The 57,428-nt window shown below is 64.5% G+C and carries 48 protein-coding genes and 2 tRNA genes (2 of these 50 cut by a window edge); 34 read left to right on the forward strand and 16 right to left on the reverse strand.

Annotated elements, in window-relative coordinates; genetic code table 11:
• From dnaX to recR, 3 genes are all read left to right on the forward strand, one after another.
• On the forward strand, positions 1-676 hold the final stretch of the coding sequence (gene dnaX, locus CK620_RS00225; protein ID WP_095548636.1) for a DNA polymerase III subunit gamma/tau. 1,457 nt of this gene lie to the left of the window's left edge; only the last 676 of its 2,133 coding nucleotides appear in the window; the start codon falls outside the window, past its left edge; the stop codon is at positions 674-676.
• A gap of 77 nt (positions 677-753) precedes the next feature.
• A complete protein-coding gene (locus tag CK620_RS00230) occupies positions 754-1,092 on the forward strand; it encodes a YbaB/EbfC family nucleoid-associated protein (protein WP_095542718.1) in 339 nt (112 codons plus the stop codon).
• Positions 1,093-1,106: 14 nt separating this feature from the next.
• Positions 1,107-1,730, forward strand: a complete 624-nt coding sequence (gene recR, locus CK620_RS00235; protein ID WP_238944899.1) for a recombination mediator RecR — start codon at positions 1,107-1,109, stop codon at positions 1,728-1,730.
• A 161-nt stretch (positions 1,731-1,891) separates the two neighbouring features.
• Here the strand turns inward: recR and aceA are convergent, their stop codons facing one another.
• Positions 1,892-3,211 carry an isocitrate lyase gene (aceA, locus tag CK620_RS00240; protein ID WP_095548637.1) on the reverse strand — a complete coding sequence of 440 codons (1,320 nt, stop codon included), beginning with the start codon at positions 3,209-3,211 and terminating at the stop codon, positions 1,892-1,894.
• A 451-nt stretch (positions 3,212-3,662) separates the two neighbouring features.
• Between aceA and CK620_RS00245 the strand changes: the two genes are divergently transcribed.
• On the forward strand, positions 3,663-4,562 hold the full coding sequence (locus CK620_RS00245) for a DMT family transporter (RefSeq protein WP_095548638.1): 900 nt from the start codon (positions 3,663-3,665) through the stop codon (positions 4,560-4,562).
• 14 nt (positions 4,563-4,576) lie between these two features.
• Here the strand turns inward: CK620_RS00245 and CK620_RS00250 are convergent, their stop codons facing one another.
• Both CK620_RS00250 and CK620_RS00255 read right to left on the reverse strand, forming a co-directional pair.
• The gene (locus CK620_RS00250) at positions 4,577-6,136 is read right to left on the reverse strand and encodes a DUF3482 domain-containing protein (protein ID WP_095548639.1); all 1,560 of its coding nucleotides are present in this window, start codon (positions 6,134-6,136) and stop codon (positions 4,577-4,579) included.
• Between the two features lie 6 nt (positions 6,137-6,142).
• Complete coding sequence (locus CK620_RS00255; RefSeq protein WP_095548640.1) at positions 6,143-7,618, reverse strand: DUF2868 domain-containing protein; 1,476 nt, start codon at positions 7,616-7,618, stop codon at positions 6,143-6,145.
• 194 nt (positions 7,619-7,812) lie between these two features.
• On the opposite strand from CK620_RS00255, the gene folE reads away from it, so the two are divergent.
• A complete protein-coding gene (folE, locus tag CK620_RS00260; protein WP_095542725.1) occupies positions 7,813-8,553 on the forward strand; it encodes a GTP cyclohydrolase I in 741 nt (246 codons plus the stop codon).
• Between the two features lie 77 nt (positions 8,554-8,630).
• Complete coding sequence (locus tag CK620_RS00265; protein WP_095548641.1) at positions 8,631-9,050, forward strand: BLUF domain-containing protein; 420 nt, start codon at positions 8,631-8,633, stop codon at positions 9,048-9,050.
• A gap of 32 nt (positions 9,051-9,082) precedes the next feature.
• Here the strand turns inward: CK620_RS00265 and hda are convergent, their stop codons facing one another.
• The gene (gene hda / locus CK620_RS00270) at positions 9,083-9,850 is read right to left on the reverse strand and encodes a DnaA regulatory inactivator Hda (protein ID WP_095548642.1); all 768 of its coding nucleotides are present in this window, start codon (positions 9,848-9,850) and stop codon (positions 9,083-9,085) included.
• Positions 9,851-10,164: 314 nt separating this feature from the next.
• Here hda and purM point away from each other — a divergent pair, with 314 nt between their 5' ends.
• Positions 10,165-11,217, forward strand: coding sequence for a phosphoribosylformylglycinamidine cyclo-ligase (gene purM, locus CK620_RS00275; RefSeq protein ID WP_095548643.1), 1,053 nt, complete (start codon positions 10,165-10,167; stop codon positions 11,215-11,217).
• 119 nt (positions 11,218-11,336) lie between these two features.
• Positions 11,337-12,353 (forward strand): AI-2E family transporter, encoded by a 1,017-nt coding sequence (locus CK620_RS00280; RefSeq protein ID WP_238945991.1) that lies wholly within the window; start codon positions 11,337-11,339, stop codon positions 12,351-12,353.
• A 221-nt stretch (positions 12,354-12,574) separates the two neighbouring features.
• Here CK620_RS00280 and CK620_RS00285 read toward each other — a convergent pair whose 3' ends face one another.
• Positions 12,575-13,105 carry an HdeD family acid-resistance protein gene (locus tag CK620_RS00285; protein WP_095548645.1) on the reverse strand — a complete coding sequence of 177 codons (531 nt, stop codon included), beginning with the start codon at positions 13,103-13,105 and terminating at the stop codon, positions 12,575-12,577.
• Positions 13,106-13,363: 258 nt separating this feature from the next.
• Between CK620_RS00285 and CK620_RS00290 the strand changes: the two genes are divergently transcribed.
• The gene (locus tag CK620_RS00290; protein WP_095548646.1) at positions 13,364-14,458 is read left to right on the forward strand and encodes an AI-2E family transporter; all 1,095 of its coding nucleotides are present in this window, start codon (positions 13,364-13,366) and stop codon (positions 14,456-14,458) included.
• A 9-nt stretch (positions 14,459-14,467) separates the two neighbouring features.
• Here the strand turns inward: CK620_RS00290 and CK620_RS00295 are convergent, their stop codons facing one another.
• On the reverse strand, positions 14,468-15,367 hold the full coding sequence (locus tag CK620_RS00295; protein ID WP_179290524.1) for a DMT family transporter: 900 nt from the start codon (positions 15,365-15,367) through the stop codon (positions 14,468-14,470).
• A gap of 239 nt (positions 15,368-15,606) precedes the next feature.
• On the opposite strand from CK620_RS00295, the gene CK620_RS00300 reads away from it, so the two are divergent.
• Positions 15,607-16,197 (forward strand): TetR/AcrR family transcriptional regulator, encoded by a 591-nt coding sequence (locus CK620_RS00300; RefSeq protein WP_095548648.1) that lies wholly within the window; start codon positions 15,607-15,609, stop codon positions 16,195-16,197.
• Between the two features lie 53 nt (positions 16,198-16,250).
• On the opposite strand, the gene CK620_RS00305 is transcribed toward CK620_RS00300, so the two are convergent.
• Complete coding sequence (locus CK620_RS00305; RefSeq protein ID WP_095548649.1) at positions 16,251-18,926, reverse strand: [protein-PII] uridylyltransferase; 2,676 nt, start codon at positions 18,924-18,926, stop codon at positions 16,251-16,253.
• Positions 18,927-18,940: 14 nt separating this feature from the next.
• The gene (gene map, locus CK620_RS00310; RefSeq protein ID WP_095548650.1) at positions 18,941-19,759 is read right to left on the reverse strand and encodes a type I methionyl aminopeptidase; all 819 of its coding nucleotides are present in this window, start codon (positions 19,757-19,759) and stop codon (positions 18,941-18,943) included.
• A gap of 112 nt (positions 19,760-19,871) precedes the next feature.
• Here map and CK620_RS00315 point away from each other — a divergent pair.
• The 4 genes from CK620_RS00315 (at position 19,872) to CK620_RS00330 (ending at position 22,869) form a co-directional block, all read left to right on the forward strand.
• Positions 19,872-19,959, forward strand: a tRNA-Ser gene (locus CK620_RS00315).
• Between the two features lie 103 nt (positions 19,960-20,062).
• Positions 20,063-21,415 (forward strand): argininosuccinate synthase, encoded by a 1,353-nt coding sequence (gene argG / locus CK620_RS00320; RefSeq protein WP_095549052.1) that lies wholly within the window; start codon positions 20,063-20,065, stop codon positions 21,413-21,415.
• A 199-nt stretch (positions 21,416-21,614) separates the two neighbouring features.
• On the forward strand, positions 21,615-22,085 hold the full coding sequence (trmL, locus tag CK620_RS00325) for a tRNA (uridine(34)/cytosine(34)/5-carboxymethylaminomethyluridine(34)-2'-O)-methyltransferase TrmL (RefSeq protein ID WP_095548651.1): 471 nt from the start codon (positions 21,615-21,617) through the stop codon (positions 22,083-22,085).
• A complete protein-coding gene (locus CK620_RS00330) occupies positions 22,075-22,869 on the forward strand; it encodes an alpha/beta fold hydrolase (RefSeq protein WP_179290525.1) in 795 nt (264 codons plus the stop codon). Before trmL ends, CK620_RS00330 begins: the two co-directional genes overlap by 11 nt.
• Before the next feature lie 5 nt (positions 22,870-22,874).
• On the opposite strand, the gene CK620_RS00335 is transcribed toward CK620_RS00330, so the two are convergent.
• The 4 genes from CK620_RS00335 to CK620_RS00350 form a co-directional block, all read right to left on the reverse strand.
• Positions 22,875-23,543 (reverse strand): glutathione S-transferase, encoded by a 669-nt coding sequence (locus CK620_RS00335; protein WP_095548653.1) that lies wholly within the window; start codon positions 23,541-23,543, stop codon positions 22,875-22,877.
• A gap of 36 nt (positions 23,544-23,579) precedes the next feature.
• On the reverse strand, positions 23,580-24,221 hold the full coding sequence (nth, locus tag CK620_RS00340; protein ID WP_095548654.1) for an endonuclease III: 642 nt from the start codon (positions 24,219-24,221) through the stop codon (positions 23,580-23,582).
• A 27-nt stretch (positions 24,222-24,248) separates the two neighbouring features.
• On the reverse strand, positions 24,249-25,511 hold the full coding sequence (locus CK620_RS00345) for a CaiB/BaiF CoA transferase family protein (RefSeq protein ID WP_095548655.1): 1,263 nt from the start codon (positions 25,509-25,511) through the stop codon (positions 24,249-24,251).
• Positions 25,512-25,583: 72 nt separating this feature from the next.
• Positions 25,584-26,027, reverse strand: a complete 444-nt coding sequence (locus CK620_RS00350; protein ID WP_095540574.1) for a universal stress protein — start codon at positions 26,025-26,027, stop codon at positions 25,584-25,586.
• A 401-nt stretch (positions 26,028-26,428) separates the two neighbouring features.
• On the opposite strand from CK620_RS00350, the gene CK620_RS00355 reads away from it, so the two are divergent.
• Both CK620_RS00355 and recG read left to right on the forward strand, forming a co-directional pair.
• A tRNA-Pro gene (locus tag CK620_RS00355) sits at positions 26,429-26,505 on the forward strand.
• A gap of 119 nt (positions 26,506-26,624) precedes the next feature.
• Complete coding sequence (gene recG / locus CK620_RS00360) at positions 26,625-28,784, forward strand: ATP-dependent DNA helicase RecG (protein ID WP_095548656.1); 2,160 nt, start codon at positions 26,625-26,627, stop codon at positions 28,782-28,784.
• A 439-nt stretch (positions 28,785-29,223) separates the two neighbouring features.
• Here recG and hemP read toward each other — a convergent pair whose 3' ends face one another.
• Both hemP and CK620_RS14370 read right to left on the reverse strand, forming a co-directional pair.
• Complete coding sequence (gene hemP, locus CK620_RS00365) at positions 29,224-29,391, reverse strand: hemin uptake protein HemP (protein WP_238944989.1); 168 nt, start codon at positions 29,389-29,391, stop codon at positions 29,224-29,226.
• Between the two features lie 399 nt (positions 29,392-29,790).
• Complete coding sequence (locus CK620_RS14370; RefSeq protein WP_275250683.1) at positions 29,791-31,221, reverse strand: pseudouridine synthase; 1,431 nt, start codon at positions 31,219-31,221, stop codon at positions 29,791-29,793.
• Positions 31,222-31,501: 280 nt separating this feature from the next.
• On the opposite strand from CK620_RS14370, the gene CK620_RS00375 reads away from it, so the two are divergent.
• Both CK620_RS00375 and coaD read left to right on the forward strand, forming a co-directional pair.
• Positions 31,502-32,104: a dihydrofolate reductase gene (locus CK620_RS00375; RefSeq protein WP_095548658.1), complete on the forward strand. Its 603-nt coding sequence runs from the start codon at positions 31,502-31,504 to the stop codon at positions 32,102-32,104.
• A 58-nt stretch (positions 32,105-32,162) separates the two neighbouring features.
• Positions 32,163-32,675: a pantetheine-phosphate adenylyltransferase gene (gene coaD / locus CK620_RS00380; RefSeq protein ID WP_095542756.1), complete on the forward strand. Its 513-nt coding sequence runs from the start codon at positions 32,163-32,165 to the stop codon at positions 32,673-32,675.
• A 46-nt stretch (positions 32,676-32,721) separates the two neighbouring features.
• On the opposite strand, the gene mfd is transcribed toward coaD, so the two are convergent.
• Both mfd and CK620_RS00390 read right to left on the reverse strand, forming a co-directional pair.
• Positions 32,722-36,243 carry a transcription-repair coupling factor gene (gene mfd / locus CK620_RS00385; protein ID WP_095548659.1) on the reverse strand — a complete coding sequence of 1,174 codons (3,522 nt, stop codon included), beginning with the start codon at positions 36,241-36,243 and terminating at the stop codon, positions 32,722-32,724.
• Positions 36,244-36,426: 183 nt separating this feature from the next.
• On the reverse strand, positions 36,427-37,317 hold the full coding sequence (locus tag CK620_RS00390; protein ID WP_179290526.1) for an AraC family transcriptional regulator: 891 nt from the start codon (positions 37,315-37,317) through the stop codon (positions 36,427-36,429).
• Between the two features lie 130 nt (positions 37,318-37,447).
• Here CK620_RS00390 and CK620_RS00395 point away from each other — a divergent pair, with 130 nt between their 5' ends.
• The 16 genes from CK620_RS00395 to CK620_RS00465 form a co-directional block, all read left to right on the forward strand.
• Entirely contained in the window at positions 37,448-39,499 is a 2,052-nt protein-coding gene (locus CK620_RS00395) for a TonB-dependent receptor (RefSeq protein WP_095548661.1), read from the forward strand.
• 64 nt (positions 39,500-39,563) lie between these two features.
• The gene (locus CK620_RS00400) at positions 39,564-40,769 is read left to right on the forward strand and encodes an MFS transporter (protein ID WP_179290527.1); all 1,206 of its coding nucleotides are present in this window, start codon (positions 39,564-39,566) and stop codon (positions 40,767-40,769) included.
• Entirely contained in the window at positions 40,766-42,574 is a 1,809-nt protein-coding gene (locus tag CK620_RS00405; RefSeq protein WP_095548663.1) for an ABC transporter ATP-binding protein, read from the forward strand. The genes CK620_RS00400 and CK620_RS00405 overlap by 4 nt, the downstream gene beginning before the upstream one ends.
• Positions 42,571-44,337 (forward strand): ABC transporter ATP-binding protein, encoded by a 1,767-nt coding sequence (locus tag CK620_RS00410; RefSeq protein ID WP_095548664.1) that lies wholly within the window; start codon positions 42,571-42,573, stop codon positions 44,335-44,337. Before CK620_RS00405 ends, CK620_RS00410 begins: the two co-directional genes overlap by 4 nt.
• A complete protein-coding gene (locus tag CK620_RS14375) occupies positions 44,277-44,471 on the forward strand; it encodes a type II toxin-antitoxin system RelE/ParE family toxin (RefSeq protein WP_275250684.1) in 195 nt (64 codons plus the stop codon). Before CK620_RS00410 ends, CK620_RS14375 begins: the two co-directional genes overlap by 61 nt.
• A 3-nt stretch (positions 44,472-44,474) precedes the next feature.
• Positions 44,475-44,783, forward strand: coding sequence for a helix-turn-helix domain-containing protein (locus CK620_RS00420; RefSeq protein ID WP_095548666.1), 309 nt, complete (start codon positions 44,475-44,477; stop codon positions 44,781-44,783).
• Positions 44,784-45,076: 293 nt separating this feature from the next.
• The gene (locus CK620_RS00425; RefSeq protein ID WP_095548667.1) at positions 45,077-46,324 is read left to right on the forward strand and encodes a branched-chain amino acid ABC transporter substrate-binding protein; all 1,248 of its coding nucleotides are present in this window, start codon (positions 45,077-45,079) and stop codon (positions 46,322-46,324) included.
• 105 nt (positions 46,325-46,429) lie between these two features.
• Positions 46,430-48,163 carry a GMC family oxidoreductase gene (locus tag CK620_RS00430; RefSeq protein WP_095548668.1) on the forward strand — a complete coding sequence of 578 codons (1,734 nt, stop codon included), beginning with the start codon at positions 46,430-46,432 and terminating at the stop codon, positions 48,161-48,163.
• Between the two features lie 291 nt (positions 48,164-48,454).
• On the forward strand, positions 48,455-49,885 hold the full coding sequence (locus CK620_RS00435; RefSeq protein ID WP_095548669.1) for a solute carrier family 23 protein: 1,431 nt from the start codon (positions 48,455-48,457) through the stop codon (positions 49,883-49,885).
• 534 nt (positions 49,886-50,419) lie between these two features.
• A complete protein-coding gene (locus CK620_RS00440; RefSeq protein WP_095548670.1) occupies positions 50,420-50,974 on the forward strand; it encodes a GspH/FimT family pseudopilin in 555 nt (184 codons plus the stop codon).
• Between the two features lie 8 nt (positions 50,975-50,982).
• Positions 50,983-51,648, forward strand: coding sequence for a type IV pilus modification protein PilV (gene pilV / locus CK620_RS00445; protein ID WP_095548671.1), 666 nt, complete (start codon positions 50,983-50,985; stop codon positions 51,646-51,648).
• 33 nt (positions 51,649-51,681) lie between these two features.
• A complete protein-coding gene (locus CK620_RS14165) occupies positions 51,682-52,554 on the forward strand; it encodes a PilW family protein (RefSeq protein ID WP_095548672.1) in 873 nt (290 codons plus the stop codon).
• A 36-nt stretch (positions 52,555-52,590) separates the two neighbouring features.
• Complete coding sequence (locus CK620_RS00455; RefSeq protein ID WP_095548673.1) at positions 52,591-53,370, forward strand: pilus assembly PilX family protein; 780 nt, start codon at positions 52,591-52,593, stop codon at positions 53,368-53,370.
• A gap of 22 nt (positions 53,371-53,392) precedes the next feature.
• Positions 53,393-54,319, forward strand: coding sequence for a hypothetical protein (locus CK620_RS13670; protein ID WP_143325839.1), 927 nt, complete (start codon positions 53,393-53,395; stop codon positions 54,317-54,319).
• A 437-nt stretch (positions 54,320-54,756) separates the two neighbouring features.
• On the forward strand, positions 54,757-57,006 hold the full coding sequence (locus CK620_RS00460; RefSeq protein WP_095548674.1) for a pilus assembly protein: 2,250 nt from the start codon (positions 54,757-54,759) through the stop codon (positions 57,004-57,006).
• A gap of 68 nt (positions 57,007-57,074) precedes the next feature.
• Positions 57,075-57,428: the 5' portion of a type IV pilin protein gene (locus CK620_RS00465; protein WP_095548675.1), read on the forward strand. 54 nt of this gene lie beyond the right edge of the window; the window shows 354 of its 408 coding nt (coding positions 1-354); the start codon lies at positions 57,075-57,077; its stop codon lies beyond the right edge, outside the window.

A 57,428-nucleotide genomic window follows, 5' to 3' on the forward strand; every position in this document is an offset into this window, starting at 1 on the left:
GGCTGCGCCGCAGGCCCGGCCTTCGAGGGGCTATGCAGAGGCCAGTGCAGAGCCAGTCGTCCCGGTGGCTGGCGATCATCGTCAGGCCCAATCCACACCGGCAGCGTCACCGCCCGCAAAGCCGCAACCAATTGAGCCGGAGCCTGTAGAGCCAAAGCAGCCTGCTGCGGCGCCCGCCCCGGTTGTTTCTACCATCGGCGCCACGGCTGTGCCGGAGCAGGGCGCGCAGCCCATGCCGCAGAGCCCATCGCCAGAGCCATCTGCCGCTGCTGGCGATGCCGCCCTGGCCCAGCGCTGGCGCGAGCTGGTCGAGCGCTTGAACCAGCAAGGCCGGCTAGCGGCCGTGGTGCGCGAGCTGGCCATGCAATCGCAGCCGCTGCAATGCGATGCCACAGCAGTGGTGCTGCGCATCGCCAATCAGACACTGATGAATGACAGCCTGAAAGGCAAGCTACAGGCGCTGCTGCAAGAACAAGGGCTGGGCGCCCTGACGCTGCAGCACGGCCCCACCGAACACAGCCCGGCGCAGCTGCAGGAGGCCGAGCGCCAGCGCAAGCTGGTGCAGTCGCAGCACATCGTCGAAAACGACGCCACCGTGCAATGGCTCAAGACGCAGCTGGGCGCCGAGATCGTGCCCGGCAGCATCCAGCCCCTGGACGGCGCACCGCTGCAGTGAACAGGCCTTGGCCCGCAACCCACCGGCCCGGGCACGGCCAGACAGATTTCAACCCATGACCATGAAGGGAACACACCATGTTCAACAAAGGACAAATGGCCGGCCTGCTCAAGCAGGCCCAGGCAATGCAGGACAACCTGAAGAAAGCCCAGGAAGAGCTGGCCAACATTGAGGTGGAAGGCGAATCCGGCGCCGGCCTGGTCAAGGTGCTGATGACCGCCAAGCACGAAGTGCGCCGCGTCACCATCGACCCCAGCCTGCTGGCCGATGACAAGGACATGCTGGAAGACTTGGTGGCCGCAGCTTTCAATGCCGCCGTGCGCAAGGCCACCGAGGTCGAGCAGGAAAAAATGGGTAAGCTCACAGCCGGCCTGGGTGGGCTCGGTGGCTTGGGCGGCATGAAGCTGCCGTTCTGAAACCCGGGCGCGTTGTGAGCAGCCCGAACGTGGGCACAGCCGGCAAGCCCGGCGCGCCCCACAGTCTGGAGCATCTGGTGCAGTGCTTGCGGCTGCTGCCCGGCGTGGGCGCCAAGTCGGCCGCACGCATGGCCTATCACCTGCTACAGCACGATCGGGATGGGGCGCAGCAACTGGCCCAGGCCCTGCTTGATGCCGTGCACAAGGTGCGCCATTGCGAGCGCTGCCACACCTTTTCCGAAGCGCCGCTGTGTGCGACCTGTGCCGATCCTGGGCGCGACCAGGCTCGGCTGTGCGTGGTTGAAACCCCGGCCGATCAGGCCGTGATGGAGCGCACCGGCGCCTACGACGGGCTGTACTTCGTGCTGCAGGGGCGGCTGAGCCCGCTCGATGGCATCGGCATTGCCGAGCTGGGCCTGCGCCAGCTGATGGAGCGCGCCAGTGAGGCGGCCATTGAAGAAGTCATCGTGGCAACCAGCTTCACGGCCGAGGGCGAAGCGACGGCCCACGTCATCGAACAGGCGCTGCGCAAACGCGGCATCCGCACCACGCGCCTGGCGCGCGGCGTGCCCGCCGGCGGCGAGCTGGAGTTCGTGGATTTGAGCACCATCGCCCACGCCCTGGCCGACCGGCACTGAGTCCCTTTGCACAGGTTCCGGGGCCTGGGCTGCGCACGGGGCCCGGACGAGATCCCAAGGGCCTGAAACACCACGGGCCAGCGCTTGCCGCTGCGGCAGGCGCTGGCCCGTGCCCGATGCTGCCGACCTGCCTGCTGGGGCAGGCAGGGGCGATCAGTGGCTCAGTGGAACTGCTCTTCCTCGGTCGAGCCGGTCAGCGCCTTCACGCTGGAGGAGCCGCCCTGGATGACGGTGGTCACGTCGTCGAAGTAGCCCGCGCCCACCTCCTGCTGGTGGGACACGAAGGTGTAGCCCTGCTCGCGCGCGGCGAACTCGGGTTCCTGGATCATTTCCACGTAGTGCTTCATGCCCTCGCCGCGCGCGTAGGCGTGGGCGAACTTGAAGGTGTTGTACCAGTTGCTGTGGATGCCCGCCAGCGTGATGAACTGGTACTTGTAGCCCAGCGCGGAGAGCTCGTCCTGGAACTTGGCAATCGTTGCGTCGTCCAGGTTCTTCTTCCAGTTGAAGGAGGGCGAGCAGTTGTAGGAGAGCAGCTTGCCGGGGTACTTGGCATGCACGGCCTGGGCGAACTCGCGCGCAAAGCCCAGGTCCGGTGTGCCGGTCTCGCACCACACCAGGTCGGCGTAGGGCGCGTAGGCCACGCCGCGGCTGATGGCTTGCTCCAGGCCGTTCTTGACGCGGAAGAAGCCCTCTTGCGTGCGCTCGCCGGTCAGGAAGGGCTTGTCGTTGGCGTCGTGGTCGCTGGTGATCAGGTTGGCGGCTTCGGCGTCGGTGCGGGCCAGCACGATGGTGGGCACGCCCATCACGTCGGCAGCAAAGCGTGCGGCGATCAGCTTCTCGATGGCTTCCTGAGTGGGCACCAGCACCTTGCCACCCATGTGGCCGCACTTCTTCACGGCGGCCAGCTGGTCCTCGAAGTGCACGCCGGCCGCGCCAGCGGTGATCATGTTCTTCATCAGCTCGAAGGCATTGAGCACGCCGCCAAAGCCCGCTTCTGCGTCGGCCACGATGGGCAGGAAGTAGTCGATGAACTCGGCATCGCCTGGGTTGATGCCGCGCGCCCACTGGATTTCATCGGCGCGCTTGAAGGTGTTGTTGATGCGGCGCACCATGGTGGGCACCGAGTCATAGGCGTACAGCGACTGGTCGGGGTACATGGTTTCGCTGGTGTTGCCGTCGGCGGCGACCTGCCAGCCGCTCAGGTACACGGCCTCCAGACCGGCTTTGGCCTGCTGCATGGCCTGGCCGGCGGTGATGGCGCCAAAAGCGTTCACATAGCCCTTCTTGGCACCGCCGTTGACCTTGGCCCAGAGCTTTTCAGCACCTTGGCGGGCCAGCGTGTATTCGATGTGCTGGCTGCCGCGCAGGCGAATCACGTCAGCGGCGCTGTAGTTGCGCTTGATGCCTTTCCAGCGGGGGTTTTCTGCCCAGTCTTTCTCCAGGGCGGCAATTTGTTGTTCGCGAGTGAGCGATTGAGTCATCGGGATACTCCTGATTGTTGAAAAGAAGGGAAACGTGCAACGAAAAATCAGATGCCCGTACTGTAGCGGTAGCCCAGGGGCGTATTGGACATCTTATGTCTTATATAAGACATAAATTTTGTGCAATCAAATCAATGCATTGAGGCGATCATTCCTTCTTGAAAAAGCCTCTTTCGCATTGTGGCATATTTGCTGCGTTGCAGCATGATGCAATTTCATTGATTGAGCTTTGTGTTCACATTATGAAAATTTGCCTGCACGCAGGCTGCGGCATGATGCGGTCAGCCCGTCCGCCGGCCGATAGGCTTGAATGCGCACGGGGCTTGCCCCCCCAAAGCTTTGACAACGCGCATCGCTGTGTGCTTTGCTTGCGGGCGCCCTGCCGCCATTGCCGATGTTTCGTTTTTCTTCCTCCCCCCGTTTGTTGGCCTATGGCTGCCTGGCGTCCTAAATGGCGCTGGTGGGCAGCTATGTGGCCTTGTCCAAGCCGTTGGCGGCGGTGTTTCCAGTGCTGCTACTGGCTTGGCTGCGTTTTGGCATTGGCGCGTTGGCGATGCTGCATTGGCTGAGAAGGCCGCCCTATGAGCCGCCGATGACGCGCCAGACCCGCTGGCTGCTGTTCTGGGAGTCGTTTCTGGGCAATTTCCTGTTCACGCTGTGCATGATTTCGGGCGTTCAGCTCAGCGGCGCCGTGGCGGCCGGGGTCATCATGGCCGCCATCCCTGCGGCAGTGGCACTGCTGTCCTGGGTGTTGCTGCGCGAGCGTGTGGCGCCGCAAGTCTGGGCGGGCGTGGCTTGCGCCGTGCTGGGCATTGGTTTGCTGGCCATGGCTCCCGATGCCGCGCCACCAGCTGCGCAGGCCAGTGCCCAGGCGCGCTCCCAGGCCATGCCGCACGGTCAACTGGCTTGGCTGGGCCATCTGCTGTTGCTGGCGGCGGTGTTGTGTGAAGCCAGCTATGCCGTCATCGGCAAAAAGCTCACCGCCAGCCTGACGCCACGGCGCATCAGCGCGCTGATCAATCTGTGGGGTTTTGTACTGAGCCTGCCATTCGGGTTGTGGCTGGCCTGGGGCTTTGATTTCCGCGCTGTCAGCCCAGGTCTTTGGCTGTTGTTGGTGTTTTATGCCCTGGCCGCTTGTATGTGGACGGTTTGGCTGTGGATGACGGGGCTGCGCAGTGTGCCGGCCGCGCAAGCCGGCGTGTTCACTGTTTTTCTGCCCATCAGCGCAGCGCTGGTCGGGGTGCTGGCGCTGGGCGAGCGCCTGGCCGCGCTGCAGTGGGCAGCGCTGGGCACGGCATTGCTGGGTGTGGTGCTGGCTACCTGGCCGGTGCGTGGGCGAGGGCTTGCATGAGAGGCTGTTTGGGCTCAACGGCGGATGCGTTGCTGCGCCGGCGGTGGGTACAGCGCCTGCAGGGTGTCCATGGCGATTTCGCTGATGCAGGCTTGCAGCGCGGCCTGGGCGTTGGGCATGTCTGCCGTCGCCATGGCTGGGTCGTAGCGGCTGCCGGTGGCAGGGGCGGCTGCGTCGCCGTCTGCGCGCAGGCGCTGCCAGATGGCGTGCAGCTGGGCCAGGCGAGGCTGCAGCTGCTGGGCCAGGGTGTCATTCCAGTGCGCCGGGGTTTGCGTCTCGGTGAACAGGCCTCGGCCACGGCCGAAGTGGGCGATGGCCAGATATTGCAACAGGCTGCCGTGCAGCAGGGCGTCTAGAAATTCCTCCGAGAGTGTGACCTGGTGCTCGTTGTGGGCGCGCAGCTTGTTCAGGCCCAATGCTGCGCCGGCGAAGGCTGCAGCGCCGGCCAGCGCGCCCAGCACGGCGCCCATGCCCATGCTCAGACCGCCAGTGGCCAGGTCGGCGCCCAGACCGCCAGCGGCCCCGCTGCTCAGCGCGCCCCACAGGCCCATGCGGCGCATGTCCAGAGGTTGCTGCACAGTGAAGTGGTTGCTGAGCTGCTCGCGGATGCTTTGCCCAGCCCTGCCATCGAGCCGGTGCAGCTGCAACAGGGCTTCGTGGCAGCGCTGCTCCTGGCGCTGCACCTGTAGCAGCAGTTGCTGCATGGCCTGCTGCTCGGCGGCCTCGGGCGCTGAGGGCGTGCCAGGTTGCAGGACTTTCTTGATGCCACTCCAGGGCAGGCCGGCGCCGCTGGCCTGGGCCACGGGCTGGCGGGCCTGCGCAGCTTCGATCAACAGCTGGGCGATGTGCTGCATGCTGTCGGCAAAGCGTTGCTGGTTGGTGGCCTCCCATGCGGTGACCAGGCGCTGGTAGCCGGGCTGCTTGGCCGCAGGCAGCAGCGGTTGGACAAGGTGCAGCAGACGCTGCTCATGAATCCAGCTGCGAGTGAAGGCATCGAGCGCGAGCACGCCTTGCACCATGGGCGCGTAGCGCGCCAAGGCCGATGACCATAGGCGCAGGTCGGCATCTTGCTGGGCGATGGTTTGCGGCGCGCCCAGTTGGTTGAGCAGCACGATGGCGGGCTTGCCCAGCCAGCGCAGCAGGTGCATTTCGGCGTCGAGGTAGCCGACGTCGTCCGGGTGCTCGGCCGCATTGACCAGGTACAGCACCACGTCGGCGCTGTCGCGCGCCGCGCGCAGGGCGTGCTGGCTCATCCAAAAGGGCTTGTCGCGCCAGCGATCCCAGATGTTGCTGAGAAACCAGCCGATGGGGTTGGACTGCTGCTGCAGACGCTGGTGCAGCCGCACCGAGTCGCCAAAGCCAGGCGTATCCCACAGGGTCAGCGTATCGCCCTCGCTGGTGCGCACCAGCACATGGGCATCGGCCGAATCGGTGACGTGCGCGGCGTCGCGGATGTCGCCCACGTCCTGCCCCAGCAAGGTGCGCAGCAGCGTGGTCTTGCCGATGTTGGTGTGCGAGATCAGGCACAGCTGGACGTGGGTTCCGGGGGCGATGGCAATGACATCCTGGGCCATGCGGTGTTATCTCCTGGGCAGGTCTGTGCCGATGAATTCGGCGTGCAGTCCGTGGTGCTCGACAAAGGTTTGCCACAGGTGGCAGCGCTCCGTCAGGCGTTGGCGTGCAGCCTCGCCAGGGCCCAGGCGCTGGGCCAGCTCGTGGCCATACAGCCAGACGCTGCGCGCCCCGCTCACGTGGGCATCGAACTGGCGCAACACGCTGCCATGGGTTTCTTCCTCCGGGGTGGCCGAGAGATTGAACAGCAGCGCCTGCAGGCTGGGTGTGTGCGCCTCGAGCGTATTCCTGAAATAGTCGCCGCCATGGCTGGCTTGGTCGCCATAGGCCAGGCTTGGGCCGAAGTGCAAGTGGGCGGCGGCGCCGAACTGCTGCTGCACGAAGTGCCGGATGCGCTGCTGGCGGGCCTCGTCCAGCGACATGCTGAATGGCAGCACCAGAATGTGCGTGGCATCGCTGGAGAAGTCGCGCACCAGGCCTTGGAAGTAGGGCTCGGCCAGTGGCAAGTGCAGCGCGCGCGACTGGCGCAACGCCGCACTCCAGTGCCAGGCGGCCAGCAGCAGGCGCGGCACGACCACCACCAGGGCCAGCAGCAGGCTGTAAGCCAGGATCCATTGCTGGCCGCTTTGCTGCTGGCCAGCCGGCCAGGCTTGCAGCCGCTCGATCTGCTCGATTGACCAGGGGGCCATGCCCAGCAGCTGCTGGGCCGGCCAGCTCAGCGTATTGGCCAGGGCCTGCATCTGCGGCGCGCTCAGCCAGGTGCTTTCCCAACCGATGCGGTATTCCACGAACATGCCCGTTACCCACATGGCGGCAATCATGCCCAGCGCCAGGACAGCGGCGCCCAGGTGCAGCCAGGCGCGCAGCAGCCGGGCTTGGCGCGCCTGGCGATAAGGCGTCCAGTCCTGCACAAAGTGCTGATAGACCTTGCGCAGGCGCTCGTCCTGCATGGCCAGGGTGCTGCGCGACCACCAGCGCAGCGCTGGCTCCCAAGGCGCAGCGGTCGGCGCAGCCAGGGCCGCCGGGGCAGGGCGCGGTCGCCGCAGCCGCCATAGGCTGCGCAGCAGACCGCTGGCGTACAGCAACAGATTCCAGCCAACGATGGCCAGCAGGGGCAAGGCCACCAGGTTGAGCCGGTGAGGCTGGCCCAGTTTCTCGCTGGCAAAGCCCAGCAGCAGGGCCAGCACGGGCAGCCACCACAGCCATTGCGCGACGCGAGGCGGTTTGCGCAAGGCCTGCAGGCCAGGGGCGCGGGCATTGGCCGCTTGCAGCAGATGCTCAGCGCGGCGCACGAGCAGGCGTTCGAGTTGGCGTGGCTGCGCCGCCGTGCCGCTGCGCGGTGTCGGTGCCTCGTGCAATGCCTTTTCAGTGGCGGCGCGCAGATCCTGGGCGTTAAGCAGTGGTGCCGCAGCGCTGGTCGTGTCGGCATGGCACTGCTCGAGGGCCTTGGCCAACAATACGTCGCGGTATTGTTGTTCGTTCATGGTGTCGCGAAGCTGCCTGCAGATCGGGGCGGTTGGTGGGGCGCTATAGCGCGGATCAGGGCGCCATCGAAAGTGAAAGTGACGCGCTTGTGCGTTGGAGGCAGGGCCCCAAGCGCCGCCTGGGTAAGTCAGTCAATCGGAGTGTTCCTGGGGATCCTTGGCTTATGATAATCGGTCTTTGAAAGCCCAATGCCATGCGCAAAGCCCTGCCCAGCCCCCCGTCAGCGTCCGATGCGCAGCACGATGAGGGCGTGCCTGTTTCCGTCAAGATCCGCGAGCGCCTGAAGGCGCAGCAACGGCGCTTCAACGCCAACGACAACATCGCCGATTGCATCGAGCCCGGTGAGCTGTCTGAGCTGCTCGATGAGGTTGAGCAGAAAATGCAGGCGGTGCTCGACAGCATGGTGATCGACACTGAAGGCGATCACAACACCCGCAACACCGCGCGGCGCGTGGCCAAGATGTACCTCAACGAAGTGTTCAAGGGTCGCTACGTGGCCGCGCCCGAGATCACCGAGTTCCCCAACGCCGAGCGCCTCAACGAGCTGATGATTGTGGGCCCGATCACGGTGCGCAGCGCATGCAGCCACCACTTCTGCCCTGTGATGGGCAAGGTCTGGATCGGCGTGCTGCCCAATCAAAGCACCAATGTCATCGGCCTGTCCAAGTACGCGCGACTGGTCGATTGGGTGATGGGGCGGCCGCAGATCCAGGAGGAGGCCGTGGTGCAATTGGCCGACCTGATCATGGAGCGCACCCAACCCGACGGGTTGGCCATCGTCATGGAAGCCAGCCACTTTTGCATGTCTTGGCGTGGCGTGAAGGAAATGGACAGCAAGATGCTCAACTCGGTGATGCGCGGCGTGTTCCTCAAAGACGCCAGCCTGCGCCGTGAGTTTCTCTCCCTGATACCCAACCGCAGCAAGGGCGCCTGACGTCAGACGCTTGCGGGTCATGCCGGCGCGGGTCGGCAAACCGTGCTTGAGCCCGTCCCCAGAAAAGGAGTGCAGCCATGTTAGTGCAATTGGCCTATGCCAGCCTTGTCGCCCCGGATGCGGCCCCTGCCGTCAGCGCCATTCTGGCCAGCGGGCGCCGGCACAACCAGCAGCTGGGCATCAGCGGTGTGTTGTGCAGTGGCTTTGGCATGTATCTGCAGGTGATGGAAGGTGAGCGCGCCGCCGTTAGCCAAACCTACGCGCAGCTGCTGCAGGATGCCAGGCACCAGCAGGCGCAGCTGCTGTACTGCGTGGAAATCAGTGAGCGCCAGTTCGCCAATTGGACGCTGGGCCACGTCAAGCTGGAGAGGTTGGGTACGCCGTTCTTGCTGAAGTATGCCGAGCGCCTGCCGCTCACACCTGGGCAGTTATCGGCCACGTCGGTGCGCGCCATGCTGCTGGATTTGGTCGCCACGGCGGCGATTGCCCATAAGTAATCAGACAGGCTCCAAGGGCGCCGTCGCCCAGCTCAGCCCCGGTCGTGGCGCGGGGCCTGGGCGTTGCCAGCCGTCGGTGCGGCGGGGCTGCGCTGCTCCAGCATTTGGCGCAGCAGTGGAATGGTGATGGCGCGCTGGGTGCGCAGTGCATGCGCATCGAGCTGGGCCAGCAAGGCGCTAAGGCTGGAGAGATCGCGTGCAAAGCGTCCGAGCAGGTACTGCGCCACCTCGTCACTGAGCGTCACGCCGCGCTCTTGCGCCTGGCGCTGCAAAACCTGTTGGCGCTGTGTGTCGTTGAGTGGTTGCAGCGCAAAGCCCAGGCCGCTGCCCAGGCGCGAGCGCAAATCCTCACGCAGTGGCAGATCCACTGGCGGGGCATCGCCGGCGGCCAGCACCCAGCAAGGCTGCCCTTCGCCAGGGTGCGTGGCATTGATGAACCAGTTGAAAGCGCACTGCTGTGTGGCCGGGTCGAACTGCCCGACGTCGTCGAGCAAAATGGCGCGCCAGCGCGGGTTGAACTCGGGCTGCGCACCTGCGGCCTGCAGCGTGTCGGGCCGCAGCCAGCCCACGGTCAGCCCCGCTTCCTGCAGGGCCAGCGCCACCGATTGCAGCAAATGGCTTTTGCCCGTGCCCGCTGCGCCCCAGAGGTAAACCGGCAGCGGTGCGCCGGCTGAGGCGGGCGCCTTCAGCTGCGCGATGCCTTCCTGCAGACACTGCACCGCCGCCTCATTGCCGCAGGGGTCGAAGCGGGCAAAGCTCGGTTGCGGGGTCAGGCCAATGTCCAGTGCCAGTTGCTCCATGCGGGTGTGGGTGTGTGATGTCATTTCACAAGTCCAGCTTCATTCTCAGGCGCGTTGCTTGCCGGTTTTGCCTTGGAAATGCCATGGGGGTGTGGGTAGGGCGCCGTCAAAGGAAAGGGCCTGTGCGCTCTTGGGCGCCCAGCCCTCCCTTAGAATGCGGGCCGATTCTAATGCCCGCCAAGCACGCTGCCGTGTGCTTGGCGGGCTTGCCTTGCCGGGGCTTGGCGCGCTGTGTGTGCGCCGCTGCCCCGGTCTTCCCCCAAAGCCCTGCCGCTGGCCTGTTGTCTGGGCTGGCCCGATTGCGTGTTTCTTTCATGAGCTCCACCCCTTCTAGTGCGCCCAAGCCCCTGACCTATAAAGATGCTGGTGTCGACATCGACGCTGGAGATGCCCTGGTTGACCGCATCAAGCCCCTGGCGCGCAAAACCTTGCGCGAAGGCGTTTTGGGCGGTATCGGCGGCTTTGGCGCGCTGTTTGAAGTGCCCAAGAAGTACCAGGAGCCGGTGCTGGTCAGCGGCACCGACGGCGTGGGCACGAAGCTCAAGCTGGCTTTCGAGTGGAACATGCACGATAACGTGGGCATCGACCTGGTGGCCATGAGCGTGAACGATGTGCTGGTACAGGGCGCCGAGCCGCTGTTCTTTCTGGACTACTTCGCCTGCGGCAAGCTGGACGTGGACACGGCCGCCGCCGTGGTCGGCGGCATTGCCAAAGGCTGCGAGGAAAGCGGCTGCGCGCTGATTGGCGGCGAGACGGCGGAAATGCCCGGCATGTACCCCGAGGGCGAGTACGACTTGGCTGGTTTTGCCGTGGGTGTGGTCGAGAAGTCGAAGATCCTCGACGGCAAGCAGATCGCCGCTGGCGATGTGGTGTTGGGCCTGGCCAGCAGCGGTGTGCATTCCAATGGCTTTTCACTGGTGCGCAAGTGCATCGACCGCGCCGGCAGCCAATTGCCGGCCACGCTCGATGGCAAGCCGTTCCGGGAGGCGGTGATGGCGCCCACGCGCCTGTATGTGCGCAGTGTGCTGGCCGCACTGGCGCAGCACCCCATCAAAGGCCTGGCGCACATCACCGGCGGCGGCCTGCTGGAGAACATCCCCCGCATCTTGCCTGATGGACTGGGCGCGCAACTGCAGGCCAGCAGCTGGCCGAAAAGCGAGCTGTTCGCCTGGCTGCAGACCACGGCTGGCATCGACGATGTGGAAATGAACCGCACCTTCAACAACGGCATCGGCATGGTGCTGGTGGTTGCGCCCGAGCAGGCCCAGGCCGTGGTTCAGACCCTGCAGGCGCAGGGTGAGACGGTGCACACCATTGGCCGCATCGTGCCGCGCGATGCGGCCGCCGCTGCTGTGACCGTGGTTTGAAGAACGTGCAGCCGCCCAGCACCCCTTCCTCGATGCCTGCGCCCGCCCCGGTTGCGGCGCAGGCGGCCATCCATGGCGCGGCGCCCGTGGCCAGCGCCGGGCTGGACAGCCACGTGGCCATGCCGATCCGCGCGGCCAGCTACGTGCTCATGGCCGCAGGCCTGTTACTGGTCATGGTCGTGGGGGTCTTGCCAGGGCTGCTGGCCGCCTGCCTGGGGTTCTTGCTCACGCGCTGGATCAACACCTTGCTGGTGCGGCTGGTGCGCCTGCGCTGGCGTCACCCGCCGGCCAGCGTTCTGCGCTGGATGTCCAGCCTGGCCTGCACGCTGGTCATCATCGGCCCGCTGCTGGTGCTGTTTCTCACGCTCAGCCGCTATCGGGGCGTGTTGCTGACTGCACCGCACCAGTTCACCGAGTTGACCGATTATGTGGCGCGGGTGGTGCTGGAGTTCCGCAGCAATTTGCCCGAGGACATCGCCAGCATGTTGCCGGCCGAAGCCGAGGACTTTCAGCGCACCGTGGCCTTTTACCTGTGGTCCAAGGCGGCGGCCATGGCCAACGCCGGGCGGGTGTGGCTGCTGGGTTTTTTGTATGCCTACGTGGGCCTGCTCATTGGCGCGTTGGCCGCTGTGCGGGTGCACACCAGCTGGCATGCGCCGCTGACCGATGCGCTGAAGCTGCGCGTGGCGCGCTTTGGCGAGGCATTTCGGCAGATCGTCACCGCCCAGTTCTGGATCGCCAGCTTCAACACCGTGCTCACGGCGCTGTTCCTGCTCGTGATCCTGCCGCTGTTTGGCATGGAGTTGCGTTACACCCCGGCGCTGATCACGCTGACCTTCGTGGCCGGGCTGGTGCCTATCGTCGGCAACCTGCTGTGCAACGTCGTCATCACCTTGGTTGGGTTGTCGGTCTCGCCGATGACGGCCCTGGCCTGTCTGGCCTTCCTGGTGTTGATCCACAAGGCCGAGTACTTCATCAACGCCAAGGTGGTCGGGCAGAAGACGCACATTGCCGTGTGGGAGTTGCTGGCCGTGATGTTCCTTAGCGAGGCTTTGTTCGGTCCTGCCGGCTTGGTGGCCGCGCCATTGTTTTACGCCTATCTGAAGAAAGAGCTGGAGGCGGCGCGATTGGTGTAGGCAACATCCCAACCCTTGCCCTTGGCGCAAGCCAGCAAGGCAGCAAGGCCTCAGAGCCTGTTCAAGGCCTTGGTGCGAGCGAGCAAAAAATGGTTTGGGATGCTGCCTGCAAAGAGCCACGCGCAGGCGTGGCCAGTGGCCCGGCGAGGCAATGCCATGCCGCAGACCGCCCAAACCTGCTTTGTTGCCGGTCTCGTGCCAAGGCCCTGGAGCAGGCGCTTTCAGCGCAGCCGCCCCAGCAAGGCCTTGCGCGCCAGCGCCAGCATGATCAGCGCCGCGCCATTGGAGATCAGCTCGATGGCCAGAAACAGGCCCAGCACGACAGTGGCCGATTGGGGAAAGCCGCTGAAGATCATGCCGGCCAACGCCAGCGAGAGCAGGCCCGACAGCAGCAGCGCCCAGCGCGCCGTGCTGCGCGGCTGGCGCAGTGCGAAGGCGATGCGCAGCACGCCGCTGACGATCAGGATGACGCCAACCACCACGGTCAGCGAGACGATGCCGCTGAGCGGCTTGGCCAGCAGCTCGATGCCCATGATCAAGGCCACCAGCCCAAGCAGCACGCTCATCAGGCGGCCGCCTTTGCCGCGCTCGCGCAGCGCCGAGAGCAGGGCCACTGCTCCAACGGCCACGAAAGTCCAGCCCACCAGCAGTTCGGCCGTCAAGGTGGCAGCAAACGGGTTGAACAAGGCCAGCACGCCGCCCAGCAGCGATACCAGGCCGGCGAACATCCAAAACCACCATGCGGACGTCATCTGTTTCTCCTCTCGAAATAAATCAATGGCCGTGGCCCCAGGCAAGCCATCCCATAACACGCTCTAAATCTCAACACCCCCCCTGGAGCGCAGGGGGATGGGCTGCAACAAAAGTTGCCGAGCCTTGGGGCAGCTCGCATTCTGCGGCAAAACCCGCTCAAGCCCTGTCGCGCCCCGGCTGCGTTGCGATGCGTCCATTGCGCAAAAGCGCGTATGCTGCGCCGGCATTTGAAATGACCAATCACTGTGGAATGCACCATGACATCTTCTGCGCATGCGCGACCTTTGCAAACCTTGGTTTATGCGGTTTTGTTGACCATCATGATTGGTTGGCTGCTGCATCTGGGGCAGGGCGTGCTGACGCCCATCCTGGTGGCCTTGATCGCCGTCTATATCCTGGTGACGGCGGCCGATTGGCTGGGGCGCTTGCCAGGGCTGCGGCGCTGGCCCGCCTGGGCGCGGCGCACGCTGGTGCTGCTGGGCTTTGTGGCGCTGGTTGTGACACTGATCAACATCATCGTGGGCACGGCCGAAAGCGTGCTGGCCGCCGCGCCGCGCTATCAGGCCAATCTGGAGCAGATCTTCACGCGGGTCACCACGGCGCTGGAGCTCGATCAAGAGGCCAGTTGGCGCAGCATCCGCAGCGCCACGGTGGACAAGCTCAACCTGCAGGCTCTGTTGGGTCGCGCCCTGGGCTCGGTAGGCACCTTGCTGAGCCTGACTCTGCTGGTGATCATCTACATGGCCTTTTTATTGGGCGAGCGCGGCCGCTTCGCGCACAAGCTGGCCGTGGCCATGTCCGGCGCCGGCGCACAGCAGACGCAGCAAATCATCCGCGAAGTCAATAGCCGCATTGGCAACTACCTGGCCACCAAGACCTTGATCAATGTCGTGCTCGGCGGCCTGTCCTTTGCTGTGATGTGGTGGTTCGGCGTGGACTTTGCGCTGTTCTGGGCGCTGATCATCGCTTTGCTGAACTACATCCCCTATGTGGGCTCGTTCCTGGGTGTTTGTTTTCCCGTGCTGCTGACACTGGCGCAATTTGGCTCATTGCAGACCACGCTCACAGTGGCCACTTTGCTGACGGTGGCGCAGCTGTACGTGGGCAATGTGCTGGAGCCGCGCACCATTGGCCGCCAGGTCAATCTCTCGCCCGTGGTCGTGTTGGTGGCCTTGTCGCTGTGGTCCAGCCTGTGGGGCATTGCCGGCGCCATCCTGGCCATCCCGTTGACGGCCATGCTGGCCATCATCCTGGCCGCATTCCCGGGCACGCGGCCGTTGGCCATCTTGCTGGCCGACGACGTGCAGGTGTTCGAAGAGGAGGAGCGCACTGCCGCTGCGCGCTTGCAGTGAGCCGCTGCATCAACGCGCCGGCGCAGGCCGGGCCCTGAACAGGGCCACGCCCATGCCCAGCGTCACCAGCAGCAGGCCTGCAATGGTGGCCAGCGCCGGTTGTTCATGCAGGAACAGGGCGGCAATCACTGTGGCCAGGCCGGGCACCAGCGCGGCAAACAGGCTGCCTACGGCAGGGCCCAGCAGCAGCACCGCCTGGCTGTACAAATAAAGGGCCAGGATGGAAACAAAAAAGCCTTGGTAGACGATGTGCGGCAGCAGCAGCTGCAGTGGCTGTGCCATCAGGGCCAGGCCTTTGGTGTGCAGGTACAGCGGCGCAAATACCAACATGGACAGCACCGAGACGATGGCCGTGGCATGAAAGGCCGAGCGGCACAGCGCCTTGGCGGTGACGGTGTACACGGCCCACAGCAGGCCGCCCAGCAGGAACAGGCCGTAGGCCTGCGCCGCGCCCAGGCCCGCTGTGCGCATGCTGTGCAGCGCCACGACGGCCATACCGACAACGATCAGCGCAATGCCCAGCCATTCGTTGCGGCGCAGCCGGGTGCGCAGCAGCAGCATGGAAATGGCCAGCGAGAACACGATCATGCTGGCCGGCACGATGGCGGCAAACTGCTCCACCGGCGCCTGGCGCAGCCCCTGCGCCACCACCAGCATGTAGGGTGCGCCAATGCCCAGCACCATCAGCGCCAGGCCCCACCAGGGGATGCCGCCCAGGCCCTTGCGCAGCAGGAAGGGCGCCAGCAGCAGGCCAGAGAAGAAGTAGCGGATGAACACGATGTCCAGCGCATCCAGCGGCGCATAGGCTACGCCCAGGCGCGTCATCACCGGGAAGGCGCCCCAGATCAGCGCCGAGCCAATGCCACAGGCCACGCCCAGCCAGAAGCGCCTGGGTTGCTCGGCAGGCATTGCCGCACTGTGTGCCTCTGCGGCCTTTGGCTGCTTGCCAGCTTGCCCATCGCGCCCTGCAGCACTGGCGTGCTGCTGGATCTGTGCGGCGCATTCATTGGTTTGCATCATCAGGGCCTTTCGCCGCTGCAGCGGCCTTGTCTTGATACGATGGGCCGGGCCTTGCCTTGCGCGGCCGATTGGGTTTGATGTTTGACAGTGTTGTCAATTTTGACGAGTGTGTCAAGAAAGGAAGTTGCTTGAGCGGCGTACGACAATTTGATGAGGCGGCCATCGTGCCCCGGATGCTGGAGGTGTTTCGCGCAAAGGGCTGGCAGGGCAGCTCCATGCAGGACTTGGCGCAGGCCAGCCAAGTGCAGCGCGGCTCGCTCTATCACGCCTTTGGCAGCAAGCAGGCGCTGTTTTTGCGCGCCTTTGACCTGTACGCACAGCGTTTCGAGAAAAAACTGCAAACGGCTTGGCGTGCAGGCGCGGCGGATGACGCGGGCAGTGCCGCGGCGGTGCTGCAGGGTTTTTTTGACGTGGCGCTGTCCAACATGTGTGGCCGGCCGGCGCATGGTTGCCTGACCACGCGCACAGCCATGGAGCTGCAGATGGCAGATGGCCCCATCCGCCAGCGCCTGCAGCAGTTTCTGCTGGGCCTTCAGGAGCTGCTGGCCCAGCGGCTGGACAGCTCAGAGCTGCGCGGGCAGTTGCGCCTGTCGCCGCAGGCCACGGCCCAGGCCGTGCTGACGTTCACCCGCGGATTGGCGGTGATGGAGCGCATCCAGCGCGACCGCGCGCAGCTGCAGGCGCAGGCGCAGGCGTTCGTGCAGTTGCTGCTGCGCTGATGGCCGCTGCGCGGCCTGCCAAGAGACGGAGGGCAGCGGCAGGGGCGCCGTCCTCAGCCGAGCTGGCATTGCGCCATCAGCGCGCGCTCCAGCTCTTGCTGCAGCCGTGGATCGCGCAAAGCCTGGCCGCGGATGAGGAAGCTGTCCTCGGCGCGCTCGCCCAGGGTGCTGATCTTGGCCAGCAGGATTTCGAGCTGCATTTGCGCCAGCGTCCAGGCGATGCCGTAGAGCAGGCCGGGGCGATCGGCGGCGGAGATGGACAGCAACCAGTTCTCGGCCTTGTCATCGGGCTCCAGCCGGATGCGGGTGTTGACCGGGAAGTGGCGCGCGCGCCGCGATGCGCGCCGCGCACGCGGCGGGGGCAGGGCGGTGGCGCGCTGCAGGTACTGCGCCAGGGCTCGCTCCACATGCTGCGCGTGCGCCGGGGCGCTGCCCGGCTCTTCGGCCTGCGCCTGGGCCAGTTCGATCTGGAAGCTGTCCAGCGCATAGCCATCGCGCGTGGTGTGGATGCGCGCATCGAGGATTTCGTACTCGGCCTGGTCGAAGTAACTGGCGATGCGGGCGAACAAATCGCTTTGATCGGGCGCGTAGATGGTCACTTGCAGGCCTTCGCCAAGGGTCGATTGGCGCGCCAGCACTTGTGGCGCTTGAGGCACTTGCTCCGCTTGTGGGCTGGCGGCGCTGGCCAGGTGGCGCGCGTGCCAGGCCAGCTCATCGGCGCTGTGGCGGATGAAGTAGCCAAAGTCCAGGCGCTGCCAGAAGGCGTCGAGCTGCGCCGGCGTGGGCGCGTCGGCGGCGCTGCCCTGGCCCACAAGCAAGGTGCGGGCCTCGTCCTTGCGGCGCTCGGTTTCGGCGAGCGGGTCGGGCCGGTTGCCGCCCAGCAGGCGCGCCGTGGCGCGGTACAGGTCTTCGAGCAGCTTGCCCTTCCAGGCGTTCCAGACCTTGGGGCTGGTGCCACGGATGTCGGCCACGGTCAGCAGGTACAGCGCGGTCAGACGGCGCTCGTTGCCCACGCGCTGGGCGAAGGCGGCGATCACGTCCGGATCGCTCAAATCCTGTTTTTGCGCCACCTGGCTCATGATCAGGTGCTGCTGCACGAGAAAGACAATCAAGTCCGCATCGGCGCGGGCAATGCCATGTTGGCGGCAAAAGCGCCGCGCGATGCGTGCGCCGATTTCCGAGTGGTCGCCGCCGCGGCCCTTGCCAATGTCGTGCAGCAGCGCTGCCAAATACAGCAGCCAGGGCTTGTCCCAGCCGGCAGCCAGGCTGGAGCAGTACGGGTACTCGTGCGCATGCTCGGCCATGAAAAAGCGCCGCATGTTGCGCACCACCATCAGCGTGTGCTGGTCCACGGTGTAAACGTGAAACAGGTCGTGCTGCATTTGCCCGACGATGCGGCGAAAGGCCCACAGGTAGCGCCCCAGCACCGAGGTGCGGTTCATCAGCCGCAGCGCATGGGTAATGCCTTCGGGCTGCTCGATGATGCGCATGAACAGCGCGCGGTTGACGCTGTCGCGCCGGAACGCGGCATCCATCACGTGGCGCGAGTTGTACAGCGCGCGCAACGTGCGCGCCGAGAGGTCCTTGAGCCCCACCTGGGTTTGGTAGAGCAAAAAGGTTTCAAGAATGGCGTGTGGCTCGCGCTCGTACAGGTCGTCGCTGGCCACTTCGATCATGCCGCCCTTGTCGAAAAAGCGCTCATTGATCGGGCGCAACTGGTGCGCGCTGGGGTTGAGGCGCTCCTCGATGTTCAGCAGCAGGATCTGATTGAGCTGGGTGACGGCCTTGGCGCACCAGTAGTACTGGCGCATGAGCTGTTCGCTGGCGCGCATGGGCAGGCGCTGGCCCGGCCCGGCTTCGGAGCGGTAGCCAAACAGCGGGGCCAGGCTGTGCTGCAGGTCGAACAGCAGCCGGTCTTCGTGCCGGCCCGAGACGGCATGCAGCCGCGCGCGAATCAGGCTGAGCTCTGCCTCGCGCGCGCGCAGGGCGCGCGCCTCGATGGCCGTGGCGATGCCGTTGGCGGCCAGCTCCTGCCAGCTGCTGCCCAGGCCAGCGGCGCGCGCCACCCACAGGATGAGGTGCAAATCGCGCAAGCCGCCGGGCGACTCCTTGCAATTGGGCTCCAGCGCGTAGGGCGTGTTGGCATGGCGGGCATGGCGCTGGCGCATCTCCAGCAGCTTGGCGCGCAAAAATGCCAATGCATCCAGCCCCTGGGCAAAGCGTTGCTGGAACTGCCCGAACTGCGCCGCATCGCCCGCGAGCAGGCGCGCTTCGAGCAAGGCCGTCTGCAGACTCAAGTCCTGCTGGGCATCGGCCATGGCCTGGCTGCCGCTGCGTACGCTGAAGGCAATCTCCAAGCCGGCATCCCAGCAGTTGCTGACGAATTGCTCGATGGCGTTTTGCAGCCGGGCGTCGCTCTCGGGCTCCAGACCTTCGGGGGTCAACAGCAGCAAGTCAATGTCAGAAGCTGGAAACAGGCTTCGGCGCCCATAACCGCCCACAGCCAGCAGGGCAAAACCCGCAGGCAGCGCGCAGTGCTGCCACAGCTGCAGCAGCAACGCATCGGTGGCGTCGCTGAGCTGGTGCAGCAGCGTCTGGATGTGCCGCCCCGGCCGGCCCGGGCGAAGCAGCTCAGCCACGATGGCCTGCTTGCATTGCTGATGGCGCGCGCGCCACTGGGCCAGTTGGGCTGGCGTGGCCGGCGCTGCGGTAGAGGGCTCGTCGGGCATGGTGGGACTGGCCCTCAGGTCTTGGTGGCCTTGACGAAATCCGGCGGCGGCGGCGAGCCCGCAGACAGCGTCAGCACCTCATAGCCCGTGGGCGTGACCAGCACCTGGTGCTCCCACTGCGCGGTCAGGCTGCGATCCTTGGTGACGATGGTCCAGCCATCGTTGCCAAATGCCTTCACTTCGCGCCTGCCCAGGTTGAGCATGGGCTCGATGGTGAACACCATGCCCGGCTCCAACAACTCCATGGTGCCAGGGCGACCGTAGTGCAGCACCTGCGGATCTTCATGGAAATTGCGGCCAATGCCGTGGCCGCAGTACTCGCGCACCACCGACAGGCCATGCCCCTCCGCAAACTTTTGGATTGCATGGCCCACGTCGCCCAGGCGGTTGCCGGGCTTGACCTGCAAGATGCCCAGCCACATGGCCTCAAAGGTCAGGCGGCACAGCCGCCGCGCGGCGATCGAAACCTCGCCGACCTCGAACATGCGGCTGTTGTCGCCATACCAGCCATCGGCCGTGATGACGGTCACATCCACGTTCAGGATGTCGCCCTTTTTCAGCGGCTTGTCGTTGGGGATGCCGTGGCAGACCACGTTGTTGGGCGAGGTGCAGACCGAGCCCGGATAGGGCGGGTAATCGGCCGAAGGCTGGTAGCCCAGCGTGGCCGAGCGCGTGCCCTGGCGCGCCATGCATTCGGCGGCCAGCCGGTCAATCTCGCGCGTGGTGATGCCAGGCTGCACATGAGGGGTGATGAAGTCGAGCACTTCCGATGCCAGGCGGCAGGCCTGGCGCAGACCGGGAAAGTCCGCTTCCGATTTGATGATGATGGACATGGCGCGCGATTATCCCACCGGCCAAGACTGCGCCCGCCGGGCCTTGGCGTGAGGCAATTCGCCTTTAGAATATGCCGCTTCACGGCAGACTGCGCCCCTTGGGAAACTTGCTGGAAGAGTGGCAGAGCGGTTGAATGCACCGGTCTTGAAAACCGGCGATGGGCGACCATCCGTGGGTTCGAATCCCACCTCTTCCGCCAATCATCAAAGGCCCGAGCCAGCGGCAGCGGGCTTTTTTTACGGCCGTGTCCGGCCTTCTTGGCCATTTTTTTCGGTCCTCTGGCCGATCTTGCTGCACAGCCCATGTCCAACACCATCTTGCAATCCATTCCCGTCGGCCAGAAGGTCGGCATTGCGTTTTCCGGCGGCCTCGACACCAGCGCGGCGCTGCTGTGGATGAAGCAAAAAGGCGCCCACCCTTACGCCTATACCGCCAACCTGGGCCAGCCCGATGAGGCCGACTATGAGGCCATCCCCAAGAAGGCCATGGCTTATGGCGCCGAGAAGGCGCGCCTGATCGACTGCCGCAAGCAGCTCGTGCACGAAGGCATCGCCGCCATCCAGACCGGGGCCTTTCACATCAGCACCGGCGGCATCACCTACTTCAACACCACGCCGCTGGGCCGCGCCGTTACCGGCACCATGCTGGTGGCCGCGATGCAGGAAGACGACGTCAACATCTGGGGCGATGGCTCGACCTTCAAGGGCAACGACATCGAGCGCTTTTACCGCTACGGCCTGCTGACCAACCCGCGCCTGAAGATCTACAAGCCCTGGCTGGACCAGAGCTTCATCGACGAGCTGGGCGGGCGCAAGGAGATGAGCGAGTTCCTCATCGCCAACGGCTTCGACTACAAGATGTCCACCGAGAAGGCCTACAGCACCGACTCCAACCTGCTGGGCGCCACGCACGAGGCCAAGGATCTGGAGTTCCTCAACACCGGCATCCGCATTGTGCAGCCCATCATGGGCGTGGCCTTCTGGCGCCCGGAGGTGGAGGTCAAGGCCGAAGAAGTCAGCATTCGCTTCGAGGAAGGAGTGCCCGTGGCGCTGAACGGCAAGACCTTCGAGAACAGCGTGGAGCTGATGCTTGAAGCCAACCGCATCGGCGGCCGCCACGGCCTGGGCATGAGCGACCAGATCGAAAACCGCATCATCGAAGCCAAGAGCCGCGGCATCTACGAGGCCCCCGGCATGGCGCTGCTGCACATCGCCTACGAGCGCCTGGTCACCGGCATCCACAACGAGGACACCATCGAGCAATACCGCATCAACGGCCTGCGCCTGGGCCGCCTGCTCTACCAGGGCCGCTGGTTCGATCCGCAGGCCATCATGCTGCGCGAAACCGCCGAGCGCTGGGTGGCGCGCGCCGTCACCGGCGAGGTCACGCTGGAGCTGCGCCGTGGCAACGACTACTCCATCCTCAACACCGAAAGCCCCAACCTGACCTACGCGCCCGAGCGCCTGTCGATGGAAAAGGTCGAGGACGCGCCCTTCAGCCCGGCCGATCGCATCGGCCAGCTGACCATGCGCAATCTGGACATCGTGGACACCCGCGCCAAGCTGGGCATTTATTCGCAAAGTGGCCTGCTCACGCACAGCCACGATGGCGCCGTGCCACTGCTGGAAAACGCCGCTTGCAAGGCAGGGCGCTGAGCCAGCTGCCGCGCATGAAAAAACGCCTGGTCTTCGCGCGAAGACCAGGCGTTTTTTCATGCGCGGCAGGTGCGGCGATAGGGTGTGGCGATTTTGATGACAGGCCCTGGAGTGGGCCGCTGGCCGCGCCACGGGCGCGTGGCGCTGGCACAATGGCCGGCGTTGTTTTGAACAGGTTCTGAGAGAGTGAGCTTGCACCATGTTTGAAATCGTTCTCGTCCACCCGGAGATCCCCCCCAATACCGGCAATGTCATCCGCCTGGCGGCCAACACCGGCTGCCGCCTACACTTGATCGAGCCCTTGGGCTTTTCGATGGATGACCGCCACATGCGCCGCGCCGGGCTGGATTACCACGAGTACGCCACAGTGCGGCGTCACGCCAGCTGGGGCGACTTTCTGGCCTCGCAAGAGCCCGATGCCCGCCGCATGTTCGGGCTGAGCACACAGGGCAGCCAGGGCGTGTTCGAGACGCGCTTCCAGCCTGGCGACTGGCTGGTGTTTGGCACCGAAACGCGCGGCCTGCCGGCCTATCTGCGCGAGAGCTTCCCGCCCCAGCGCTGCCTGCGCCTGCCCATGCTCGAAGGCCAGCGCAGCCTGAACTTGTCCAACGCCGTGGCGGTGACGGTGTTTGAGGCCTGGCGCCAGCACAGCTTTGGCGGTGCGCGCTGAATCCGCGTCTGCGGTCGAGCAAGTCCGCGCATCGGGTGGTGCGGACTTGCCGCTGCTGGTCCTGCTGCATGGCACGCGCCTGAACGGCGCTCAGTGGCATGCCTATGGCCCGTTGCTGCAGGGCGTGGCCGAATTGCTGGCGCCGGATCTGCCCGGCCATGGCTTGCGCGCGGGCGAAACCTTCTCGCTGGCGCTTGCTATGCAGCAACTGGACGAGCTGATTGCGCAGGCCGGCCCGCGTCCCGTGGTGCTCGGCGGCCACTCGCTGGGCGGCTACGTGGCCATGTGCTATGCCCAACAGCACCCGCAGCGCCTGGCCGGCCTGGCACTGATGGGCTGCGCGGCCGAGCCGCGCGGCGCAGGCGCTTGGATGTACCGGCAGGTGGCGCGCCTGTGGGAGGCTGCCGGGCCTGATGGCATGGCCCGCCTGGACGCACTGTGGCTGGGCCGTGTGGCCCACGCGCCCACTTGGGCCGCAGTGTGCGCCCGCGGTGGGGATTTTGAGCAAATCCGCCTGGCCTGGGGCGAGGTCATGCGCCATTGCGGCGCACACCAACTGCGCCAGCTGGCCTGCCCGGTGCTGCTGCTGGGCGGCAGCTGGGATCAGCTGCACATCCACGCCCGGCGCTTTGCCGCTGCCGCGCCACAGGCCCAGATCGTCACCAGGCCGCACCGCAGCCATTTGTGGCCGGTCACCCACCCACATGAAGTGGCTGCCGAGCTGCGTCGCTGGTTGCAGCACATCCTGGTCCGGGGCGAGGCGCCCGCAGACGCGCCGCGTTGAAGCCCTCAACCGCCGGGCTGGGCGCCCTTGCGCATGACCTGCTCGAACAGCGGCAGCGCGAGCCAGCGTTGGCGCCAGGCCTGCAGCCGGGGCAGGGGCTGGGCGTCCCACCAGGGCGGGTCGATGGCGGCGAACTGGCGCACGAAGGGGAAAACGGCCGCATCGGCCAGGGCCAGCCGCTGACCGAACAGCCAAGGGCCCGATGCCAGCGCCAGCTCCAGGCGCTGCAGCCATTGCAGCGCCAGTTGGCGCGAATCCTGTAATGCGTTCTCTGGGTGACGCTGCGGGTATTTGCAGCGGTCGAGCAAGGGCTTGAAGTGGCGATCCAGATCGTGCACCAAGGCCAGCATGGCTTGCAGGCCGCCGTGCGTGGGCTGCAGCCAGGCTTGCGGATCGTGGCGCTGCAAGGCCCAGAGCATGATGTCCAGGCTCTCGTCGATCACCTGCCCGCTGGGCAGCACCAGCACCGGCACCGTGCCCTTGGGCGAAGCGGCCAGCAACGCGGCGGGCTTGTCGCGCAGCACCACTTCGATGGGCGTGTAGGCTTGCTCTGCGGCGGCCAGCGCCAGCCGCGCGCGGATGGCATAGGGGCAGCGGCGAAAGCTGAACAACTGCGGCAAGGCGCCGCCGTCGTGCTCGGCGGCCGGGGCGTTGGTGTCCGAGGTAGAGGGCATGGCAGGCGGGCGCTGGTGGCGTGTTTGGGCTGGTGCTTAGGCGGGCGGCGGGGTTTTGGGGCGGTAATCGCACCAGGCGCTGACGCGGCACTCCCAGCAGCGCGGCTTGCGCGCTTGGCAGACGTAGCGGCCCAGCAGGATCAGCCAGTGGTGGGCATGCAGCGCGTATTCCTGGGGCACGCGCTGCAGCAGGCGTTGCTCGACTTCCAGCGGGTTTTTGCCCGGCGCCAGCCCGGTGCGGTTGCTGACGCGGAAGATGTGCGTGTCCACCGCCATGGTGGGTTCGCCAAAGGCCACGTTGAGCACCACGTTGGCGGTTTTGCGGCCTACGCCCGGCAGTTGCTCCAGCTCTTGGCGCGTGCGCGGGATCTGGCCGCCATAGCGCTCTACCAGGATGGCGCAGGTGGCCAGCAGGTTCTTGGCTTTGCTGTGGTAAAGGCCGATGGTCTTGATGTGTTTTTCCAGCCCGGCTAGGCCCAGATCGAGCATGGCCTGGGGCGTGCCGGCCACGGGGAACAGGCGGCGCGTGGCTTTGTTGACGCCAGCATCGGTGGCCTGGGCGGAGAGCAGCACAGCCGCCAGCAGCTGGAAGTGGCTGCCGTATTCGAGCTCGGTCTGCGGATGCGGGTTGGCCGCCTGCAAGGTGGCGAAGAACAGCGGGATGTCGGCTTTTTTCATCGGGGGATGGCGGATGGGCGGGGATTCTCAACGCACGCTGCGCTGCGCGCGCAGATGTTCGATGTGCGCTGCGTCCAGGCCCAGCGATTGCAGGATGGCCTGCGTGTGCTCGCCCAATTGGGGCGGGTTCTGGTAGGTGCGCAGGCGTTGGCCGTCCATGCGCAGTGGCAGTAGCGCAGCGTGCGCGCGCTGGCCGGCGCGCTCGCCATCAACCAGGGTGATGGGCTCCAGCCCCTGCGTGGCCTGCAGGTGCGGGTCGTCCAGCAGCTGCTCGGGGCGCACGATGTGTGCGTAGGGCAGGGCGTGGGCCTCGAAGCGCGCGGCGATGTCGGCGGCGCTGTGGTCTTGCAGGCGCTCGCGCAGCGCCGGCAGCAGCCAGGGGCGCACACGGGCGCGCGCGTTGTTGCTGGCCAGCTGCGCATCGGCCAGCCAATCGTGCCAGCCGAAGGCCGTGCACAGGCTTTGCCAGTGGGCATCGCTGACGGCGCACAAAAAAATTTGCTCGCCGCCCTGGACGGTGAAGATGTCGTACACCGCCCAGGGCGAGGTGCGCTCGGGCATGGGGCGGGCCGGCTGGCCGGTGATCTCGTACTGCATCATGTGCTGGCCGACGAGAAAAACGTTGTTCTCGAACAGGGCGGCGTCAACCTCCTGCCCCTGGCCGGTGTGCTGGCGCTGCAGCAGTGCGGCCAGCGCGCCGATGGCGCCGAACATGCCGCCCATGATGTCGTTGACGCTGCTGCCAGCGCGCAGCGGATCGCCGGGGCGGCCGGTCATGTAGGCCAGACCGCCCATCATCTGCACCACTTCGTCCAGCGCCGTGCGGTGTTCATAAGGGCCAGGCAGAAAGCCGCTGAGATTGACGTAGACCAGCCCCGGGTTGAGGCGGCGCAGATTGGCATAGTCCAGCCCCAGGCGCTGCAGCACGCCGGGGCGGAAGTTGTGCAGCACCACATCGGCCGTGGCGCAGAGCTTGAGCGCGATCTCCAGGCCGGCCGGGTCTTTCAGGTCGATGCCGATGCTGTGCTTGTTGCGGTTGAACAGCGGGAAAAACCCAGCGCCTGCGCCCAGCAGCGTGCGCGTGCCATCGCCCTCGATGGGCTCGACCTTGATGACTTCCGCGCCCAGGTCGGCCAGTACCAAGCCGCAGGCCGGGCCCATGACCATGTGACTGAACTCCACGACGCGGATGCCGCGCAAGGCCTGGGGGCGCGCTGCGCCAGCAGGGGGCAGGGAGCTGGAATCGGTATCGGGCGCCTGCCGGGGTGGTTCGGAGGTAGAACTGACCATCGCAAAAAAAGCCCATCGGCAAGATGGGCATGGAACACAAACGAACAAGCCGCCCGCAGGCGGCCGGATGCATTAGCGCAGCACCAGAACAGGCACTTTGGCGCCAGTGAGCACGTGCTGGGTTTCACTGCCCAGCAGCAGGCGGGCAATGCCCTTGCGGCCGTGCGAGGCCATGACGATCAGGTCGGCATGCTGCTCCTGCGTGGCCTGCAAGATCAGGTCGGAGATGCTGTCGCCGCTGAGTACCTGCACATCGGTTTGCACGCCCATGGCCTTGCCTTGCTCCAGCACCTTTTCCATGGCTTTCTTGGCATCTTCGCGCCACTGGCGCTCGCTGCTTTCAGCGAACTCGCGGTTCGAAGCCACGCTGCCTTCCATGTAGGTGACGGGGTAGCTGGGCGTGACAGTCAGGATCGTGACCCGCGCACCGCAGAGCTTGGCCAGATCAAAGCCGTGCGCCACGGCCTTTTGCGACAGCTCGCCCCCGTCGGTGGGAATCAGGATGTGTTGGTACATAAAAGTGGCTCCTTGGAATGGTGAGTCAAACAGTCTGTGGCTGCGGCGTACCGCAGTGCTGCACGCAAAAAATCGCTTCGCAGTGCGCATTGGGGGTGCGATTCGGTGTTGCGGCGGTGCTGTCGGTCAAAACTGAGCAGCTGCTGCGTTGAAAATGCGTGCAAAGTGTGCAATCTTGCGCGCGTTTTCGCCTTGCATCTGCGGCTTTTGCCTCGAACAGCTGTTCGCAACCCCAATCTCAACAACCCCTAGGGCAGCCATGGCTGCAAGGCAGTATACGGGCACGGACCAGGGTGTAGCAGGTTGTTGAGGGAATCAGTCGGAGCGTCAGGCCGCGCGTTGTCAACCGCCCCGCTCGGGTCAAGCGGGGCAGATTTTCGTATTACAATGCGCGCTTTAGTCGGAGCGTAGCGCAGCCTGGTAGCGCATCTGCTTTGGGAGCAGAGGGTCGCGAGTTCGAATCCCGCCGCTCCGACCACTTATTGAATGGGGCTACGTCTTTGGCGTAGCCCCATTTTTCGTTGGGGGGAAGTCGTCGAGCGAAGGGGGGAACAGAGGCTGTCCGGAGCTTTCGCAGCCTTTCTTGTTGCACGGGATATGACACCAGCCATCCGAAAAGCCCTGGACAAACTCGGCCTGCAGCGTGATGTGGATCTGGTGCTGCACCTGCCGCTGCGCTATGAGGACGAGACGCGCATCGTGCCCATTGCCCAGGCCCGACAAGGGCAGGCGGTGCTGATCGAGGGCACGGTGCTGGCCTGTGAGGTGCAGCTGCAGCCGCGCCGCCAGCTGGTGGTGGCGATTGAGGACGCCAGCGGCAGCTGCCAGTTGCGCTTTTTGCATTTCTACCCTTCGCAGCACAAGGCCATGGCGCCGGGCAAGCGCCTGCGCGTGCATGGCGAGATGCGTGGCGGTTTCTGGGGGCGCGAGATGGTGCATCCCCAGTTGCGCAAGAGTGACGCGCCGCTGCCGCAGGCGCTCACGCCGGTCTACCCCGTTGGCAAGGGGCTGCCGCAGGCCTATTTGCGCCGCATGATCGCCACGGCGCTGCACCGCATGACGCTGGATGAAACCTTGCCTGCAGAGGTGTTTGCCGCGCTGGGGCCGCCGCCGGTGGCCGGCGGGCAGTGGTGGCCGCTGCGCCAGGCGCTGCAGTTTCTGCATCATCCTTCGCCCGACGTGGCCTTGCAGACATTGGAGGATCGACGCCATCCGGCCTGGCAGCGCCTGAAGGTTGAGGAGTTGCTGGCGCAGCAGCTCTCGCAGTGCCGCATTCGCCAGGCGCGGGCGCAGCGCCTGGCGCCGCCGCTGCGGCCTGCGCCGGGCGGTGATGGTGGCGAGACCAAGGCCACATTGGCGCAGCAGCTGCTGGCGCAAATCCCGTTTGCGCTGACGGCGGCGCAGCAGCGCGTGGTGCGGGAGATTGCGCAGGATTTGGCGCGCAGCACCCCCATGCACCGCCTGCTGCAGGGCGATGTGGGCTCGGGCAAGACGGTAGTGGCGGCGCTGGCGGCCTGTGTGTGCATCGATGCCGGCTGGCAGTGCGCGCTGGTGGCGCCCACGGAAATCCTGGCCGAGCAGCACTTTCGCAAGCTGGCCGATTGGCTCACGCCGCTGCTGGCCGCGCGCGGCCAGAGCGTGGCCTGGTTGGCGGGCACGCAAAAGAAAAAACAGCGCGAGCACATGCTGCAGACCATCGCCAGCGGTCAGGCAGCATTGGTGGTGGGCACGCATGCCGTGCTGCAGGAGCATGTGAGCTTTCAGCGACTGGGGCTGGTGCTGATCGACGAGCAGCACCGCTTTGGCGTGCAGCAGCGCCTGAGCCTGAGGTTGCGCAACCGCATCCCGGCAGGCGATCTGGCCGCCGCCCCAGCGGTCGCTGGGGCCCGTGGGACACCGGCGGGCCAAGCGCAACCCGTGCTGGAGCCGCACATGCTGATGATGTCGGCCACGCCCATCCCGCGCACGCTGGCCATGACGTACTACGCCGATCTGAGCGTCTCCACCATCGACGAGCTGCCGCCCGGGCGCAGCCCGGTGCTGACGCGGCTGATTGCCGAAGGGCGGCGCGAGGAGCTGATCGAGCGCCTGGCCCGCCAGCTGGCCCAGGGGCGGCAGGCCTACTGGGTTTGCCCGCTGATCGAGGAAAGCGAGGCGCTGGACTTGTCCAATGCCACGGCCACGTATGAGGATTTGCAGGCGGCCATGCCGGGCGTGGCCGTGGGCCTGCTGCACTCGCGCATGGCGGCGGCCGACAAGCAAGCGGTGATGGCGCGCTTTACCGCTGGCGAGATCGCGCTGTTGGTGGCCACGACGGTGATCGAAGTTGGCGTGGATGTGCCCAATGCCTCGCTGATGGTGGTCGAACATGCCGAGCGCTTCGGCCTGTCGCAGCTGCACCAGCTGCGCGGTCGCGTCGGGCGCGGCAGCACACAGTCGGCCTGTATCTTGCTGTATGCGACGGGCGAGAGCGGCCAGCTCAGCGACACCGCCAAGGAGCGCCTGCGCGCCATGGCCGAGACCAATGACGGTTTCGAGATCGCACGGCGCGACCTGCAAATCCGCGGCCCGGGCGAATTCATGGGGGCACGCCAATCCGGCGCGGCGCTGCTGCGCTTTGCTGACTTGGACAGCGATGGCCACCTGCTCGAATGGGCGCGCCAACTGGCGCCACTGATGCTGGCGCAGCACCCGCAACTGGCCGAGCGCCACATGCAGCGCTGGCTGGGCGGCAAGTGGGATTACCTACACGCGTGAGCGCCTCTGTAGGCCCCCTTTGCGCGGCGGGCAAAGTCAGCGCGGGTTGGCGCGCTCTGCCGGTCTGCAGCAGGCCCGCACAAAGCTGGGATGAGAAGTCAGAGAGTGGAAAAAAAGCCTGGCTAGTGCGAGCCGAGCAGGGCCCGGGCGCTTGGCTGGCAAAAACGACCTGAATGGCTTTGAAAAAGCCTGGTCGCCCCACGATGATTGGTGACGCCCGCCCCCTTCAAGTTCAAGGGGCCGAGGGCAAAGGTTTCATCAAAAAAAGCCTGGCTACCAGATGCACAGACATGTGCGCCTTTGGCTGGCAAAAACGACCTGTTCGAGTCCTGAGTGTTGAACTCTCGGTCGCCCCACGATGAAACGGTTGGTGTTTGGGTTGGTGCTTGAGAGTGTTGCAGCGCACTGACCAGTGCAAGGCGGTCGGCTGCAGTTTGTCTTACTTGGTCAAGATGAGCTTGCCCAATTTGGTGGCCTGCAAGCGGTAGATGGAGCCGTTGTGCTGAATGGCGACGGATTTCTGTCCCTTGAGCAGTTCCAGGCTGTCCAGCGCTGCGGCGGGCACATGGCGTGCGGCCTGGCTGGCGGATTCGTTCGAGGGCTTCATGGCGGCTAAGGTCATGGGAAATTGTTCCGTTCAAGGCATTGGGCTTGGCGGCCCGGCAAGGTTCGGTGCCATCGCAGCGGCAGAACATTCGTCTTGCTGTCAATGAGGCTAATGATAATAATTTTTATTAAGAATGCAAGCGTTAGCCTAAAACCACATGAAAAACTCGGAAATTGGCTGCGCCACGGCTTGTGGCCCCCGCACCTGTGGCTTTGCCAGTGCAATGGGGATGCAATGGGTTGCACTGGAGCGGCGGGCGGGCAACGCTGAGAGTGTGTGGTGAGCTTTGCGCGCTTGCGGGGGGAGGGCAGAAAGCGCATCGCATGCTCTGGGGGAGATTGGGTTTGCGAAGCGGGTTTTGACCGAAAACACCGTCGCAATACTCAATCTCAACAACCCCTAAACCAACTCGTCCTGGCCCAGATAGCGCCACTGCCCAGGGGGCAGCTGACCCAGCGTCAGCCGGCCAATGCGCACGCGTTTGAGGGCGCTGACGTGCAGGCCGACTTGCTCGCACATGCGCCGGATCTGGCGCTTCCTGCCTTCGCGCAGCACGAAGCGCAGTTGCTCGGGGTTTTGCCACTCGACTTGGGCCGGCTGCAATGCCACGCCGTCGAGCTCCAGGCCGTGGCGCAGCCGCTGCAGTGCGGCTTCGGGCACGTGGGCCTGTACGTTGCTGTCGATGCCTTGCCCATCGGGGCCGATGCAGCGCACCCGCACCAGGTATTCCTTGTCCACCGTGCTGTGCTCGCCAATGATGTGCCGCGCCAGGCGGCCATCCTGGGTCAGGATCAGCAAGCCGGTGGAGTCGATGTCCAGCCGCCCGGCTGGGGCAAAGCCCTTGAGGCTGCGTGGCGCGCGCTGGTGGTGTTGCGGGTCTTGCTCCCAATGGTTGGCATCGGTGATCAGGCTCAGTGCGGGCAGATACCCGTCCTCGGCCTGGCCGCTGACGTAGCCCACAGGCTTGTGCAGCGCAATGCTGAGTTGCTGCGCTTGGTGGCGGCGTGCGGCCGGCGCTACCTCGACTTGGTCGCCAGGCTGCACGCGCTGGCCCATGTGCGCCACCTGGCCATTGATGCGCACCCAGCCGCGCTCGATCCAGGCATCGGCCTCACGCCGTGAGCAGCATTGCGCATCGGCCAGGTATTTGTTCAGGCGCGTGCCGTTGACGGCGTTGGCGGCGTTGGCCGGTGCTGCAGCCTGCTGCGGCGCTGGCGAAGTTGCAGGGCGGCTGGTGGGCGCAGGACGCCGCTGAGCTTGAGTTGGGGCGCTGGTGGAGGGCGCGCGCGTGGTCGGGCTGTTTTTGAGGCTGGCCTTGCGCGTTGCGGGCCTGGCGCTGGTTTGGGCGGGGCGGGAGCGGGATGGTTGCGCGGTGTCAGGGCGCGCGCCGGGCTGGGCATTGGCCTTGGTGCGGGCGTGTGTGCTTGGGCGGGCGTCTGGGCGGGGGGCCGGCCGGGCTTGGGGCCGTGCGCCAGCGCGTGTCGTGGCGTCGGAGCGTGTGCCTGGCCGTGCACCGGTGTGTGCAGTGCGGTGCGCTTTTGCATTCGGCTTTGCATTGGCCATGCGCGCATCGGGCCGCGCTGCGGGGGCATTGCGTTCGGGCTGGCGTGGCTGGCGCTGCGCATTGGCGGCGGCGGGCGCGCTGCCTGCAGCGCGCCAGACGTTGCCTGCCGCTTTGCGCGGTGCAGGCGCTGTGGCGCTGCGTGGCTTGTTGGCGCTTTGGCGGCCTGGGCCAGGCTGGCGGTTGGTCTGGGTGGGCTTGCGCTTGGGCGTTGCAGCGGTGGGCTGGCCAGGCAGGGACAGCGTGCGGCGGGCAGGGGCGTCGGACATAGGCAAAGCAAAGTGCTGGAAGATGGGCGGCGCGGCACGCGCTGGCCCTGAAAATTGGCTCGCACTGTAGCGGAGTTCTGCCGCGCAGACGCTGACGCGAAAGATTGAAAAAGGCGCTGCCATGGGCGGCAGAGTTGGCTGCAGCTTCGCTGCCACGGCTGGGGCTGCTTGGCTGGCAAATGCCGTTATGCTTGCGCGCTGCTCAGCTGACAGCTGTATTTCAGGCCCAAGCCCTGCCGCGGCAATCTTTTGCTTGTGTGCCCACTGCCCTCACCACGCCATGTCCCCCACTGCCCAGAAACCCCGCATTGCCTTGATCGCCGCCGTTGCGGCCAATGGCACCATCGGTCGCGATGGCGGCATGCCCTGGCACCTGCCCGAAGACCTGCGCCATTTCAAGCGCCAGACCATGGGGCGGCGCATCATCATGGGGCGCCGCACCTGGGAGTCGCTGCCGGGCCTGCTGCCTGGGCGCGAGCACATCGTCATCGCCCACCAGCCGCTGGCCTTGCCGGCGGGCGCTTTCTGGGCCGGCAGCGTGCAGGAGGCGCTGGCCCTGCCGCTGCCGCAGCTGGGCCCTGGCGCATCTGGGCAGGGCGGCGCGGCGCCAGGCCAGGCCGAGCCAGAGCGCGCCACGGTGTTCGTCGTCGGCGGCGCGCAAATCTATGCCCAGACTCTGGCACTGGCCGATGATTTGTACCTGACCGAGATCGACGCCGACATTGAGGGCGACACGCGCTTTCCCGACTGGGAGCGCAGCGCCTTCGAGGAGCAATCGCGCCAATGGCGCGAAGCGCCGCTGCAGCCCGGCGGCGTGCCTGTGCGCTACGCCTTCGTGCACTATCGCCGCCGCCCGGCGGCCCAGGCAGCTACGGCCTTGTGATCAAGGGAAGGCGCGCACGGCGCGCCCGTTTTGCTTGCCCAGAAAGGAAAGAACGCCCATGTCCCAGCCCCCGTCCATCCTGGCGGTGTTCCCCGGTACCTTTGACCCCATCACCCGTGGCCATGAGGAGATGATCCGCCGCGCCGCGCGCCTGTTCGATCGTTTCATCGTGGCCGTGGCCGCCGGGCACCACAAGAAAACCCTGTTCACGCTGCAGGAGCGCATGGACATGGTGAGAGGTGTCTTTGCCGATGTGCCGCAGCTGAGTGTGCACAGCTTCTCCGGGCTGATGCGTGACTTCGTCGTTGAACAAGGCGCGCAGGTGATGGTGCGCGGCGTGCGCGGCGTGACCGACTTCGATTACGAGGTGCAGCTGGCGGGCATGAACCGCAAGCTCATGCCGGATGTGGAAACCCTGTTCATGGCCCCTGGCGAGCAATACCAGCATGTGAGCAGCACCTATGTGCGCGAGATCGCCACGCTCGGCGGCGATGTGCAGGCGCTGGTCTCGCCGCTGGTGTATGAGCGGCTGATGCAGCGCGTGCAGCAGCGCCGCAGCGAAGCGCTCTGAAGGCCAAACGCCAAACGCCGAGCCGAGCGCCAAGAGGGATGGACGCTCAAGCTGCCGTCTGGGCTGCAGTGGTTGATGGCGAAGGCGAAGGCGAAGGCGGCAGCGGCTCGCCCAGGTTGCGCAGCACGTCGCGCACCATTTGCACGCGGTCCTTGAGGGCGGGCAATTCGCGCTCGATGCGCAGCCGGTCGTTGCCGGCCAGCTTGATGTGGCGGTTTTTCTGGATCAGCTCGATGATGCGCAGCGGCTGCACCGGCGGGTTGGGGCGGAAGCTGATGACGATGGCCGCGGGCGAGGCATCGACTTTCTGCACGCCGTAGGGCTCGCAGAGGATGCGCAGGCGGTGCGTGTCGATCAGCGCCTGCACCTGCTCGGGCGGCTTGCCGAAACGATCGACGATTTCTTCGAGCAGGCCGTCCACGGCTTCCAGGCTGCCGGCGGTGGCCAGGCGCTTGTAGAACGACAGGCGCAGATGCACGTCGCCACAATAATCGTTGGGCAGCAGCGCGGGCACGTGCAGGTTGATCTCGGTGGCCGCCTGCATGGGGGCCAGCAAGTCGGGCTCCTTGCCGCTCTTGAGTGCTTTGACGGCGTCAGCCAGCATCTCGTTGTAGAGCTGAAAGCCGATCTCCAGGATGTTGCCGCTTTGGTTTTCGCCCAGCACTTCGCCAGCGCCACGGATTTCCAGGTCGTGCATGGCCAGGTAAAAGCCGCTGCCCAGCTCCTCCATGTCCTGGATGGCGTCCAGGCGTTGCTGGGCCTGGCGGGTCAGGCTTTGTACGTCGGGCACCATCAGGTAGGCATAGGCCTGGTGGTGGCTGCGGCCCACGCGGCCGCGCAGCTGGTGCAGCTGGGCCAGGCCGAACTTGTCGGCGCGGCTGATGACGATGGTGTTGGCCGTGGGCACGTCGATGCCGGTTTCGATGATGGTCGAGCACAGCAGCAGGTTGTGGCGCTGGGCGACGAAGTCGCGCATGACGCGCTCGAGCTCGCGCTCGGGCATTTGGCCGTGGGCCACGGCGATGCGCGCCTCGGGCAGCAGCTCCTGCAGGCGCTCGCGGCGGTTCTCGATGGTTTCGACCTCGTTGTGCAGGAAGTACACCTGCCCGCCGCGCTTGAGCTCGCGCAGCACGGCCTCGCGGATCACGCCCTGGCTTTCGCTGCGCACGAAGGTCTTGATGGCCAGGCGCTTTTGCGGCGCTGTGGCGATGACCGAGAGCTCGCGCAGCCCCTCCAGCGCCATGCCCAGGGTGCGCGGGATGGGCGTGGCCGTCAGCGTCAGCACGTCCACCTCGGCGCGCAGCGCCTTCATGGCCTCCTTGTGGCGCACGCCAAAGCGATGCTCCTCGTCGATGATGAGCAGGCCCAGGTTTTTGAAGTCGATGGAGGAGGACAGCAGCTTGTGCGTGCCCACGACGATGTCCACCGAGCCATCGGCCAGCCCCTTGGCGGCGGCGTTGATTTCGCGCGTGGTGCGAAAGCGGCTCATCTCCGCCACCTTGACGGGCCATTTGGCAAAGCGGTCGGCCAGCGTCTGGTAGTGCTGCTCGGCCAGCAGCGTGGTGGGGGCCAGAAAGGCCACCTGCTTGCCGCCGAGCACGGCCACGAAGGCTGCGCGCAGCGCGACCTCGGTCTTGCCAAAGCCCACGTCGCCGCAGACCAGGCGATCCATGGGCCGAGGGCTGAGCATGTCGCCGATCACGGCGTCGATGGCGGCCTTCTGGTCGGGCGTTTCCTCAAAGCCAAAATCCTTGGCAAAAGTGGCGTACTCGGCCGCGTCGAGGCGGAAGGCGTGGCCTTCGCGCGCGGCGCGGCGCGCGTAGATGTTGAGCAGCTCGGCGGCGGTGTCGCGCACCTGCTCGGCAGCCTTGCGCTTGGCTTTTTCCCACTGGCCGGAGCCGAGCTTGTGCAGCGGCGCCTCGTCGGCGGCTACGCCGCTGTAGCGGCTGATTTGCTGCAGCTGGCTCACGGGCACGTAGAGCACGGCCTGGCCGGCGTATTCCAGGTGCAGAAACTCTTGCAGCGCAGCGCTGCCGTCGGGGTTTTTCTGGCCCATGTCCATGTTCACCAGGCCGCGGTAGCGACCGATGCCGTGCTGGGCATGGACCACGGGGTCGCCGATTTTCAGCTCGGCCAGGTCGCGCACCATGTGCTCGACGCTGCTGGCCTGCTCGTGGCGTCTGCGGCGGCGCGTGGTGGGCGGGGCGTTGAACAGCTCGGTCTCGGTGACGAAGTCGATGCCGCCTTCACCCCAGCCGAAGCCGCGCTGCAGCGCGCTGGTGGCAATGCCGATTTTTTCCTCGCTGGCTTGGAATTCGCCCAGCGAGTCGAAGGCCGGCGCCGGCAGCTGGCTGGCGCGCAGAAAGTCCGCCAGGCTTTCGCGCCGCCCGGCGCTTTCGGCCAGCACCAGCACGCGCTGGGGCGTGGTCCGCAGGTGTGCCTGCAGGCGCATCAGTGGGTCGGCTGCGCCGCGCACGGCAGCAATGTCGGGCAGGGCGCTGAAGTCCGTGCGGTGGCGCTGCGCGCTGTCCTCGCTGGCCTGGTCGGCCGCTGGGCGCAGCGCCAGTTGCGCCAGCGGCTTGCACAGCGAGAAGAATTGCTCGCTGGAGAGAAACAGCGCCGCAGGCGGCAGCGCCGGACGCTCCTCGTCCAGAGCCAGCAGCCGGTGGCGCTCTTGCGTGTCCTGCCAGAAGGCCTGCAGCGCATCGTCCAGCGCGCCGTGCAGCGCCAGCGTGGTGTGCTCGCCCAGATAGTCGAACACGGTGGCGGTCTCTTCGAAGAACAGCGGCAGGTAGTACTCGATGCCGGCCGTGGCCACGCCGTTGCCCATGTCCTTGTAGACGCGGCTCTTGGTCGGGTCGCCCTCCATCAGCTCGCGCCAGCGGCTGCGAAAGCGTTGGCGCGCGGGCTCGTCCATCGGGAACTCGCGTCCGGGCAGCAGGCGGATGGCTTCGACCGGCTGCAGGCTGCGCTGGCTTTCGGGGTCGAAGGTGCGGATGGAGTCAATCTCGTCGTCGAACAGGTCGATGCGGTAGGGCAGGGTCGCGCCATTGGGGAACAGGTCAATCAGACTGCCGCGCACGGCGTACTCGCCCGGCCCCACGACCTGGCCCACATGCTGGTAGCCGGCCATGGTCAGCTGGGCCTTGAGCCTGGCCTCATCCAGGCGCTGGCCGGTCTGGAACTGGAAGGTGTAGCCAGCCAGGAAGGACGGCGGCGCCAGCCGGTACAGCGCCGTGGTGGCCGGGATCAGCAGCACATCGGCCTGGCCCTGCTGGATGCTCCACAGCGTGGCCAGGCGCTCGCTGATGAGATCCTGGTGCGGCGAGAAGCTGTCGTAGGGCAGGGTCTCCCAGTCCGGGAACAGCACCAGCGCCAGCGAGGGATCGAAGAACGCCATCTCGCGCAGCAGGCGCAGCGCATCGCGCGCATCGGCAGTGATGACGGCCGTGCGCCGGCCCTGGGCCTTTTCGCGCGCGGCCAGCTGGCACAGCAGCAGTGCGTCGGCAGAGCCCACGGGCATGGGCATGGTGTAGCGGTGGCCGGGGCTGAGGCGGGGCAAGGTCATGGCTTGTGGGAATTGGGCGGCTGGCAGGACTCACGCGGGAGGGCGGGCATTTTAGGCGGGCCTGTGGCGCAACCCCGCCGCGCGCCGCGCCGCAGGCTGCAAGCGGCCCACAGTAATTTGTGAACAGGCCCTAGATGTCGTTTCCCAATAATTGGCTTGGATTCAAGCCCGATAGCGCTTCATCTACGCCATGGGCCGACGCTTGAGTTCGCCGGGAAGTACCCCGAACTGTTTCTGGAACGCTGCGCCAAAATGGCTCAGGTTGGTGTATCCGACTTGCCGGCCTGCCTCTGCTGCACTGGTTTTGCCGGACTCGATGAGTTGCCATGCATGATGCATGCGTTCTTGTTGATAAAGCGCATGCACAGACACGCCGAACATGCGCTTGAAGTCCTGCTTGAGCTGGAATGTGTTCATGCCGCAGGCGCGGGCCAGCTCGGCAATGGTGGGGGCGCAGTCGATGCGCGCCAACAGCAGGGCGCGCGCCAGTTCCAGGCGCTCGCGCTGGACGCGGGTAAAGACGTAGGGCTTGTCATCAATCGCGCTGTCGATTAGCAAGGCCAGCAATTCAAGACTCTTGGCTTCGCGCAGCAGGGCGCTGCTTGCCGTGGAAGTCAGGATGCCATCGAGCTCATGGGCGGCGCGCAACACCTTGGCATGCGCGGCTTCGACACGCAGATTGCTGGCGCGGCGCAATCGCTCGGCGAACAGAAAACCCTGTTCGCCCGCCAGCTCCGGCAACGCGTCCAGGGGCAACAGCAGCCCAACCTGATGCGCACGGCCGCGCCACTGGGTTTTCCAGGGCACATCCGGCAAATAGCCGACCACGGTTTGGCGGCCAGATACGCTGAATTGGCGGCCATCAAGGTTGATGTCCGGCCCATCGCGCAGCCACACCGACAGATGCAGGCGGTTCTCGGAGTCCGTCACCGTGAGGCGCACGGGCTCCCGGTATTCGCTGCGACTGGCGAATGCAGACAAGCCGTATTGGGTGACATGGGCGCCGCTTTGTTGTGGCCCAGCCGGCCAAGCGTCAACCGATGGCTTGCTGGCGGAAGGCAGATAGCTCGCCACGTCGATGAATGAGTTGCGCGACATAAAAAAACTCCCGCTGCGGGTATGAAGTCTGCCTTTGAGGGCATATAGATGCGGATGAGAATCACTAAAGTTGAGGGGTATAGATTAACTCTTCTCGGTTTTCATCATGACATCCAACAAGCGCACACCGCTCGCCTTATCGTTGTCGCTATCCCTTCTTGCTTCGCAGAGCGCCTGGGCGCAAACCGGCGATGCCAATGGGGAGCCGAAAGCCACCACGCTTGCGACTATCACCGTCACGGCCACCAAGCGGGGAACCACCGCGTTCGACACGCCTGCCAGCGTGAGTGTGATTGATGGCGATGCGGTCGAGCGCGAAGACCTGCAACACCTGAACGATGCGGCGCAGCAATTGCCCAACGTCTATTTCACCGACTTCGTTGGCGGGCTGGGGACCATCATCATCCGGGGCATGGGCAATGGCGATGAAGAGTCGGATGTCGCCAGCATCGGGGTGCAAATCGACGGCGTACCGCTGCCGCTGACCGGCGTGATCGGAAACCTGTTCGATCTGGAGCAGGTTGAAATCCTCCGCGGCCCGCAGAGCCTGCTGCACGGTCAGGGCAATATCGGCGGCCTGATCGCGATTCGCAGCCGGGATCCCGGCATGAGGTTCGCCGGTTCTGCGCAGCTCAACTTCGGGACTGCCAACCGGCGGCGCGCCGGTCTGGGGCTGGATGTGCCGCTCGGGGAGCGGACTGCGGTACGCATCACGGCCGGGCGCGATGAAAGTGATGGCCATGTCAGAAACGTGACGCTGAACCGCAAGGACACAAGCGGCTGGGGCAGCAATTTCGCGCGCCTGAAGCTGTTGCACCATGACGATGCGGGCGGCGAGCTTCGATTGGGTCTGCATCATTTGGACCGCAACGGCGGCAGCGACTTTTTCCTCAGGCAGGCGGGCGCCGGACAGCGGAAGTCGGTCGAAGGCGATAGCGGAACCAACGACATCAGCTACACCTTGTTCAGCGGCGAGTACACCCGCCCGCTGGATGCCGATACGCGCCTGACCGTGGCTGTTGGCGCCAGCGATGCCCGGTGGAGCTACTGGACGCCGGTTTCCTTGCTCGGAGCCACCAACGGCTTCGATCTCAAGCTGAAGGGTTACAACGCCGAAGCCCGCATCCAGCGCAAGGCCACGGCACAAAGCCCGTTCGACTGGATGGCTGGCTTTCATGCCTCGCGTACCGACATGAATCGCCCCTACTTGTACGACTACGCGCCGTTCTTCCGCAGCGCCACCGCCTCACAGGTGGACGGCACGACGATGGCGCTGTTTGGCGAAGCTGGCTGGCATTTCGCGCCGAGCTGGCGCCTGGGCGCTGGGCTGCGCTTGACGCGAGACCGCCGTGAAATGGACTGGAGCAGCAACCAGAATGGCTCGGTCGAAAGTCTGGAACGCAAGGTCAACAACACGGTGTGGTTGCCGCAGCTCGCGCTGGAATACCGCCCCGACGAGCAACAGTTTGCATGGCTCAAGATGTCGCGCGGCTACAAGGCCGCAGGTTTCAACGTCTATGCGACCCAATCCGCAGCGGCCGGCAACCCCTACGAACCCGAGTACGCCCATCACGCCGAGATCGGTTATCGGGTCAAGGATGCCAACCATCGCTGGGAATTTGGTGCGACGGCTTTCTACTCCCGCCTGCGCAATCAGCAAGTCGTGATCGAGGGACTGGGGGGCGCCACGATGACGGATAACGCAGGACGCTCGCACATTCAGGGCATTGAACTGGATGCCGCCTGGCGGCTTGCGCGCGCGCTGGAACTGCGCGGCCACTTGGGTTACGTCAAGGCGGTTTATGACGACTATGTGCGTGGCGGCACTGACTACGCGGGTCGGCAGTTCTCGGCAACGCCGCGCACCAGCTTTGGCGCGTCCGCCGTTTGGCGGCCTGCCGAAAACTGGGAACTGGGCGTTGCCGCCCGCCGGATCGGCAAGGTCTATCTGCAAGCCAACGATCAGGCGGACAATGCCTACACGCTGGTGGATGCGCACCTGTCCTGGTATCACGGCAACTGGACGATGGGCCTGTACGGCAAGAACCTGACCGACGCGAAATACCTCACCCGGGCGATTGGCGATGGCCGGGGCGGCACTTTGGTGACTGCCGGTGCGCCGCGTACCGTGGGGGTTCGCTTGGCCTATGACTTCTGAGGAAGAACGCGGGCCAGCGGCGCTGGCGGCCGTGCGCGCCAGCGAGTACCGGGCGCTGGCGCTGATGTACATCACCCAGGGCCTGCCAGCGGGGCTGGCTTTTTATGCACTGGGGACGCTCATCCGCGCTGGCGGCTACAGCGTGGCGCATGTGGGCCTGGTCGGCCTGACCATTCTGCCCTGGGCGCTCAAGTTCCTGTGGGCGAGCTGGATTGACAATGCCTGCCTCCGTTGGCGTTATCCGCGGGTGATCTTCATCGGCCAGACGGCTGCGGCGCTGACTTGCCTGGCATTGATGCCGCTGTCGATCGGCGCGCACCTTGGCTTGGCGCTGGCGAGCCTGGTTGCGCTCAACTTCATCAGCGCCACGCAGGATATCGCCACCAATGCCTATGCCGTATCGCGCCTGCAAGGCAAGGCTGCTGGCGTGGCCAATGCGATCCAGATCGCAGGCTTCATCGTCGGCATGCTGCTGGGCGGCGGCGGATTGTTGATCGTTCACGATCATTTGGGCTGGAGCGCCACGATGGCGATTCTGGCCGGTCTGATTGCCTTGATCGGTGTGCTGCTTTGGCTGGACAAACGCTGGCAGGCGCCGCTGGCCAGCGCCGAATCAAGTGGCCGCTCATGTGTCGATTCAAGCGCCGGTGCAGCCGCCAAGGTTCGGCTGCGCGATCTGCTGCGCCATCGTGATCTTGGGTGGGCGCTGGCGCTGGTTTTGCTGTTCAAGTTTCCCAGTACGGCCGTCAGCACTCTGATCCAGCCCTGGCTGGTGGATCGGGGGCTGGGTCTGGATGCCATCGGGTATATCCAGATGGCCGTGATGCTGGCAACCGCATGCGGGGGCGTCGTTCTGGGCATTCCGCTGGTGCGGCGGCTGGGCAATCGGCGTGCGGTGCTGGCGAGCTTTGCCATGGCGGCGCTGATGCTCGGGATGGCCTGGGGGCTGGAGCGGTGCGGCGTTCATGCCCAATGGGCTTACTACCTGGCTTTTTGCACGCAGGGGGTCTTCGAGGGCGCGCTGTTCGTGTCGGTCTGGGCAGTGTTCATGAACTGGTCTTCGCCACACTCGCCAGGAACGGATTTCACGGCCATGCAATGTGGTGAAAACATTGCCAACGCCATGGCGGTCGGTGCCATTGGCGGGCTGGGCCAGATGCTGGGCTACGCCAACGCTTTTGCACTGGTGTGGGGCGCAGCGGGCCTTGTGCTGATCCTGATCGCCCTGTGTCTGCCGCGTCTGGTTCTCCAGACCGAGGGGCGGGCATGAAGCCATCGAACGCGGCATCGCCACGGCCAAAATCCATTCCTGCGCCGGTGCGCTTTGGCAGCCTGATGCGCGTGGCGCCGTGGCTGCTCGGGTCGGCGGTCATCACTGCCGTCGCCTCGGCGGCATTGAGCATCGCGCCGTTCTGGTTCATCTACCGCATCAGCGTCGAATTGTTCGGCGCGCAACCCGACATCGCCACGGTGCGGCGGCTGGCCTGGTGGGCCATGGGGTTGTTGTTGTTGCGCTGGGCGCTGATGGCGGTCAGCCATGTGTTCGCGCACACCGGCGCTTTCGCCATCCAGCACCGGCTGCGCATAGCGATGGCGCGACGTCTTGGAGAAGTGCCGCTGTCGTTCTTTGCCGCGCGCGGCTCGGGCAGCATGCGCCGCACGCTGACCGATGATGTGAACAGCATGGAGGGCTTTTTCGCCCATATGGTGCCCGACGCGGTAGCCGCCGCTGCCGTGCCACTGGCGGCGGCCATGCTGCTGTTCGTGGCCGACTGGCGCATGGCGCTGGCCGCGCTCAGCCCGTTGCCGGTGGTTCTGTTGGTGCAATGGTGGTCAATGCGTGGCATGGGCGAGCGCATGCGCGAGTGGAGCGCCTTGCAAGAACGCATTGCCAACCAGGTGGGGGAGTACGTGCGCGGCGTGCATGTGGTCAAGAGCTTCGGGCTTGCGGCGCGCTCGTTCGGCGAGCTGTCCGATGCCGTGCGTGGCGCGGTGCGCTGGGTGGAAGACTATGCCCGGGGGAGCGCGCGCGGATGGGTGTGGTTCACCGGATTGCTGTCCGCCAATCTGGTGGTGGTGGCGCCTTTCGGCGCGTGGCTGCATGCGCGCGGCAGCCTCGACGCTCCCACCTATGTGCTGTTTTTGCTGGTGGCCCCGGCTGTCCTCGCGCCATTGCTGCGTTTGACCTTTGCCATGGGCGAGCAGATGCAGCGCGCCGAAGCGATGCGCCGTATCAGCGACGTGCTGGCTGCGCCGCCGCTGGACCAGTCCCGTGCGGCGAAAGCGCCCGATGGCGCACTGGACATCCGCTTCGAGAAGCTGTGCCACCGCTACGGCCAGCGGCTGGCGCTCGATGAGGTGAGCTTCGAGGCCAAGGCCGGGCAATTGACCGCGCTGGTGGGAGCAAGCGGCTCCGGCAAGAGTACGCTGGTGCGGTTGGTGGCGCGGCTGTATGAGTTCGACGCCGGCAGCCTGCGCGTGGGCGGCGCGGATGTGCGCGAATGGCCGCTCGATGCGCTGCTGGCGAAGCTGGCCATCGTGTTCCAGGACGTGTTTTTGTTTCACGGCACGGTGCGCGACAACCTGAAGATCGCGCGGCCCGAAGCCAGCGATGCGGCCATCGAGGCCGCCGCCCGTACCGCCTGCGCGCACGACTTCATCATGGCCTTGCCACAGGGCTATGACACGCCGCTGGGCGAGCGTGGCGCGCGCCTTTCGGGGGGCGAGCGCCAGCGGCTGTCGATTGCCCGCGCCTTGCTCAAGGACGCGCCCGTTCTTTTGCTGGACGAAGCAACCGCCAGCGTCGATGCCGAGAACGAAGCCTTGATCCAGCAAGCGCTGGATGCGCTGTGTGCCAATCGCACGGTGCTGATGATCGGCCATCGGCTGCACACGATCATGCATGCCGACCACATCGTCGTGATGGAGGCCGGTCGCGTGGCAGGCCAGGGCAGGCACGAAACCTTGCTGCGCGAATGCAGCGCTTACCAGCGCCTGTGGCGCGACCATGAACAGGTCAGGGAATGGTCGCTGGCAATGCACACGGATGCGGCGCAGCGGGAGGCCGGGGCATGATCCGGGAACTGGTCCAGTCGGGCTTTCGCCTCTCGGGCACGCGTGATCCGCGCCTGATGCGCGGCCTGCGCTGGTCGGTCGTGGAAGGACTGTTCGCCGCCGCGCCATATCCATTGCTCTATCTGCTGCTGCACGCGGTGTTTACCGGCCGCATCACACCGGCGACTGCGCTGGGGTATGGGGCGGCGATGGCTGCCTGCCTGCTGGCGCGCATTGCCGCTGGCGCAGTCGGCATGCCGCTGGTGTTCAGCGGCGCCTACGCGATGATGGGCGAGGCGCGGCTGCGTGTTGCCGATCACCTGCGTCGCCTGCCCATGGGCTGGTTCGGCAAGCAGCGGGGCGGCGACCTGAGCGCGCGACTGACTTCCGATCTGGCGCTGGTCGAGAACCTGTGGTCGCACTTTCTCGGCGTGTTCGTTTCGGGCCTGGCGATGCCCGCTTTTTTGATGCTGTTTCTGCTGTGGCTGGACTGGCGGCTGGCCCTGATCGCGCTGGCTGGCATACCGTTGGCGCTGTTGGCGCTGGCCTGGACACAGCACGTTGCGGCGCGCACTGGCCAGCGTTTGATGGCGGCCAACGCCGCAGCGCAGTCGGCCTTGCTGGAGTATGTGCAAGGCATCGCCGTCGTGCGTGGTTACGGCCGCTTCGGCGATGCATGGCAACGCCTTGAAGCCGCGCTGGAGGAACATCACGCGGCCCTGCTGGCAGCCGAAACCAAACCCGCGCCGTGGCTGGTGGCCTACGGTTTTCTGCTGGAAACGGGGTATGTCAGTCTGGCGCTGGCTGGCGCGTGGTGGCTTGCGGGCGGCACGCTCTCGCCCGAGGTGCTGATTGCCTTTCTGGTGCTGGCGCTGCCGGTGTACCGCCAATTGTTCGAGGTGGGGCTGGCCGCCATGCTGCTGCGCTTTGCGCGGCGCGCTCTGGCGCGTATCGAAAACGTGTTGGCCGAGCAGGCTTTGGCCGAACCGGCACAGGCGGCCGTCCCGCAAGGCCATGACATCGTGTTCGACAAGGTGCGCTTCGCGTATGAACATCGCCAAGGCGGCGCGGCCGTTCTTGACAATGTGTCATGCGAGATTGCGGCCAACCGCCTGACGGCAATCGTTGGCCCGAGCGGCGCTGGCAAGAGCACGCTGGTGCATCTGATCGCCCGGCTATGGGACGTGGATGCGGGCGCGATTCGGCTCGGCGGCGCTGATCTGCGCGAGATCGGCACCGACGCGCTGCACCGCCACGTGGCGATGGTTTTCCAGGATGTCCTGCTGTTCTCCGGCTCGGTGCTCGACAACCTGCGCATCGGTCGGCCCGACGCCAGCCGGGAAGAAGTCATCGCCGCCGCGCGGCGCGCTCAGGCGCATGACTTCATCAGTGCATTGCCCGATGGGTACGACACGGTGCTCGACGAAGGCGGCGCGTCGCTGTCCGGCGGCGAACGCCAGCGCATCTCCATCGCCCGCGCCCTGCTCAAGGACGCGCCGGTGCTGCTGCTGGACGAGGCCACGGCCAGCGTCGATCCGTCGGCCGAAGCGCAGCTCCAGCGCGCCATTGCCGAACTGGCGCAAGGTCGGACAGTGGTCGTGATTGCACACCGGCTCAAAAGCGTGCGCCACGCCGACTGCATTCTGGTGATGGATCACGGACGCGTGGTGGAGCAGGGGCGGCATGACGAACTGCTGGCGCTGGGCGGCCTGTATGCGCGTCTGTGGTCACGGCAGCAGGTGGCGCAGGACTGGCGCGTTGGCGCGGCGCAGCGCTCTTCTTGAAAAATCTCCCTCCCCAATCCCCCCCAGACGCCGATGCGGTTTATGTGCTGCACGCCTTCCAGAAGAAGACGCAGAAGACAGCCCAGTACGATCTCGACCTAGCCGCCAGGCGTTACAAAACGATAGGAGTGTGAGCCATGAAAAAAACACAAGACGCCCGCTGGGAGGATGCCAGCCGCACACAGGGTAGCGGCAATGTGTTTCTCGACTTGGGCTTCAAGCCGGCCGAGGCGGAGGTGATGCGCCTGCGCGCAGAGGTGATGATTCTGACCGCTCAGCACCTCAAGGACAAAGGCTGGACGCAGGCCGAAGCGGCTCGCCATTTGGGCATCACGCAGCCCAGGGTTTCGCGCCTGATCAAGGGCAAGGTGGAGGATTTCAGCCTGGACATGCTGGTGACGCTGGCTGCGCGCGCGGGGCTGCGACCCCAGTTGCACTTGGGCTGATGGCTGTATCAGGCATCAGGCGGCTCCATCATATTGGCGTGCACAGTGTGGATTGGGGCGATGGCTTGGCCTGCCCATTGATGATGGTCTGTGCCTCCGTGCAGGCTCTGCGCCAAGCCTTTGAGATTGTCCTCATAAGCCTTCTTACGTTGCACTCATTCTCAGGCGGGGTGCAGCCCACAGTAACCTGGGGGACAGCGCCCTAGGGCTTGCCCTTATGCCTGCACTGCCGTATGCCGCTAATACTGTGCGCGCATTCCCATGGACTTCAAGCAACGATGGAGGTATTTGCCATGAACAACACGCTTCGCGCCGCTACTTTGGCCGCTGCGCTGGCCTGCAGCGCGCCGCTTCTGGCCCAGCAAGGGGAGACGGTGAAGATCGCCTGGATCGACCCGCTCTCCGGTCTGATGGCGGCGGTGGGCAACAACCAGATCAAGAGCTTTCAGTACGTGGCCGAATACTTCAACAGCCACCCCGAGCTCAACCCCGCAGGCGTGAAGTTTGAAGTGCAGGGCTTTGACAACAAGCTCAGCCCGCAGGAGACGGCCAGCTTGCTCAAGGCCGCCATCGATCAGGGCTTCCGCTATGTGGTGCAGGGCAATGGCTCGGGAGCTTCGCTGGCCATCATCGAGGCGCTGGAGCGCCACAACGCGCGCAATCCGGGCAAGGAGGTGTTGTTCATCAACTATGCAGGAGTGGATCCAGACCTGACCAATGCCAAGTGCAGTTACTGGCATTTCCGTTTGGATGCGGACACTTCGATGAAGATGAAGGCCATGACCGATTTCATCCAGGCCCAGCCCGAGGTGAAGAAGGTGTTCCTTATCAACCAGAACTACGCGCATGGCCACCAGGTGGCCAAGTACGCCAAGGATTTGCTCAAGCAGAAACGCCCGGATATCGAGATCGTCGGCGAGGACTTGCACCCGCTGGCGCAGGTGCGCGACTTTGCGCCTTACGTGGCCAAGATCCGAGCCTCGGGCGCCGATGCGGTGATCACGGGCAACTGGGGCTCTGATCTGGCCCTGCTGATCAAGGCCGCCAGCGATGCCGGGCTGGAGAACGTCAAGTTCTTCACCTATTACGCAGGCGTGACCGGCTCGCCCACGGCCATGGGGGCTGGCGCCGAGGGCAAGGTCTATGTCGTCAGCACCAGCCACATGAATTTGTCAGGTTCGGTGGGCGAGATCGTCAAGGGCTTTCAAGATCGCACCGGCGGCGACATGTACACAGGCAGCGTTTACAACGCCTATGCGCTGCTCTCCGGGGCCATGGCCAAGGCGCAATCGACCGACCCGGTCAAGGTGGCGGCTGCCTTGGAGGGGTTGCGCGTCAAGGGCTTCGATCAGGAAATCGAAATGCGCCGCGACGACCACCAACTGCAGCAAGGCCTGTACATGGCGCTGTGGAGCAAGGCCACGCCGCAGGCGCCGTATTCGATGGAAAAAACCGGCTACTCTTCGCACCCGGTCAAGTACTTCAGCCTGCAGGAGACCAGCACGCCCACGACCTGCCAGATGAAGCGCCCAGGGGGCTGATTGGCCCGCTGCCTGGATTGCTGCTGTGCCGTCCCCAGTACCGCCGCGCGCCACTCTGGCGCGCGGTTTGTCGTTGTTTCACCATCGTTTGCCGCGCGCCCGCCCATGACTTCAGCCACCGCTTTGCCGCTCAGCGCCAGCGCCGCCCCTGGCGCGCAGTTCGATCTCATCGTCATTGGTGCGGGCACGGCCGGCTCGTTGCTGGCCAACCGTCTCAGCCGCAATGGCCAGCGGCGCGTGCTGTTGCTCGAAGCTGGCGGGCGCGACGACTACCACTGGATCCACATCCCAGTAGGGTATCTGCACTGCATTGGCAACCCGCGCACCGATTGGCTCTACCACACCGAGCCCGATCCAGGGCTGAACGGCCGCGTGCTGCGCTACCCGCGCGGCAAGGTGCTGGGCGGCTGCTCCAGCATCAACGGCATGATCTATATGCGCGGCCAGGCGCGCGACTATGAGCAATGGGCGCAGCTGACGGGCGATGATTCCTGGCGCTGGCAGGCTGTGCTGCCGCACTTCATGCAGCATGAAGACCATTACCGGCTTGATGCCACAGCGCCGCAGGTGCCAGCCGGCTTTGCGAGCAGCCACGGCGGCCAGCGCCACCCCCAGGCAGCGCAGCTCGGGCGCGAGTGGCGCGTGGAAAAGCAGCGCCTGCGCTGGCCCATCCTGGATGCCTTTGCTCAGGCTTGCGTGCAGGCGGGCATTGCGCGCAGCGAGGATTTCAACCAGGGCGACAACGAAGGCGTGGGCTATTTCGAGGTCAACCAACGCAGCGGCTGGCGCTGGAATGCCGCCAAGGCCTTTTTGCGCCCGGTGCGCCAGCGGCGCAACCTCAGCATCTGGACGGGCGCGCAGGTGCAACGCCTGCTGCTGGAGCGTCAGCCCGATGGCAGCCTGCGCTGCAGCGGCGTGCAGGTGCTGCGCGGTGGCCAGAGCCTGGCCTTGCAGGCTCGCGCCGTGGTGCTCAGCGCTGGCAGCATTGGCTCGCCGCAGATCCTGCAGCTCTCGGGCCTGGGCCCGGGCGAGCTGTTGCAGCGCCACGGCATCGCCGTGCAGGCCGACCTGCCCGGCGTGGGCGCCAATCTGCAAGACCATCTGCAAATCCGCTCCATCTACCAGGTGCAGGGCGCGCGCACCCTCAACAGCCGCGCGCGCCATTGGTGGGGCAAGGGCCTGATCGGGCTGGAATACGCGTTGTGCCGCAGCGGTCCCATGAGCATGGCGCCCTCGCAGCTGGGCGCGTTCACGCGCTCATCGCCGCAGTACGCGCACGCCAACATCCAGTACCACGTGCAGCCGCTGAGCCTGGACGCCTTTGGCGAGCCGCTGCATCGCTTTGACGCGCTCACGGCCAGCGTCTGCAACCTCAACCCCAGCTCGCGCGGCAGCGTGCGCATCCAGTCGGCCGACTTCCGCCAGCCGCCGGCCATCGCGCCCAACTACCTCAGCACAGAGGAAGACCGCCAGGTCGCTGCCGACAGCCTGCGCGTGACGCGGCGCATCGTCGCCCAGCCGGCCCTGGCGCCATACCGCCCGCACGAGTACAAACCTGGCGCGCAGTACCAGAGCGACGAAGAGCTGGCGCGCCTGGCCGGCGACATCGCCACCACCATCTTCCACCCCGTGGGCACTTGCAAGATGGGCCGCGACGGCGACCCTCTGGCCGTGCTCGACCCCCAGCTGCGCCTGCGCGATGACCGGGGCGGCCGCGTGCATGGCCTGCACGTGGTGGACGCCAGCGTCATGCCCACCATCACCAGCGGCAATACCAACAGCCCCACGCTGATGATTGCCGAAAAAGCCGCCGCCCACATCGAAGCCCAGCTGGGCTGAGCGCTGCTGAGCGCCTGGCGCAAGGCCAGCCGCAACGGCTGACCGCACCTGAGGAGGGCGATTCGGAAACAACCAGCAGGCCCTTCCCTTGCCCCCTGCAAAAGCCAGCTTGCTGTGCCTTGGCGCGCCTTACCGTGTTCGGCGCAATCAGGGTTCTTGCCTATGTGCCCAGGCATGTTACGGCTTTGGGCTGTGGTTCAATCGCGCACTGTTTCGACGAGCAGACCTTCCCTGGGCCGTCTGTGGCCGACAAGGCTGTCGTTTCCCCCTAAACACAGGCGAGGTTTTTTGATGCCAATCCAACGCGAATACGGAAAAGAACATCCTTACTGGCCCTTGGGGCCATTCAAGGTCAGGCTGCCTTTCATTCATTACCGCTGGGAATTCCCGGAGATGATCCAGGCCTTCCTGATGTTCGTGGTCAGCCTGGGCATGATCCCGCTGCTGCAGCAGTACCTGGGCCTGCCCTACGAGGCGGCGCTGGCTGGCGTGGTGATTTGCGGCATCGGCTTCATGCTGCCGGCGCTGCTGGGCGTGCCGCTGGTGCCCGGCTGGATCACGCCGGCCATTCCCGTGGTGCTGCTGTATCTGCAGAACTTCCAGCCGGGGCCGGAGGCCGTCAAGGCCATGGTGGCGCTGCAGATCGAGGTGTTTTTGATCTTCCTCATCCTGGGCATCACCGGGCTGGGCAACAAGCTGGTGACGCTGATCCCCAACTCGCTCAAGTGCGGCATCATCATCGGCGCCGGCATTGCCGCCATGATGGGCGAGCTCAAAGCCGGCGGCAGGGTTTCCAACGCGCCCGTGTCCATCCTGATTGGCGCCATGATCGCCGCCTACATCCTGTTCTCGCTCTCGTTCAAGAGCGTGGTGCTGCGCAACCGTCTGGCCAAGATCATCTCCAACTTCGGCATGGTGCCTGGCATCGTAGTCGCCATGCTGATCGGCTGGGCCATCAAGGAGTTTCCGTTGCCCAACATCGAGTGGGGCATCACCAAGCCGAACTTCGGCCTGCTGTTCGATCACCTGGCCTTCAACGTCGGTTGGCCCACGTGGGATATGTTCCTGCTGGCCGCGCCCACGGCCGTCATCGCCTATGTGATTGCCTTTGGCGACATTCTGGTGGGCTTCACGCTGGTCAAGCGCGCCGACCACCAGCGCCCTGATGAGGTGATTGAAACCAACGTCACGCGCGTACACCTGGTCACAGCCATCCGCAACGGCATGCACGCCATCTTCGCCCCCTGGCCCGGCCTGGCCGGCCCGCTGTGGACGCCCATCCAAGCCACCACCGCTGAGCGCTACGCCCTGGGCCGCAAGGCCATGGACAGCATCTACAGCGGCCAGGGCACGTTCTGGATCTCGGGTTTTCTGGCGCTGTTCGCGCTGCCGCTGGTGAGCATGTTCAAGCCCGTGCTGCCGCTGGCGCTGTCGCTGACGCTGATTCTGACGGCCTACATCTGCATCATGGTGGGCATGGAAGAGTTGAAGGACTCGGCCGAGCGCGGCGTGGCCGGCATCGTGGCCGTGACGCTGGCCATGCCCGACCCCAAGGCCACCATCTACGCCATTGCCGTGGGCCTGGTGCTGTACTTTCTGATCGAGCGTCAGAACGCGGCCGAGCGCCAGCGCGACGACCTGTCCATCATCACCGACGACACCGCCGCCATCGAAGCCGGCAGCGAACGCGGCAAGGCCAACCCGGACGTCGCGCCGCGCTGAAATCCTCGCAGCGCAGAGGCCGCCCTCGCGGGCCGTCCGCCAAGGCCTTGAAAGGCGGGCCTCAACCGAACAAAGCCAGATGCGGCAGATTGCTGCGTCTGGCTTTTTGCTTGTTTGATTGCGATTAACAGCCCCTGCGGCGTAATTGCCGCGTACGGGGTGATGTTTGGTAATGCATGCAGGCGCGCGCGCCGTCGCAGGTAGAGCGCTGAGCGCCATCAAGAACATCGCAGCAAATGGTGATGAGGGGCGGCGCACCAGGTTGTCCACTAGTCATTCCGGTGGAACCATAGATCGCTTGGCAGTGGTGGAGGTGTTCGGCTTGTGGGCACACTCAATGTATCGAAAGAAGAGTTTTGCAAGGCTCCAATGCTGTTCGCACACTTTCCATGGCGCTGCATGCGTTGATTTTGCTCCTTGCTGGCGTCACATGATTGGGCAACAAGCTCATTGGGGGAAAACCTCTTTGTCGTGGATTGCCCAACGCCCAACACCCAAGCCCAAAGCTGAGATTTGGTCTCTTGAACAACTGCCATGTATATCACCGCATTAACTTCGCGCGCTTCTCGCCAGTACAGATTGAAGGCAGGATTTACTCTGGTTGAGTTACTGACTGTCATTGCCGTGCTTGCGGTGCTTGTCGCCATTGCTGCGCCCAATTTCACGCCGATGATAGAGCGCTGGCGAGTGCGTCAAGCCAGCGAACTCCTGCAATCGAGCGTGTATTTTGCGCGCTCCGAAGCTATTAAACGCGGTGGCGCCGTAATCACAAGCCTGACTGGTGGCGCGTGCAGTGGTTGGAATTGCGGCTGGCAGGTTTGTGCAGATACAAATACTGACGGTACATGCGATACCGGCGTGCCTATCCTGCAACGCTACGATGCGCCCAACAGGCTCACCATTTCGCGTGTCGCTGGCACTGGGGAAATCAGAGTCGATTCCAGAGGATTCTTCAATAGTGCAGCGAGTTTCAGTGTGGTGCCTACAGGCAAAACCCTTGCCGATTGGGCGGCCCTGGGGGTTTGCGTCAACGCCAGTGGGATTGTGCGTGTCGTTACTCCCCAATCGGGCGGAATTTCTTGCAGTTGAGTAATGCCATGAAGCAGCCTATTCCAAATCCTCCAACTTCTTTTTCGCGCCAAAGTGGCGTTTCGTTGATCGAAGCGCTGGTGGCTGTGCTGGTCACAGCCTTGGGTATTCTGGGTATTCTGGGTATGCAGATGCGCACCATGGTCAATACCCAGACGGCTGTGCGGCAAGCCCAGGCCATTCGCCTGATTGAAAACCTGAGCGAGCGCATGCGCATGAATCCCAACTCCTTCGCCCAGAGTACGGCCAGCAATTACGTCATCGGCTGGCAGCACACCATCCCAGCGACCAGCTGTTCTGGTGGCTGCGCTTCAGATGTTTTGGCCCGATTCGATATTCAGGAGTGGAGACAAGATGTCCGCGACGCCTTGCCGCTGGCCGATGCCAATGTGTTTTTGGTCAACGATGAAGCCAGCGTCAGCGCCGGCAACCGTCGTCAGATTGGCGTCATGATCTCCTGGCGGGAGAGCCAATCTGCAGAAAATGCCAGCGATACAGCCTTCAATCGGTACTTCCAGCTCAGCAGCAGGAATGCGGCTGGGGAAACCATCACTTGCCCGACTGGTCGCACCTGCCACTTGCAATTCATTCAATTGTCTGCACGCTGCACCGCAAACACCAATTCGGGCACGGCCCGCCCATATTGCGGCGATGGCAGCGTGAAAAGAATCTGAAGCTGGTTTTTTGACATCTGCATTGGATTGGATATGTTGCAAAACTCTTTGAATCTTGCAGGACGCCAAGCGCAGCGTTGGCCTGCCCCCGGGCTGCGCCAGCAGGGCGTGACCCTTGTGGAACTGATGGTGGGCGTCACCATCGGTATGTTGGTCGTGGCCGTGGCCATGGGCGCCGTGTTTATCTCGCGTGGGGCCTCCACCACAGTCAGCGAGGCTGCGCAGCTGCAGCAGCAGGCCTCCTACGCCTTTCGTGTATTGGGCCAGCAAATTCGCCAGGCAGGCTCGCTGGAGCTTGATCTGGATGCCGAGACCAATCAGGGCACAAGCACAACCTTGTCGGCTGGCACCAAAGTGGCCTTTCTGGAGGACTACGACCAATGGAGCGAAATCATCAATGGCGTGGAAACGCCAGATAGCACGCAATTTGCACTGACTGTGGGCCACCAGAACTATGCCGAGCTTTTGGGCAATACCGCGGGCGATGTTGGCAGCCAGTTTCGGGATTGCCTCGGTGCCGGTGGGACGCCGACAGGGGGCGCTTACCCCAGCATCATCAGCCGTTTCTCTGTACGCAATGGGGAGCTGGTTTGCAGTGGCACGGCAGGGCAGGCCCAGCCCGTCATCCAGAACGTGGCCGATTTTCAGGTCCGGTATTTCATCCAGTCGGGCGCAGCAACTGGCAACCCTCAAATTGCTCGCGTTGCAGCCTCTGCCGTGGCCGATTGGGCCGATGTGGTGGCTGTGGAGGTGTGCCTGGATATGGTGGGCACGCAGGTTTCCGATGTGCCTAACGACTCCCGCTACCGCAACTGTCAGGATCAATCGGCGCCTTACGGCGACCGCATCCATCAGGTGTATCGCAACGTTTTTCAGCTGCGCAGCCAAGGCGTGCTGGGCAGTTGAAAGCCCTAGGCTGGAATCACTTCATTCGCTGTAGCCATGACGACTATTCATCATCACATCGTTTCTCGTCCGGCAGTGCGCCAGCGCGGCGTTGCATTGTTCATCGTACTGGTGATGGTTTTGCTGGGCATGCTTCTGGCCCTGTGGGCTTCGCGCTCGGCGCTGTTCAACCAGATGGTGGTAGGCAACGATGCCGATTACCAGCGTGCATTTGCTGCTGCCCAGGCCATGCTGCAGGATGCAGAACTCGACATTCTGCGCGAAAGCCCTGATGGCTCAATCTGCACGAAAGATGCCAGCGTGCCTCAACGCTGCCGGGCCGGTGCTACCCTGTACCCCCCACAAGGGGCGGAGGAGATCACCCCGCTGCTGGCCCAGCTCAGCGGCGCGGGCGACTCGCAATGCATGCACGGCCTGTGCACCAAGCGCGGCACTACCCCCGCATACAGAGGCCAGAACTTTTGGAACGACACCGACTTGCTGGCCGCCATGCAGCAAGCCAATGTGGGGGCGCGCTATGGCCAATTCACGGGCGCCACTGCGGGCAGCAACACCGATGAGATTGGCGCTGCCGGCAGCGCCATCCTTAACCAGAGGGGTGATGGCAATGTCGGCGCCTGGTACTGGATTGAGGTGTTGCCCTATACCGATGCGGCCCAGAGCGCGGGCCTGATCGTGGGCGGGGCGGCCAACCTGGTGCCCTTGAGCGTCGATCCGCTGGTGGTCTACCGCGTCACCGCCATTGCCTACGGCCGAAAAAATGGCACCCGCGTCGTGCTGCAGCAGACTTTTGTGCCTCAAAAATTGAAAGATTAATTTCCCGTAGTGGAGGATTATCATGTTTAAAAAAACTGCCCTTTATCAAGCCGTTCTTTCTCTGCTGGCTGTGACAGGTGCGTCGCAACTGATGGGCGCGCCTTTGGAACTGGCTGACACACCCCCTGGTACGGGTTTCAAACCGCCTAAGCCTAATGTAATTATTACGTTGGATAATTCGGGTAGTATGGCGTTTGATATTGATGGGTGTTATACGGATTATTTTTTGCGGCGATATTATGGGGCTGAGGTCTATCGTGTTATAGATGGTGAACTGTTTGTTCGGAATAGAAGGCCTATTAGAAATAGAAGTGGTGATATTGTTTCCTATGTCAATTTTTTGCAAGATCAGTGCTCTTATGAGATGGCGAGAGGGGGGTATGGAACCATTTCTGGTGTTGGTTTGAATAGAATTAAGAAATATGATAGAAGTGGGTTTCCAACCAGTAATACTGTTGATTTTTATGTGAAGGCTAGGCCTGGTGAGCAGCGTATGTTTATGCTTAAGCGCTCTTTGAGGCAAGCAATTACATCTCCCGATGCTGTGCCGGAGGGATCTATTCGGCTGGCTTGGCAGGCTATGTGGAAGAATAATGGTGAAACTATGGATGCCTCCACAATTACTCGTGGTGCGGTAAACTCTATGCGCTCTTTTGAGGGTGAGCATCGGGAAAGGTTTTTGGATTATTTGAATTCACTCGATCCTTATCAAGGTACGCCGTCGCATAAAATGATGAAGCAGGTATTTGATTATATGAGTGAGCCTGGCTTGGACATTGATAGTCCATGGGCTAAAGAGCCTGGGGTCAAGGGGAAGCCTTACCTTGAGTGTCGGCGTGCTTACCATATTTTTTTGACTGATGGAGCGTGGAATAGTCAAAGTAGTTCTTTAATGCCTCCATCGGGAAGTAGAGATGAAAACTCTATTGCTTCGGTGGGGGGGGTGTAGAATCGTACAACCCAGATCGAGATTGGGCGCGTGTTTACAAAGGAAGCGATGAGGGGAATTTGGCTGATTGGGCTTTTAGAGGGTGGGTGGAGGATTTGCAGCCTCATATTGATAATGAATTGGAACCTTTGCCTGATTATCGAAGCGCTCCGAATGAAGAGGTTATTGGGGGAGTGCGTGTCCCGAAGTTTTGGAATCCTAAGTATAACCCTGCGACTTGGCAACATTTGATTAACTTCACTATTGGGTATGGGCGTTCGGCTTATGAGTGGCCGGATCGCCCTCTCTTTGATCGGACATGGATCACGCAAGGTTCTACTGTGTTGGCAAATACTTACGGTGGAGATTTTCAAAATCTTTACAATGGCAGTGTGGCTTGGCCGTCACTAGACATCTGGGACACTAATGAAACCAACCGTCAATCCGATCTTTGGCATATGGCACTCAATAGCCGGGGTAAGTTTTATCCGGTGGACAGCGAGGCGCGCCTGACGGCTGCCTTTACCGAAATCTTCAAGCGCATCAGCGCCGATACCCAGCCCGGTACCACAGCCACGGCGGCCAGTGGTAGCAACAACGTGTTCACCGATGTGGGCCTGTTCACATCCACTTTTGATTCGGCCAGGGCCTGGAAGGGTTATGTCGAGGCTTGGACTTTGAATACCGAAGGCCAGCGCAGCCCCAACATGACTTGGGGCATGAATGGCACCAATCCGCGCAATACGGCCGACATGTTGGATGATTTGACCGAGGATCAAATCAAGCAGCGCTTGATCCTCACCACCAACGACGCGACTGGGCAAGGCGTGCCCTTTGTCTGGCGCACAGCAAGTGGTAGCCAGCCGCTTAGTCAGGCGCAGCGCGATGCTTTGTCGGGCGGGGCAGGGGCGGCCGACCCTGATGAGGGTAAAAAACGCATCGACTTCCTGCGTGGCAGCCGTACGCTGGAGACGGATGCCAACTACCGCACGCGCCAGTCGCGCCAGGGCGACATCGTCAATTCCAACATCTGGTACGTGGGCAAGCCCGCCAGCGGCTATGGCGATGCCAGCTACCTGCAATTTGCCAAGGACAACCGCCAAAGCGCCGATGACGCCATGATTTACGTGGGCGGCAACGACGGCATGTTGCATGGCTTCTCGGCCAAGGATGGCAGGGAGCGCATTGCCTATATACCCAAAGGCATTGTGCCGGGCCTGCGTGAGTTGACCTTGCCCAGCTATACGCACAAGTTCTATGTCGATGGTTCGCCGTTTGCGGGCGACGCCAAAATTGGTGGCTCTTGGAGAACCGTGCTGGTGGGTACCCTGGGTGCAGGCGGGCGCGGCTACTTTGTGCTGGATGTGACCAAGCCCGACGATTTTTCCGCCAACAACGCCGCCAGCCTGGTGCTGCTCGATGCCACGGAAATCCCGCGCAATTTGACGGGCGCGCCCGACCCCACTGGCGTGGATGCAGACCTGGGCCATATTTTCAGCGCGCCAGTCGCGCACGAAACCTACCCCATGCGCGCCGCGCAAGTGGCACAGATGAACAACGGTCGTTGGGCCGTCGTGCTGGGCAATGGCTACAACAGCGCCAATGAGCAGCCGGTGCTCTACATCCAGTATTTGGATGGCGACAAGAGTGTGCGCAAGATCGAGGCCATCACCAGCTCAGCCACAGCCACGGCTGAAAACAAGAGCGAGAATGGCCTGTCCGCCCCCCGTCTGGTGGACATCAATGGCGACGATAGGCCCGATGTCATCTACGCTGGCGACCTCAAGGGCAATCTGTGGAAATTCGATGTGAGCAGCGATTCGCCCAGCGACTGGGGCGTGGCCTTTGGCGGCCAGCCCTTGTTCACGGCCTGCAAGCGCACGGACGCTGGCCAGGTCAGCAACCCCTGCGTGCGCCAGCCCATCACGGCCGCGCCCACAGTGCGCGCTCACCCCAAAGGCGCTGGCATGATGGTGGCGTTTGGCACGGGCCGCAATCTGACCATGGAGGACCGATCCGCCACTGAAACACAGGCCATTTATTCGGTGCTGGACAACACCCGTTACAAGCCGCGCACCTCTGCCTCTGCCAGGCTGCTGCAAGTGCATCCGGGCGGGACTGAGGGTGGCGCCACCATTCCTGCGCCACAGGCCTTGCCGGTCGATACCGGGTTGGTTGCCCAGATGGTGGCAAGCGCTACGACCCACTCGGGCGAGGGCGTCAGCGCAGGCACCGACTTCTGGGCCACCAGTGGGAATGAAGTGGATTGGAATAGCCCTAAGACCAAGGGTTGGTTCATCAACCTGCCTGCAAGCGGCGAGCGCCTGTTGCAAACCATGCCCTTCTACGACGGCAGCAACATCCTGGCCGTGAATACCCAGGTTCCGGCGCGTGGCTCGGGCGATCTGGAGGATGAGACCTGCTCGGCCGTGCCTGAGGCGGGCAAGCGCTACCTCACCATGCTCAACATCATGACGGGCAAGCCGCCTTCGGTGCAGCTGATGGATTTGAATGGCGATGGCTTCTACAACGGGGCTGACAACAATGTTTCTCGCATGTCCCTGTTGCCCGACAGCATGACGGCCATCAAAACCGGCCGGCACACGGTGGTCACCAGCTCCGGCGGTGGCAAGTCGGTGCCTCAGGAAAACAAGCTGGCCCTGATGCCCATTCAGGCCTTGCGCCCCAGCTGGCGCCAGCTCCAATAACGCACATCACGGAGGCTTGCATGGCATTCATACAGACTTCTTTGCGCGCATCGCGCCAATCGGCACCCATGAAATCACAGGGCTTTACCTTGATTGAGCTGATGATCGTCGTGGTGGTGGTGGCCATTCTCTCGGCCATCGCCTACCCCAGCTACCAAGAGTACGTGCGCCGGGGCCACCGGGCTGAGGCCAGGGCGGGCTTGCTGCAAGCCGCCCAATGGATGGAGCGCGCCGCCACGGCGCAGGGCACGTACCCGCTGACGGCGCAGTTCCCGGCTGGGCTTCGTGCCGTGCCCAATGGGCGCTACACCATCGCGCTGAACTCTACCGATGGGGAAAGTTTCACGCTCACGGCCACGCCTCAGGGCGGCCAGTCGGGGGACAGGTGTGGCGCCTACACCTTGAGCAATACGGGCTTGCGC

This window comes from Vandammella animalimorsus, from assembly GCF_002285285.1.
Taxonomy (GTDB): Bacteria; Pseudomonadota; Gammaproteobacteria; order Burkholderiales; family Burkholderiaceae_C; genus Lampropedia; species Lampropedia animalimorsus.

Coding starts and splice junctions, on each gene's coding strand:
- CK620_RS00230 (WP_095542718.1), top strand. CDS start 754: ATGTTCAACAAAGGACAAATGGCCGGCCTGCTCAAGCAGGCCCAGGCA.
- aceA (WP_095548637.1), bottom strand. CDS start 3,211: ATGACTCAATCGCTCACTCGCGAACAACAAATTGCCGCCCTGGAGAAA.
- CK620_RS00245 (WP_095548638.1), top strand. CDS start 3,663: ATGGCGCTGGTGGGCAGCTATGTGGCCTTGTCCAAGCCGTTGGCGGCG.
- CK620_RS00250 (WP_095548639.1), bottom strand. CDS start 6,136: ATGGCCCAGGATGTCATTGCCATCGCCCCCGGAACCCACGTCCAGCTG.
- CK620_RS00255 (WP_095548640.1), bottom strand. CDS start 7,618: ATGAACGAACAACAATACCGCGACGTATTGTTGGCCAAGGCCCTCGAG.
- folE (WP_095542725.1), top strand. CDS start 7,813: ATGCGCAAAGCCCTGCCCAGCCCCCCGTCAGCGTCCGATGCGCAGCAC.
- CK620_RS00265 (WP_095548641.1), top strand. CDS start 8,631: ATGTTAGTGCAATTGGCCTATGCCAGCCTTGTCGCCCCGGATGCGGCC.
- hda (WP_095548642.1), bottom strand. CDS start 9,850: ATGGAGCAACTGGCACTGGACATTGGCCTGACCCCGCAACCGAGCTTT.
- purM (WP_095548643.1), top strand. CDS start 10,165: ATGAGCTCCACCCCTTCTAGTGCGCCCAAGCCCCTGACCTATAAAGAT.
- CK620_RS00280 (WP_238945991.1), top strand. CDS start 11,337: ATGCCGATCCGCGCGGCCAGCTACGTGCTCATGGCCGCAGGCCTGTTA.
- CK620_RS00285 (WP_095548645.1), bottom strand. CDS start 13,105: ATGACGTCCGCATGGTGGTTTTGGATGTTCGCCGGCCTGGTATCGCTG.
- CK620_RS00290 (WP_095548646.1), top strand. CDS start 13,364: ATGACATCTTCTGCGCATGCGCGACCTTTGCAAACCTTGGTTTATGCG.
- CK620_RS00295 (WP_179290524.1), bottom strand. CDS start 15,367: ATGCCTGCCGAGCAACCCAGGCGCTTCTGGCTGGGCGTGGCCTGTGGC.
- CK620_RS00305 (WP_095548649.1), bottom strand. CDS start 18,926: ATGCCCGACGAGCCCTCTACCGCAGCGCCGGCCACGCCAGCCCAACTG.
- map (WP_095548650.1), bottom strand. CDS start 19,759: ATGTCCATCATCATCAAATCGGAAGCGGACTTTCCCGGTCTGCGCCAG.
- argG (WP_095549052.1), top strand. CDS start 20,063: ATGTCCAACACCATCTTGCAATCCATTCCCGTCGGCCAGAAGGTCGGC.
- trmL (WP_095548651.1), top strand. CDS start 21,615: ATGTTTGAAATCGTTCTCGTCCACCCGGAGATCCCCCCCAATACCGGC.
- CK620_RS00335 (WP_095548653.1), bottom strand. CDS start 23,543: ATGCCCTCTACCTCGGACACCAACGCCCCGGCCGCCGAGCACGACGGC.
- nth (WP_095548654.1), bottom strand. CDS start 24,221: ATGAAAAAAGCCGACATCCCGCTGTTCTTCGCCACCTTGCAGGCGGCC.
- CK620_RS00345 (WP_095548655.1), bottom strand. CDS start 25,511: ATGGTCAGTTCTACCTCCGAACCACCCCGGCAGGCGCCCGATACCGAT.
- CK620_RS00350 (WP_095540574.1), bottom strand. CDS start 26,027: ATGTACCAACACATCCTGATTCCCACCGACGGGGGCGAGCTGTCGCAA.
- recG (WP_095548656.1), top strand. CDS start 26,625: ATGACACCAGCCATCCGAAAAGCCCTGGACAAACTCGGCCTGCAGCGT.
- hemP (WP_238944989.1), bottom strand. CDS start 29,391: ATGAAGCCCTCGAACGAATCCGCCAGCCAGGCCGCACGCCATGTGCCC.
- CK620_RS14370 (WP_275250683.1), bottom strand. CDS start 31,221: ATGTCCGACGCCCCTGCCCGCCGCACGCTGTCCCTGCCTGGCCAGCCC.
- CK620_RS00375 (WP_095548658.1), top strand. CDS start 31,502: ATGTCCCCCACTGCCCAGAAACCCCGCATTGCCTTGATCGCCGCCGTT.
- coaD (WP_095542756.1), top strand. CDS start 32,163: ATGTCCCAGCCCCCGTCCATCCTGGCGGTGTTCCCCGGTACCTTTGAC.
- mfd (WP_095548659.1), bottom strand. CDS start 36,243: ATGACCTTGCCCCGCCTCAGCCCCGGCCACCGCTACACCATGCCCATG.
- CK620_RS00395 (WP_095548661.1), top strand. CDS start 37,448: ATGACATCCAACAAGCGCACACCGCTCGCCTTATCGTTGTCGCTATCC.
- CK620_RS00400 (WP_179290527.1), top strand. CDS start 39,564: ATGTACATCACCCAGGGCCTGCCAGCGGGGCTGGCTTTTTATGCACTG.
- CK620_RS00405 (WP_095548663.1), top strand. CDS start 40,766: ATGAAGCCATCGAACGCGGCATCGCCACGGCCAAAATCCATTCCTGCG.
- CK620_RS00410 (WP_095548664.1), top strand. CDS start 42,571: ATGATCCGGGAACTGGTCCAGTCGGGCTTTCGCCTCTCGGGCACGCGT.
- CK620_RS00420 (WP_095548666.1), top strand. CDS start 44,475: ATGAAAAAAACACAAGACGCCCGCTGGGAGGATGCCAGCCGCACACAG.
- CK620_RS00425 (WP_095548667.1), top strand. CDS start 45,077: ATGAACAACACGCTTCGCGCCGCTACTTTGGCCGCTGCGCTGGCCTGC.
- CK620_RS00430 (WP_095548668.1), top strand. CDS start 46,430: ATGACTTCAGCCACCGCTTTGCCGCTCAGCGCCAGCGCCGCCCCTGGC.
- CK620_RS00435 (WP_095548669.1), top strand. CDS start 48,455: ATGCCAATCCAACGCGAATACGGAAAAGAACATCCTTACTGGCCCTTG.
- CK620_RS00440 (WP_095548670.1), top strand. CDS start 50,420: ATGTATATCACCGCATTAACTTCGCGCGCTTCTCGCCAGTACAGATTG.
- pilV (WP_095548671.1), top strand. CDS start 50,983: ATGAAGCAGCCTATTCCAAATCCTCCAACTTCTTTTTCGCGCCAAAGT.
- CK620_RS14165 (WP_095548672.1), top strand. CDS start 51,682: ATGTTGCAAAACTCTTTGAATCTTGCAGGACGCCAAGCGCAGCGTTGG.
- CK620_RS00455 (WP_095548673.1), top strand. CDS start 52,591: ATGACGACTATTCATCATCACATCGTTTCTCGTCCGGCAGTGCGCCAG.
- CK620_RS13670 (WP_143325839.1), top strand. CDS start 53,393: ATGTTTAAAAAAACTGCCCTTTATCAAGCCGTTCTTTCTCTGCTGGCT.
- CK620_RS00460 (WP_095548674.1), top strand. CDS start 54,757: ATGGCACTCAATAGCCGGGGTAAGTTTTATCCGGTGGACAGCGAGGCG.